Raw genomic sequence first — 53,929 nt, 5'->3', positions numbered from 1 at the left:
ACAACTTCCGCCGCCTGCTCGCATGGCTGGCGCTTCTGTGGGCCTTGTTCCTGAGCGTCCTCGACGACGCCAACGCCTCAAATCGCCGACTAATCGCCGCTTAAATCGCGTTCTTCACGGGCGACTGCTTAGTCAAATTGGTGCGGACGGGGGGAATCGAACCCCCACGGGCTTACGCCCAACGGATTTTCGTACCAGCTACGGCTTTCGCCGCCTCGCCATCGGCGAGTTTGTGGTCTGGACTATCCCTTCACCCTAGCGCGTTCGCGCCGTAGGTGCTGCCCGTCTAGTCTCTACACCTTCCCGCATCGGGCTTGGCTCGGGATCGCCATCTGACAGGTTTCCCCGAGTTTGGGCAGTTCTGCATCCGCGGTTTCCCGAGGAGCACTCAAGTTTCAGCCTAAGTCCGTTGCGTCTACCAGTTCCGCCACGTCCGCAAACCGTTCGTATATAGGCGGGGCCGCGTTCGAACGCCAAGCGGTTTATCTGCGGCGCCTCGGCTTGGCGTCGGGCTTGCCGATCGGCGCCTGAAACGACAGTCCCGTGTCCCAGGGAAAGAAAATCCAGGTGTCCTGCGAGACCTCCGTGACAAAAGTGTCGACCATCGGCAGGCCCTGCGGCTTGGCGTAGACCGTGGCGAAATGCGCGTCGGCCAGCATGTCGCGCACCGCCTTCGCCGTCGCGCCGGTGTCGACGAGATCGTCGATGATCAGCACTTCGGCGCTTGGCCGCGCGAGAATCGTTTCGGTCAGGGGCTTCAAGACCTGCACTTCGCCGCGCTCCATCTCCTCATGATAGCTCGCGACGCAGACCGTCTCGACCACCGTGATGCCGAGTTCGCGCGCGACGATCGCGGCCGGCACGAGGCCGCCGCGGGTCACCGCCACGATCGCCGAAAATCCGCCGATCGAGGCGAGACGCCAGGCGAGCGCGCGCGCGTCGCGGTGAAATATGTCCCAGGAGACCGGAAAGATTTTGTCGGACCCGTACATCTGCTTCGAGCCTCCGCCGCCGCGTCAACGCGCCAGTTCCCTGGACAGCGATTCGATCATCGCCCGCGCCGCTTCTGTCGCGCGCGACAGAAGCGCCGCGTCGCGGCTGCGCAGCACGATCTGGTTTCTGATCCCGGCGCTGGTGAAGGCGGGATAGGAGCCGACGCTCACCCCCTCGTAGGCGCGGGCGATCTTTTCCAGCCCTTCGGCGTAGGCGCCCTCGGGAACACCGTCGGCCTCGACCGTTTCGACGAGCACGCGCGGGCCGGCCGCGAGCTGCGGGCCGACGACGTCCATCATGTTCTGCATGATCATCGGCACGCCGGCCATGACGATGACATTGCCGATCCAGAATCCCGGCGCCTTGGAGATGGCGTTAAAAATCAGCTCGGCGCCTTTCGGAATGCGCGCCATCCGCCGGCGGGCGGGGTTCAACTCGACTTGCGAAAAGCGCTCGCTGAGCAGCGCGATCGCGCGCGGGTCCTCGCCGATGTCGACGCCAAAGGCGCGCGCCACCGCGTCGGCGGTGATGTCGTCATGGGTCGGACCGATGCCGCCGGTCGTAAAGACATAGGTATAGCGGGCGCGCAGCGCGTTCAGCGCCTCGCCGATCGCCTCCATGTCGTCGGGCACGATTCGCGCCTCCAACACATCGACGCCGATTTGCGCGAGATAATTCGCGATATAGCTTGTGTTTACGTCCTGCGTTCGGCCGGACAGAATCTCGTCGCCGATCACCAGAATCGCCGCGCTTGCCGGCCTGTCGCCTGCCGTTTCTTGCGCCATCGCCGGCCTCCCTGCCGCCGATTATGACCATGACGGCTGCGAACGCCAGCCCTGGCGCTCATTCCGCCACGGCGGCCGCCGGGACGAGGGAGAATTGCTCGACGGCGCGGGCGATGCGGTGCAGCAAGCCCAGGCAGGCCGCCACAAAAGCGACGTCCAGCGCGGGCGAAGCGAGACTGGCTTCCTGCAAAATCTGTCCGACCGCGCTCAAGAGGCTGACGCCCGCATAGGTCGACAGCCCGTTGCGGCCGAGCTGCGTGAAGAATGGAAAAAGTCGCGTCGGGGTGAGATAGGCGGTGACCTTCGAGAAGTGGAGCGCATAGGCGAGCGCGACGAAATCGATGATGCGGACAACGCCGAGATCCGTCTTGTCCCAGTCGAGATAACGGCCTGCTTCGTCGACGAGCCCAGGCGCCAGGCCGAATACATTGGAGACGATCAGAGCCGAAACGAGGGTAAAGGCAAGCGCCAGCCGATAGGCGACGGCATGAAACGGCACGCCCCGCGTCTTGATCGCCCCGCCGCAGTAGATTCCCAGCGCGAACATGAACTGCCAGGCGAAGGGATTGAAATACCAGTAGCCGGGCGCCGGCCATGTGGGCACGTTGAACCCCAGCAGGCGCGCGCCGGCGTAAAGCGACGCCGAGGCGGCAAGCATGAGCAGGCCGCCGCGCAACGCGCAGGCCAAAAGCGCCGGGGCAAGTGCGATAAGCACGATATAGAGCGGCAAAATGTTGAAATAGGCGACCTGATGGCTGAGCGCCAGAATCGCGACGACGCCCTTCGCCGGATCCGCGAAAGGCGCGGCGCGGCTGCTCTCGGCGCCAAGAAAATCCCAGTGCGTGACACGGGTCGCGAGGCCGTAGAGCGTCAGCGCCGCCGCCGTCAGCGCAAGATGGACGCCGTAAAGACGCAGGGCGCGCCTGCCGAGCGCCGCCGTCGCATCGACGACGCTGCGCCTGAATTTGTCGCCATAGGCCAGGGCGATCGAAACGCCCGAGAGAAAAACAAAGCCTTCGGCCGCATCGGAAAAGCCGAAATTGCGCGGCGTGATCGCGCCCAGCACATTGCCGGGAATGTGGTTTACTAGGATCACGGCGAGGGCCGCGCCGCGCCAGAAATCTACGCCCTCGACCCTTTTTCCTTGCACCTGCGTATCACGTCCTTTGGTCGCCGCGTTGCGCCCAGTCGCCTGCGCCGCAGTTGCAAGGCTCATGCCTCACTTGATACCCAATCGCGGCCATCCCGCCAAGACCGCGATCCCGCTTTCCCCGGCAATTCGCGGCGGCGGGCCGCCGCAGCCTTGCGTTGCCGCCCTAAACCATTACCTTGTCGGATATCTTCGCCCGAGAAATCCGAGCCGCCGCCTTAGATGACCTTTATCGAATCCCATCTCGCGCCCGCCGCACGCAAGAGCGGGCAGATCAAGCTGCACGCGCCTGAGGACTTCGAGGGCATGCGCGCCGCCGGCAGGCTGACGGCTGAGGCGCTGGACATGCTGGTCGAACATGTCAGGCCCGGCGTGACCACGCAGGCGCTCGACGATCTGGTTTTCGATTTCGCCTTGGCGCATGGCGCCTATCCGGCGCCGCTGGATTATCGCGGCTACCGAAAATCGATCTGCACCTCGATCAATCATGTCGTCTGCCATGGCGTGCCGGACAATAAGCCGCTGCGCGAAGGCGACATCGTCAATATTGACGTGACTTTCATCCTCGACGGCTGGCATGGCGACGCCAGCCGCATGTTCGGCGTTGGCGAAATTCCGCGCCGCGCGCAGCGGCTGATCGACGTGACCTATGAGGCGCTGCAGCGCGGCGTAGCGGCGGTCAAGCCTGGCGCGACGACCGGCGACATCGGCGCCGCGATTCAGCACTATGCGGAAAGCGAGCGCTGTTCGGTCGTGCGCGATTTCTGCGGCCATGGCCTCGGGCGCGTGTTCCACGACGAGCCGAATATTTTGCACTATGGCGTGAGGGGCGACGGCGTCGAACTGCGCCCGGGCATGTTCTTCACCATCGAGCCGATGATCAATCTCGGGCGCTCGCAGGTGAAAATATTGTCGGACGGTTGGACCGCCGTCACCCGCGACCGTTCGCTTTCCGCGCAGTTCGAACATTCGGTCGCCGTGACGGAAACGGGCGTCGAAGTCTTTACGAAGTCGCCGGCGGGGCTCGACAATCCCTCAGCCGCGCACGCCGACGCATGAAGAAGGCGGCTGACGCCGCATCACGCGACGGCCCGGGCCTGCGCGACTCTGCGCCACATTATCACGGTCATCGACAGCGTCTGCGCGATCGCTTCATGGACGCAGGCGAAGCGGCGCTCGCCGATTACGAAATGCTGGAGCTGCTGTTGTTTCGCGCCATTGCGCGACGCGACGTGAAGCCCCTCGCCAAGGCCTTGATCGCCCACTTCGGCTCCTATGCGGAGGCCGTCGCGGCGCGGCCGGAGCGTCTGCGCGAAGTCGACGGCCTTAGCGAAGCGGCGATCGTCGAAATCAAGCTTATAGAGGCCGCGGCGAAACGCCTGGCGCGCGGCGCCTTGCAGAAGCGCCCCGTTCTTTCCTCCTTCATGGAGGTGCTCGATTATTGCCGGACGGCGATGGCGTTTTCCGAGCGGGAGGAGTTCCGTATCCTGTTTCTTGACAAGCGCAACGCGCTGATCGCCGATGAGGTCCAGGGCGTCGGCACGATCGACCATACGCCGGTCTATCCGCGCGAGATCGTCAGACGGGCGCTGGAGCTCGGCTCGAGCGCGCTCATCCTGGCGCATAACCATCCTTCCGGCGATCCGACGCCGTCAGCCGCGGACATACGCATGACCAAGGACATCGCCGCCATCGCACAGCCCTTCGGCATTACGGTCCACGATCATCTCATCGTCGGCCGTCATGGCCATGCGAGTTTCAGAGGGCTCAAGCTGATTTGACGCGAAACGCCGCCACGCTCATCGAGATTGACGCAATGCGCTCGGAAACGGTCTGAGCGCATTGTCCTATTTCGTCACGCCGCTCATCATCGCCACCGCGCTGTTCATGGAGCAGCTCGACGGCACCGTGCTCGCCACGGCGCTGCCGGCGATGGCGGCCGATCTTCACGAAGACCCGGTGGCGCTGAAACTGGCGCTGACCTCTTATCTTCTCTCGCTCGCGGTGTTTATCCCGCTGTCCGGCTGGGCCGCCGATCGCTTCGGCGCGCGCCGGGTCTTTCGCGCCGCCATCATCGTTTTCACCTTCGGTTCGATTCTGTGCGGCCTGTCAAATTCGTTAGGCGCGATCGTCGTCTTTCGAATCGTGCAAGGGCTGGGCGGCGCGATGATGACGCCGGTCGGACGCCTCGTGTTGCTGCGCACCGCGCCCCGCCAGGAGTTGGTGCGCGCCCTCGCCTATCTCACGATTCCAGCGCTGATCGGGCCGATGATCGGCCCGCCGGTCGGCGGCTTCATCGCCACCTATTTTCATTGGCGCTACATTTTCTGGATCAATGTGCCGATCGGCGCGCTCGGCGTCGCGCTGGTCACGCGATTCATTCCGGATCTGCGCGAGGAATGGACGCCGCCGCTCGACGGCGTCGGCGCGATCCTTTCGGGCGTCGGCCTCTCATGCCTTGTCTTCGGCCTCACCATCGCCGGACGCGGCTTCGTTCCAACGCCGGTCGTCGCGCTGATCGTCGCGCTGGGCGCCGCGGCGCTCTTCGCTTATGTCCGCCACGCCAGACGCGCGCCCTATCCGATCGTCGATCTCGATCTCTTGCGCATTCCAACGTTTCGCGCGGCGGTTTTCGGCGGCTTTCTGTTTCGCATCGGATTAGGCGCGACGCCCTTCCTGCTGCCGCTCCTGCTGCAAGTGGGATTCGGGCTCTCAGCCTATGAAGCGGGACTTCTGACCTTCGTTTCGGCAATAGGCGCGATCGCGATGAAGACCACCGCGCAGCCGATCCTGCGAATTTTCAGCTTTCGGCGCGTGCTGATCGTCAATGCGCTCATCTGCGCCGTTTTTCTCGGCCTCTGCGCCACTTTTTCGGCGGCGACGCCGCATCTTCTCATCATGGGCGCGCTGCTCGTCGGCGGCTTCTTCCGTTCGCTGGAGTTCACCGCGCTCAACGCCCTCGCCTATGCCGACGTCGATCAGGATGCGATGAGTCGGGCGACGAGCTTCGCCTCCGTCGCCCAGCAATTGTCGCTGTCGACGGGCGTCGCCATCGGCGCCGCGGCACTGGAGACGGCGCGCACGCTGCGCGGCGGCGGCGCGCTGCAGGCGGCGGATTTCGCGCCGGCGTTTCTCGTCGTCGCGGCGATTTCGGCGATCGCCGTGACGCAGTTCCTGCGGCTTGCGCCTAATGCGGGCGCGGAGCTTGTGGGACGCGGCAAAGCGCCGCCACACTCGATCGACGCCGCGCGATAATATTCTTCACCGGACGAGCTTGCTGATTGCGGCGATGATAAAGATGGTGAACACCAATCCTAGGAATCTCAACACATCGAGCCATTTTTGCACGCGCTCAGTCTCGCGTTCATTGGCCTCCACGACGATCCAGCTAAATTGACGAAAATTTAGCATCGCACAATTTCGATCCTCGCCCTTCTTCGGCAGCACATAATAGTGGGCGATTTCATAATTCTCTTCTCGAAGCCGATAGGCGGGCAGCAATCGATCAAACAAAAATACCAGCCCAATGAGCTTTACCTTATCGGGACGACTTTTGACGGAATAACCCACAATGCCGAGCCAAAACGGGAAGAGCGCCAACATGAAGATTAGCAGCGTTATTAAAACGAACCATCCGATCCGCTCCGGCCTGTATCCGTAATCAGCTAATATTCCCAGCGCCGCATCGATCAAAACGACAATCGCTTTTTCCAGCCATTGGACCACAACTTCCAGGCTTTGGAACACATCGTTGAAAATTTGCCTTAACGTGTCGCGATCGGGGGCCGATTGTTCGGCTTGATCAGACAGGTTTGCGATTCTGCAAGGACCGCGCTTCCTCAAGAACGACGGGACAAGACCGCAAATATTCGCATTAAAGGCGGCGCGTGCAGCGCTGATCTTCAAATTTTTCGCTGCTTCCATATTCCCCGCACGCTCGAACGCCGCGACAAATTCAGCAAATGGCTGCTGCGTAGGAGAATATCGATTCTTCTTGATCCAGCTGATAATTTCCTCTGTCTGAGGCAAGTCTAATCTTGGCGGGAAGTCTGGTTCTTTCCGCCCGGCGGCTCCCGGATTGGCTTTGCGCGATGCGCGCAATGAGACCGCTTCTTCACATTTCGCTGTTGACGCATAAATGCGCTCGAAGCGAAGGCCGTTAACACTAAGAGACGTCGCCTGCTTCGTAAATTCGAAGTTTAGGATCAGCGTGCCCGTCTTTACATTGAAGAGATTCAGAATTGGCGTAGCCGTTTCGTCTCCCTTTATCCGGCCTTGATCGCTCTTCTGCGGCTTCGTTATGTCGAACCAAGCCGCCCCTTCAATGACGTCTTCATTGAGGTAGATGTCGCCTTCAAGCACCTCGCCCGCGACATCCGTCATCCAGTTGAACGAACGCAAGCAAACCGAAGATTTGATGTCATTGTCGACAAAAAGGAATGTTCCGGGCTTGATCGCCGGCACGTGATCGCACCTGTCGCTGTCATGCAGCGATTTCCCCGTACTAGTTTCCGGAGCGAGAAAACGATCATAGGGATCGCCGACATCTTTTGGCAGCGGTCGCCCGAAACTGCCTTTTGCGCCCCTTATGAAGCGATAGGGAGCGACCGATACTCCTTTTTTTGTATCAGTCCCGACTTCATTCTTTCTTGCGCGGGTCCCCATTCCAAATCCGAATTCCGACGCGACGAGGTCGCCTATTTCATTCTTGCGAATATCGAAACCGCACTGCGCCTGGCTTTGGCTCAGATCGAGAACGCCTCCGATCTTATCCTTGAATAATTGGAGCTGCGAAAAATAGCTTGTCGAAATGTCCAGATCACCGTTTATCGCGACATTTTCGACCAGGAGGCGAGCGGGAATCACCGAGTGATCAATCTTCAGCGACCCCCCAACGACGACGTTGGAGATCGTCAGTTGATTAAAAAAACTGAACGTGAGCCATATCGATCCAGAAATCTCCGCACGGTTGATTTGGACGCTCTCATAGGAGACGGAATTGTCAAAGGCGAGATCGCCCCTGGAGCGAAAATTTCGTATGTCGATACCGTTCAAGAAGATCGAACCGTCCAGCACCAAAGAGACGGGCAAATCCAATCCGACCAGGTCAACGCCGTCACAGTAAATTCCGCCAATGATCCGAATTCCTGTTGGATCAATCTTGCTTAGCTTTTCCTGAACGATTTTCTTGACAATGCGCCGATCAAGCACCCGCGCGTCACGCCGGCGCGCGCATATCTCATCTGCATCTATTGTGTTCACGAAAGGATATCGCCGGGCGCCTGTCTCGATAGTCTGATCGAGCACCAAGCGGCCCTTTTTTGGTGGCGCGCAAAGAACTCCTTTCAAGTCGGGAATTAACACCGCCTCCATGCCAACCATCAGGCAGGCGGCGATACGCGAGGTCGTATCTCCCCTCTGTGGTTCACAAGTCGGCCCGGCGCCCGCAGGAACAGCAACCGCAGTCATGCCATTATGCAAACAATATTGCGCTTCCGTCTGAGTGGGCGCCAGATTCTCAGCGCGGCGCCGCGCATCCGAAGTCGGCGCCGCAGCCCACGCGTGGCACGCCCAGCACATCCAGGAAAATCCAACAATTAATGGCAAGAATGACGTAAATCTAAGCCTAATCTTCATGAATTTCGCCCTCCTGAAATAAACGGGCGCACCGAATTCGAAGATAGAGCTGCGTTAGCTAATTAATTGGACTGACAAGACAAATAGGCGCAAGCGTCTGACCGTCAATAGCGGGAAGTTTGTGTGTGGTCGTCGTTGCGAACGTCCCGCCGCCCCCGAAACCCCGTCGCCAGCACATAGAGCTCCGCCGAATCCGCCCGGCTCGCCGCCGGCTTCACATGGCGCACGGTCGAAAAATCGCGTTTGAGCCGCGCCAGCAGCTGGCCCTCCGTGCCGCCCTGCAGCACTTTGGCGACGAAGAAACCTCCCTCCGCCAGCACGTCGCAGGCGAAGTCGGCGGCGAGCTCGGCGAGGGCGACGATCCGCAAATGGTCGGTCGCCTTATGGCCGGTGGCGTTCGCGGCCATGTCCGACATCACGCCGTCGGCTTCGCCCCCGAGCATGTTCTTGATGACATCCGGCGCGTCCGGATCGTTGAAATCCTTCACCGCGAAATCGACGCCGGCGATCGGCTCCATGTCGAGAAGATCGACCGCGATGACCTTGCCCTTCCCCTCCTTCGCCTTTACCCGCGCGGCGGCGACCTGCGACCAGCCGCCGGGCGCGGCGCCAAGGTCGACGATGCGGCCGCCCGGCTTAAGGAGATGACAGCGATCGTCCATCTCGATGAGCTTATAGGCCGCCCGCGAGCGATAGCCCTCGCGCTTGGCGCGCGCGACGTAAGGATCATTGAGCTGGCGCTCCAGCCACAGCGTCGAGGAGAGCGAACGCTTGCGCGCGGTCTTGACGCGCGTCTTGAGCGACCGCCCGCCTTCGCGGCCTGACTCCTTCGTCACGCGTGCACCTTGTCGCGCGGGCTGAAGACGCCGCCCGGCTCAGGCTCCATGACGATGTGCCGGTCGTGGAAGGCGAGCAGAGTCGAGCGGTGGCCGATCGAGACGATCGTCGTGCGCGGCAGCCGCTCGCGCAGCATGGCGTAAATGTCTTCTTCGAGCTGTTCGTCGAGCGCCGAGGTCGCTTCGTCGAGGAAAAGCCAATCCGGTTTGGCGAGAAGCGCGCGGGCGACGGCGACGCGTTGCTGCTCGCCGCCGGAGAGGCGCTGCGCCCAATTGTTCTCCTCGTCGAGCCGCTCGACGAAAGGCGCGAGCCGCGCGGCGCGCAACGCTTCCTGCATATCAGCGCGCGAGAAGTCTTGGACGTGACCGGGATAGACGATCGCTTCGGTCAGCGCGCCGATCGGAATATAGGGACGTTGCGGCGCGAGCATCACTTTCGCGCCGCGCGGCGTCAGTATGTCGCCACTGGCATAGGGCCATATGCCGGCGATGGCGCGAAACAGCGTCGATTTGCCCGAACCTGACGGACCGGTGAGCAGCGTCGACTGGCCGGCGGCGAACGTCAGATCGTCGACCGTCACGATTTTGCGGCCGTCGGGCAAGGCAAGCGTCAATTCACGCAAGCGGATATCCGCGCCATCGGCCGGCGAGACGATCCGCGTCGCCGACATTTCCGAGCGCGCCGTCTCGATGGCATGGTCGAATGACGACAGCCGATCCAGCACCGACTTAAAATTGGCGAGAGAGGTATAGTAATTGATGAAGAAAGTGAGCGCGCTCTCAACCCGCCCGAAGGCGCTCGCCGTCTGCGTCATGACGCCGAGCTGGATGCGGCCGGCGAAATAGAAGGGCGCCGTGATGATATAAGGAATGATCGGCGACAGCTGACCATAGGTCGAGGTGAAGGCCATCAGCTGCTTGCGCTTCTGCACGATCGCCAGATAGTTGACGATGATGCCGGCGAAGCGTCGCAGCAGCGATCCGCGCTCGGCGGGTTCGCCGCCGAGCAGCGCGATCTGCTCGGTGTATTCGCGCAGCCGCGCCAGCGAAAATCGGAAATCGGCCTCGCGCCTCTGCCGATCGAAATAGAGCCCGGTGAGGGTGCGGCCGATGAGATGCGTCACCAGCGTTCCCACCGCCGCATAGAGCAGCACCGCCCAGAACAGAAGGCCGGGAATATAGATTTCAGTCCCCGGCAGGGGGTAATTGCCGGACAAATCCCACAGCACATAAGCGAAGGAGACGAGCGAGCTTAAGGTGGCGATCAGCAGGATCGAATAGGAGTAAATGCCATAGCCTTCCTCGCCGCCGCTGATGAAGCGGTTGACGTCTTCGGCGATGCGCTGATCCGGATTGTCGGCGCCGCTGCCGACGAGCGCCATGCCGTAATGCGTGTGCGCGCCGAGCCAGCGCTCGATGTAATGTTCGGTCAGCCACCGTCGCCAGCGGATGACCAGCATGGATTGCAACACGAATTCGACGATCACCGAGAGCACGTAAACAAACGCCCATGGCGTGAACACCAGCAGAAGCTGGCGCCAGAACTCCGGAGCGTTCCGCTCCTGAATGGCGTTGTACCAGTCGCGATTGAAGAAGGACAAACGCACGGTGATGCCGACCTGTCCCTGATTGAGAAGCACCAGCACGACCACCATGGAGATCGCGATCGCGCTTTCCCGCGCCGCGAAGGGCCGAAACGGCCAGACGCGCCCTTCGCCGCGCTCGCTGGAATCGAAATAGAGATCGGCGATGCGAGTCATCTCGCGAACGACCGGAATATGCGAGATCGCGTAAACGATGATTGAAAACACCGCGACGGTGAGCGGCATGGTCTCGGGCGGCGCATAGTCCTTCAGCGCATCAGGCCACACGCCTTCCGCCTGCATAAGCCCGATGAGGCCGAAGACGATGGTCTCGGTCGAAAATATGCAGGCGAAGATTTTCAGGAAGCTCGACATGTCGACGGCGCGCCATGTCGTATAGGCGCAAAGCGCCGAGGCGGCGGCCAGGACAAACAGACTGGAGTAGCCTTTGTGGGCGCCGACCAACGCGGTAAAGGCCGCGAAGACGGCGACCGCCACGCTCAATTTCTGCATCGTTCACCTTGGATATGAGAAGCTGCTCGGCTCGGCCGCGAACGCATCGCCGGCGACGACCGTCTGATTCCCATGATAGAGGAATCAGTCCTCCTCAGGAATGACCGCATCCCCGTTGACATGCGCGACGAGCACCGGCGAAGCCTTGAAGGTCAACACTCGGCGTGGCGTAATCGTGGCCTCGACGCCAGTTTTCGGATTACGGCCGATGCGCTCCCGCTTGGTGCGCACGTTAAAGGTCCCGAAGGACCGCAGCTTGACGGACTCGCCGCGCAGCAAAGCTTCGCTGATCTCGTCGAATGTCGCGTCCAATATCTTGCGGGCTTCGGCGCGAGAAAGGGAAGGACAGCAGCCATAGACCGCTTCTCGCAGAGCGGCCCGCGTCAAGGTGCTGCCCGGAGCAGTTCTTCTTACCATGCGAACAAAGCGCCCGATGCTCGCTTTATCGGGAATGGGCCGAACACAACTCCCCCTCGAAGCTTATGGCAATGGTCACTGGCAATAAACGGGCGCTGCGTCCCGGGTGAGATAGTACGCATAAATTACCTATTTGCAAGGACAGTCAAGAGTTCTCTCGGCAGCCGGCAAAGCCTGCCGGCGACGCCGCCTTAGGATGGAATCGAATCGGTCAAACCGCCAATTTCACCTTGTGTTGCGCCACCGGGATCATGGCGCGCACCTTGCGAATGCGGTCGACGTCGACATAGGAGGAGACGAGTCCCGGACCTTCCGAGGCCTTTGCGACAACATGTCCCCAAGGGTCGGCGATCAGCGAATTCCCGTAAGTGAAGCGCGTCTCATGTCCGGCCTTATGGGCGCCGGTCTGCGCCGGGGCGCAGAGATAGGCCTGCATCTCGATGGCCCGCGCCCGGCACAGCACTTCCCAATGATCCTTGCCGGTCACCAGCGTGAACGCGGCGGGAAGGGCGACGATATCGACTCCCTTATCCGCGAGCGCCTGGAAAAGATATGAGAAGCGCAGATCGTAACAGATGGCGCAGCCGACGGTAAGGCCCTCGCAATCATAGGTGACGACGGAATCGCCTGGCTTGAACGCGGCGCTCTCGTGATATTTCGCGCCATCCGGCGCGGTGATGTCGAACATGTGGATCTTGCGGTAGCGCGCCACCTCTTCGCCTTCGCGATTGAAGGCGACGCTGGTGTTGTGCAGCCGCTCCTCGCCGGGCGCCTTTTCGAGAATTGAGCCAGCGTGGATAAACACCTTATGCTCGCGCGCCAACGCCTGGCACATTTCATAAGCCGGCCCGCCGGGCAGCTCTTCAGCCGCCGCCATTTTCTCGGCGCGCGAGCCGCCGATAAAATCGAACACCTCCGGCAAACAAATCCAGTCCGGACGCTCCTGAACGACGGCGCGCTCGATTAAGGCGCGCGCATTGGCGAGGTTCAGGGCCTTGTCGCCAACGGAATTCATTTGAACCAGAGTGACCTTCATCGACCGTCCGCTGTTCTCTTGCATTGCGCGCCATTATGGCCGCGCGCGACTCACTTATTATACGTGGCCGACGCTCCAGGTATAGATCGAATTGCCTTAGCGCACGGTTTCGAAAAAGCGGACGCGAGTTTTCGCGCGCAAAGAGCGCTCCAAGCATTTGGAATCGATTATGTCGTCTGCATCGGGGCGATTCCGCCCAATTGGCGGCGCGCTAAAGCGGCGAAGCCTCCGACGGGCCTAGACCGCAACCGCTACCGCGCAACGCTGCGATGCAAAATTCGACCATTTGCGCGCTCGTCGGAACCGGCCGATCGGCGCATTCCACCATCAGCCGCGGATGGCAGTAGCGAATACAGGACGTGTGCACCAGGCGCGCCGCAAGCTGCGCGTCGCCCTTGGCGAATTCTCCGCTCTCCATGCCCGAGCGAACGATTTCTTCGATCGCGGCGTCGATACGGTCGATGTGATCCGAGATGATCGGCCAATTCTCGATGAGCGCCGCTTCCACCATGTCGTGAAGCTTGCGATCGGCGACATAGCGCTCCGCGTTCATCGCCTCATTCGACAGGATGACCGCGCGCAGCCGCTCCTCCGCCGAGCCCGGACCATGTGCGATGCTCTGCGCCGCCTGTTCGACTTCGCTCATCAATTGCCGCGCGACGGCGGCGTTTATTTCCGATTTGGCGCCGAAGAAACGATAGACATTGGCCGGCGACATCCGCAATTCGCGGGCGATGTCCGCGACCGTCGTCTTCTGGAAACCGATCTCGCGGAACAGCCGTTCGGCCGTGGCGATGATTTTCTCGCGCTGCCCAACCTCGCGCGCGCTCTTCGCGCGCGCGCCCACTACGCTCATTCGGCCGCTCCCCTCGCAAGCCCGTCGGCCAAAGTCCCGATCCGCGCGCCATCGGATTCGGCCAGTCCCTCGCTAAGATGACGGCGAAACCACGTCGCGTAAAGCGCCGGAAGGAACAGAACGGTGAGAAAAGTGGCGACGAAGAGCCCGCCCATGATGGTGAGCGCCATCGGCCCCCAGAAGGCCGAGCGTGACAGTGGAATCATGGCCAGGATCGCGGCGAGCGCCGTCAGAGCGACCGGACGAACCCGCCGTATCGTCGCGCCGATGATCGCCTCTCGATAATTTTCACCGCGTTCGAGATCCTGTCGCACCTGATCGACCAGGATGATCGAATTGCGCATGTCCATGCCGGAAAGCGCAATGAGGCCGAGCAGCGCGACGAAGCCGAACGGCGCATGCGCGACATTGAGCGCGAGCGAGGCGCCGATGACCCCGAGCGGCGCGCTCATCATGACAAGCGCGACGCGGGTGAAGTTCTGCAGCTGGAACATCACGATCGTCAGCATGACGAGTCCGACGAGCGGAAACACCGCAAAGATCGACGCGTTGCCTTTTTGGGATTCCTCGATCGCGCCGCCGATTTCGATCCGATAGCCGGGCGGCAGGTTTGCGCGAATCTGTTCGAGCCGCGGCCAGATGCGCATCGTTGCGTCAGGCGCCTGCACGCCGTCCTTTACGCCTGAGCGCACCGTGATGCTCATGTCGCGATTGCGCCGCCAGAAGATCGGCTCTTCGTGATCATAGACGATCTTGGCGACCTGCGAGACGGTCACCGCCTTGCCGTCACGCGAATAGACGACCATGTCGCCGATCCTCGAAAGATCGCCGCGCTCTTGGGGAACGGCGCGCGCGACCACTTCCACCTGATCGATTCCGTCGCGCAAGGTCGCGATCGTCACGCCGGAAATCGCCAGGCGCAGCCGGTTCGCTACGTCCTGCGGCGTCAGCCCGAGAAGCCGCGCGCGATCCTGGTCGATGACCAGACGCACGCGTGGCGTCTGCTCATTCCAATTGAGATGCGGATCGTCGACGCCCTCGTCGCCGCGCATGACGTCGCGGACCTGATAGGCGATGGCGCGCACCTTCGCCGGGTCGGCGCCGACGACGCGAAACTGCACCGGGAAGCCGACGGGCGGCCCGTAGTAGAAGCGGTCGACCCGAGCGCGCGCCTGCGGCAAGGCACCATTGGCGAGCGCCGCCTCGAGCCTTTTCTTCAACCGCTCGCGCGCCTCGATGTCCTTGGCGACGATGACAATCTCGGAATAGGCCTCATTCGGCAATTGCGGATTGAGTCCGAGCCAAAATCTCGGAGGCCCCTGCCCGACATAGCTCGTATACAGCGCCGCGTCGGGGTCGTCCTTCAGCAGCGCTTCGGCCTGTTTCGCCGCCTCGAGCGACGCGCCGATCGACGAGCCTTCCGGAAGGCGCAACTGGAGAAAAAGCTCCAATCGCTCGGCGTAAGGGAAGAACTGCTTCTGCACGACGAAGAAGCCGACGACGGCGAGCGCGAACACGCTGACGACGCCTGCAATCACCATGCCGCGATAGTCGACCGCCCAAGTGACGACGGCGCGCAGCCGCCGATAAAACGGCGTCTGGTAGATGTGATCCGGATCGTGGCCGGGATGCAGCTTGGCGAATTCGGGAAGAAGCTTCACCCCGAGATAGGGCGTGAACGTCACCGCAACGAACCATGAGGCGATCAAAGCGACGAGGAGCACCCAGAACATCGAACCCGTATATTCGCCGACCGCCGAATTGGCGAAGCCGACCGGCAGGAATCCCGCGGCGGTGATCAGCGTGCCGGTGAGCATCGGGAAGGCGGTCGACTCCCAGGCGAAAGTCGCGGCCTTCATGCGACTGAAGCCCTGCTCCATCTTCACCATCATCATTTCGACGGCGATGATCGCATCATCGACAAGGAGCCCCAACGCGATGATCAGCGCGCCGAGCGAAATGCGCTGGAGGTCGATGCCGAGCGGCCCCATGAAGATGAAAACGATGGCGAGCACCAACGGCACCGAGAGCGCGACGATGATTCCCGTCCGAAAACCGAGCGAGACGAAGCTCACGCCGAGCACGATGACCAGCGCCTCCAGGAAGGATCGGGTGAATTCGCCGATCGCCTCTTCGACGACCTTCGGCTGATCGGCGATCTGCTCGACGTCGACGCCGAGCGGCGTCTTGTCGCGCATCTCCTGCACCGCCGCGCCGACGTTCTCTCCGAATTGGAGCACATTGGCCCCCTTCGCCATGACGGCGCCGACGACGATCGCCGGCTGACCTTTAAAGCGCGCAAGAAAACTTGGCGGGTCCTCGAAACCGGCATGGATGTCGGCGATGTCGCCAAGCCTGATCACCTTGCCGTTCGCTTCGACAGGAATGGCGGCGATGGCGTCGGCGCCTTTGAGATCACTCGTCACCTGGACGCGCACGCGGTTCGACGACGTCTCGAACACGCCGGCGTCATTGATGGCGTTCTGCTTGGCGAGCGAATCGAAGATCGCCTGAGGCGCAAGGCTTAAACTCGCAAGCTTCGCCTCGCTGAATTCGACGAAGATGCGGCGTCCTTGATCGCCATAGACGTCGACCTTGACCACATCCTGCACGGCGAGCAGCCGTTGGCGCAAGGCTTGAACCACCTTGTCGAGCACGTGGTAGTCAGCGCCGTCGCCGGTCACGGCGTACATCACCGTATCGACGTCGCCATATTCGTCATTGACCTGAGGGCCCTGCACGCCGGCAGGCAAGGTTGGCGCAATGTCGTGGAGCTTCTTTCGCAGTTGATAAAAGAGCTGCGGCACTTCCTTTGGCGGCGTCGTGTCCTTGAAGGTCACTTGCATCGCCAGAAAGCCAGGCTTCGTATAGGTCTCGATCTTGTCGAGGAAAGGCAGCTCCTGGAGCTTTTTCTCGATGGGATCAGAGACCTGATCGCGTATCTCGGTCGCGGTCGCGCCGGGCCAGGATGCGGAGACGACGGCGACCTTGATGGTGAAGGACGGGTCCTCCGCGCGGCCAAGCCGCAGATAGGAATAGAGCCCGGTGAGGCTGATCGCGACCATCAGAAACAGCATCAGGGTCGGCCGTTGAACGGCCCAGCGCGAGAGGTTGACGCCGCTCATCGCCGGCCTCTCACAGCGACTGCCGCGAAATGGCGCGGACCTTCATATTGGGATCGAGCTTGTGGACGCCGAGGACGACGATGTTGTCGCCGTCCTTCACGCCGCCGGCGACGAGCGCTTGGTCGGCCTCGAGACGCACCAGCGTCACCGGAACGAGCTGCACATTTCCCTCGCCGTCGACCTTCCAAAGCGAAGGCCCGGCGCCCTGATTGTAGATCGCCGAGAGCGGCACGCTGACGACGGGTTGCGCCTCGGCGCCCGAAATGTGCAGCGTCGCGCTCATGCCGAGCGCGATGGCGGCGTCAGGACTGAGGATGGAGAAGCGGGCGGCGAAGGTTCGCGTGACGGGGTCAGCCGCCGGACTCAATTCGCGCAGTTTAGCGCGATAGGCCACGCCGGGCTTCGACCACAACGTCAAACGCGCCTCGCCCTTTCCGGCCGCCGCCTCGAATGCCTCCGGCAAGGCGACCGCCGCTTCCAGTTCGCCGGCATGGGCGATACGCACGGCGGGCTGTCCCGACGACACCACCTGACCCGGGTCGACGAGCGTTTGGGTGACGACGCCGTCCGCTCCGGCGCGCAGCGTCGCATAGTCCAGCGCATTGCCGGCAAGTTCGACGGCGCGTTCGGCCCGCTTGAACCGCCCGCGCGCTTCTTCGCCGGACGCGCGCGCCCGGTCGAGAGCCGCCTGCGCGACCCATCCCTTGCTGCGCAGCTGGGCGGCGCGCTTCTCGTCGGCCAGGGCCTGCGTCTGCGCCATGCGCGCCGCAGCGAATTCAGCGTCAGCCTGCTCTTTTTGCAGCCGGAGGTCCTGCTCGTCGAGCGCCGCGAGGGGATCGCCCGCCTTCACACGCTGCCCGACCTCGACGAAGCGCTTGATGACTTTGCCGGCGACGCGAAAGCCCTGATCGGACTCGACCCTCGGCCGGATCGTGGCGACAAATTCGCGCGTCTGCGACTGGGCGGCGTAGCGCGCCGGCGCGACCAGCACCGGCCGATCGGCGCGCCCGCTTGCCTGCGCCGCGCGCTGGTCCTTGCCGTCGCAGCCGGCCAGCGCCGCGGCCAGCAGCGCGACAAACGCATAAATACGGGAGGGAGAGCGGATCATGCGGCATCATCCTGTGAGCGAGAGCTCGCGGCGCTGAAAGTGATGACTTTTAATATTCGTCATTCATCAGCCGTTCGTCAACCGTCATCACGAATTTTCGTTCGGCCTGAATTCCTCTGATGGGGTGGCTGAAACCGTCCGGCGCACGGCCGGACGGTTTGCCGCGGGGCGTCTGAAGAGCGTCTGCAGGGATTGTCGCCGCGAAATGATTCTTCTATATGCGGCCTGCTCTTGCGGGCGGGTGGGCCCGTCACAATCTTGGGAGAGCGAGGGGGAGGATCGCGCGGCGGGCTCATGGCGAGCCGCTGTCCTTCGCCTTTTTGAACCGGACCGCTTCGGGGTCCGGCGTCGCCAGCGAAAGGACATCGAAATGGGTAAAATTATCGGCATCGACCTCGGCACGACTAATTCCTGCGTGGCCGTCATGGAAGGGTCGAGCCCCAAGGTTATCGAAAACGCCGAAGGCGCAAGAACGACGCCGTCGATCGTCGCCTTCACCGACGACGGCGAGCGCCTCGTCGGCCAACCCGCCAAACGTCAGGCGGTCACCAATCCCGACAAGACTTTCTTCGCCATCAAGCGGCTGATCGGCCGCACCTTTGACGACCCGATGACCAAAAAGGACATCAGTCTCGTCCCTTACAAGATCGTCAAGGCGAATAACGGCGACGCCTGGGTGGAGGCCGCCGGCAAGCAATATTCGCCGTCGCAGATTTCAGCCTTCATCCTGCAAAAAATGAAGGAGACGGCCGAGGCCTATCTCGGCCAGACCGTCACCCAGGCGGTCATCACCGTCCCCGCCTATTTCAACGACGCTCAGCGTCAGGCCACCAAGGACGCCGGCAAGATCGCCGGCCTTGAGGTGCTGCGCATCATCAATGAGCCGACGGCGGCGGCGCTCGCCTATGGCCTCGACAAGAAGCAGTCGGGCACGATCGCGGTTTACGACCTTGGCGGCGGCACCTTCGACGTGTCGATTCTCGAGATCGGCGACGGCGTGTTCGAGGTGAAATCGACGAATGGCGACACTTTCCTCGGCGGCGAAGACTTCGACATGCGCCTCGTCGAATATCTCGCGGGCGAGTTCAAGAAGGAGCAGGGCATCGACCTGACGAAGGACAAGCTCGCCCTGCAACGCCTCAAGGAAGCGGCGGAAAAGGCCAAGATCGAACTCTCCTCTGCGACGCAGACCGAGATCAACCTGCCCTACATCACCGCCGACGCCACGGGCCCGAAGCATCTGACGCTGAAGCTCACCCGCGCGAAATTCGAAGCGCTCGTCGACGATCTCATCCAGCGCACGGTCGAGCCCTGCCGCAAAGCCTTGAAGGACGCCGGACTGTCGGCGGCCGACATTGGCGAAGTGGTGCTCGTCGGCGGCATGACCCGCATGCCGAAGGTGCAGGAGGTGGTGAAGCAGTTCTTCGGCAAGGAGCCGCATAAGGGCGTCAATCCTGACGAAGTCGTCGCCATCGGCGCGGCGGTGCAGGCGGGCGTGCTGCAGGGCGACGTGAAGGACGTGCTGCTGCTCGACGTGACGCCGCTGTCGCTCGGCATCGAGACGCTGGGCGGCGTGTTCACGCGCCTCATCGACCGCAACACGACGATCCCGACCAAGAAAAGCCAGGTGTTCTCGACCGCCGAAGACAATCAGACGGCGGTCACCATCCGGGTCTTCCAGGGCGAGCGCGAGATGGCGGCGGACAATAAGCTGCTCGGCCAGTTCGATCTCGTCGGCATTCCGCCGGCGCCGCGCGGCATGCCGCAGGTCGAGGTGACCTTCGACATCGACGCCAATGGCATCGTCAATGTCACGGCGAAGGACAAGGCCACCAACAAGGAGCAGCAGATCCGGATCCAGGCTTCTGGCGGCCTCTCCGAAGGCGACATCGATAAGATGGTCAAGGACGCCGAGGCGCATGCCGCTGAGGACAAAATCCGTCGCGAACTCGTCGACGCCAAGAACCATGCCGAGGCCGGGATCCACGCCGCGGAGAAATCCGTCGCCGAATTCGGCGACAAGGTTTCGGGCGCCGACAAGAGCGCGATCGAGGCGGCGATCGCTTCGTTAAAGAGCGCGATCGAAGGCGACAACGTCGACACGATCAAGGCCAAGACCAATGAACTGGCGCAGGCCTCGATGAAGCTCGGCGAGGCGATGTACAAGGCCCAGCAGGCCGAGGCGTCGAGCCCCGGCGCTTCGGAAGCGCCGAAGGACGACGTGATCGACGCTGAGTTCAAGGACGTCGGCGACGACAAGAAGTAATTCGAGAATCCCTTCTCCCGCTTGCGGGAGAAGGTGTCGCGCCAAAGGCGTGACAAATGAGGGCCGCCGAGATTGGGCGGCCTTCATAATATTGTGGCGGCATATTGTGGCGGCGGCAGGCGCCCTTATCCGACCCTCGTTAACGCAAGGGCCACCTTCTCCCGCCTGCGGGAGAGGGTGTGGTGTCCCATTGCGCCGCTCGCGTCACGTGATTAAATTTTGAAACGGATATTACAAATACGATTGCGCCATGACGGACGAACCGCCTCCTCCCAACGAAACGCGCGAACCCGCCCGCAAGGGCTTCTGGAGCCTGCAATCCGACGAGGAAAGCGTCGCGCGCGGGCAGAATAATTTTTGGGCGATGCTGGAGACGGTGCTCGCCATTGTCGGCTTCTGGTATGTCGCGCTGACATACGAAACATTCTTACTGCTTTATACGAGCCTCTTCATCGCACCGCTTCTGTTCTTGCGCTCCGAGGAATCGGTGCGGCAGGGCGTGAGGTGGTTCAACAACGGGATATTTCCATCGAAATTGCCGGAGGATCCCGGAGCGCGGGCCGACGCCAGAAAGGTGCTGGAGCGGCGATGGGCGTGGATCGGTGCCGGAATCGGCATCATCGTCGCGCTGGCTGCCGGCTATACGGCGGCGAAACTGTTTCTCGCCGGTCATGACGGCTGGGCCGCGTTTTGGCGCGGCGCAGTATTTCTTCTTGCGATGACAAATCTAGCGGGAGCGGTGGCGATAGCGGTGTTGGTAGCGGGAGAGGGAGAGAGAGCGGTAGGGGGAACGGGAATGGGAGCGAGAGCGGTAGCGGTAGCGGCAGCGGCGGCGGCAGCGGGAGCGGTGGCGGGAGCAGCAGCGGCAGCGGGAGCGGGAGCAGCAGCGGCAGCGCGAGCGGAATCGGCACTTATCATTGTTGGTGCCGGATTTTTCACCGGATTTTGGCTCATGACCCTGTTGATTCGTTTCGCGGCCACGGCTCGTTTTCTATTCGCCGGTTATCGTCAGGCGCCAGCCAATATAGAGCGGCTAGCGTTGCGAATGGCACCTTTGCAGATGCCGGAATTGCTTCCCGGCCTCCCGCCCGATCACGACATGCAATTGCCACGGCTCGCCTCAAGCTTTTTCTCGGATGTCACAACAGGGGCCGATACGGATAAGGCCTTTGCCGCTGTTGGGCTGATCTTTTTGCCTCTCATGTTCTTCCCCGGCTGGGCCTATCGCGTCATCCTCAAATCGACTTTGTGGTTCTGGTGGATTCTCTTCATTGTCGGCGGCGCGCCGAAAATCGAATACGGGATCGAAGGGCTGCGCGCCGACGCCTATCGCAAGGCGCTGTCATGGGTCTTTCTCGCTCTCGCAATTTACGGCGTCGCCGGATTCATCGTCGGTGCGGAAATGAAGGCGATAATCGAAAATCACCGCGGCGACGCGCCACTAATCTCATCCGCCGCGCTGCTGTTCCTTGTCGACTGGTCGAAAGTCCCGGCCTTCCAATGGGTGGCGCTCGCCGCCAGCGCCCTGACGCTCGGCGTCGCGCTTTGGACACACGCACTTGTCATCGACCGCGATGAGGTGCCGGGCCGCGCGGAAAAGGTCGCAAAAGCGCTTCCTCGCCTCGGCTATCTCGTCAAATGGAAATCCGGCGTCGGCATGGCCAGCATCGCGCTGACCATGCTTTGCTTCGCCCTCTACGCGAACGCCCAGCACGGCTTGGCGCCTGTCTCCACCTGGGCAGCGGACTGGCTGCGTTGGCTCTATGGCGACACGGCGCAAGCCTTACTCGGCCAGTCCTGAACGCTCGGCTGCCAACGCCAAATCGTCTAGAATAGCTGGACCGACCTTCGGATCGACAAAATGAAACCCTCGCTCGCGCTCAATCAACATCGCGAAGCCGTGCGCGCCGCCGTCAGCCGCCGCAAGGCGGCCAACCCGCGCGTTTTCGGTTCGGTGTTGCGCGGCGAGGATGAATACGGCAGCAATATCGACATTCTGGTCGATGTTTTACCTGGCGCGACCTTGCTGGATTTGGGCGGACTCAATGCAGAGTTGGAAGAGATTTTGGGCGTGAAAGTAGATCTCCTGACGCCGCTGGAGCTTCCCAAACGCATCAGAGCGAAAATCGTCGCCGAGGCCGCCCCGGTATGACGTACAGCGCCGTTTTTGTTTTTTCCCACCGGAAACTCGAGCCGGCTCGCGCCGACTTTCGCGTCGTCTGGCGAACGGCGCTGATCAATCTGCCGGAGTTGCTAAATCCTCTCGAAGCCATATACGAAGCGGCGGGCGAGCGGATCGGCGAAGCTTCGAAAAAACCGCTCGAAGACTAAGAAATGTCCAAACGCGACTATTACGAAGTTCTCGGCGTTACCCGCACCGTGACGGAAGTCGATCTGAAAATCGCCTTCCGCAAGGCGGCGATGCAGTGCCATCCCGATCGGCACCCCGGCGACAAGCAGGCGGAAACCCGCTTCAAGGAATTGAACGAGGCCTATCAGTGCCTCTGCGACCCGCAGAAGCGCGCGGCCTATGACCGTTTCGGCCACGCCGCTTTCGAGCAGGGCGGCGGGTTCGGCGGCTTTGGTGCCGGCGAGGGTTTCGGCGCCTCAATGGCCGATATTTTCGAGGATTTGTTCGGCGACGTGATGGGCCGGCGCGGTCGCTCGGGCGGGCGCGAGCGCGGCTCGGATCTGCGCTACAACATGGAGATCACCCTCGACGAGGCCTATCACGGCAAGAGCGCGTCGCTGAAAATTCCGACCTCGGCGAGCTGCGAGGCCTGCTCCGGGACCGGCGCGAAAAAAGGCTCCAAGCCCAAGACCTGCGCGACCTGCGGCGGCATGGGACGGGTGCGCGCCCAGCAGGGCTTTTTCGCCATCGAGCGGACATGCCCGACGTGCCAGGGACGCGGCGAGATTATCGAGAACCCCTGCCCCTCCTGCGCCGGCGCCGGCCGCAAGACGATCGAACGGTCGCTCTCGGTCAATGTCCCGCCGGGCGTCGAGGACGGCACGCGCATCAGGCTCGCCGGCGAAGGCGAGGCCGGATTGCGGGGCGGACCGGCCGGCGACCTCTACATCTTTCTTTCGGTGAAGCCGCATCCTTTCTTCCAGCGCGACGGCGCCGACCTTTATTGCCGCGTGCCGATCTCCATGGTGCGCGCCGCGCTTGGCGGCGAGATCAAGGTCCATGCGCTCGACGGCTCCGAGGTGAAGCTCAAAATTCCCGAGGGCGCACAGTCGGGACGTCAGATCAAAGCCAAGGGCAAGGGCATGCCGATCTTGCGCGGACGCGAGCATGGCGATCTGCATGTGCAGATCAGCGTCGAGACGCCGCAAAAGCTCACCAAGCGCCAGAAAGAGCTGCTCGCCGAATTCGAGGAGGAATCATCGCACGACACCCATCCCGAGGAGACGGGCTTTTTCGCGCGGATGAAGGATTTGTTCGGCGGATAGAGCAAGCTCCCAAAAGCGCCTGCTCGACCAAATGTTCAGGGCAATTTGCCCGAGCGCTTTCGGGCGCGCTTCCCTGGCGCCGCGGCGGCGTCTTTCGGACAGTCCGGGCTGGCCCTTTAAGGGAGAGCCGACATGCCGCAATTTGCTTTCAACGACACCAATATTTCTTGGCGACGCCTCGACGGAATCGAGCATCTCGCCTTTTCCATCCTCGACATCGACGCGACGAACCGCATCGCGCATGTGCTGTTCAAATTCGACGCGCAGCGGCAAATCATCCTGCATCGTCATCGCAGCCTGAACAAGACTTTCGTCATTCAGGGCGAGCATCGGCTGTATGAACCCGACGGTCGCCTGAAGGAAGCAAGGCCCACCGGACGCTATACGGTGAGCCCGCCCTCGGACGATCCGCATCGCGAAGGCGGCGGGGATCGCGACGTGATCGTGCTATTCGCGATCTATGGCGACAATGATCCGGTGTATGAACTTCTCGACGACGCGCAGAATATTGTCGGCGCGCTGCGTTTCGATGATTTTGTCGCGCTGAGCGCGGAATAGGAGCGCGGGCCCGGGAGGATTTCATGTCCAATTATTACGGCCCGGCGCATCGCGCGCTTCAGGATGAATTCGACACGCGCCGCCTCGCTGATCTGATGGAAGGCGGCGTGATGCACGCCGAACTCGCGCCGCATGAAATCGAATTCATCCAATCGCGCGACATGTTTTTTCTCGCCACCGTCGATCCGTCGGGCCGGCCGACGGTTTCCTACAAGGGCGGCGCGACAGGCTTCGTGCACGTCACCGCGCCGAGCGCGCTGATCTTCCCCTGGTATGACGGCAATGGCACGTTTTATTCAGCCGGCAATCTCGTCGAGACGGCGAGAGTCGGACTGCTGTTCATCGACTTCTTGAGGCCGAACCGCTTGCGCGTGCAGGGCGCGGCGGCGATCTCGCGCGATCCGGCGCTTCTCGCCGCTTATCCCGGCGCGCAATTTCTTGTCGGCGTGGCGATCGAGAGCGTCTGGGTCAATTGCCCGCGCTATATCCACGGCTATCAGAAAATCGCTGACTCGAAATATTTGCCCGACTCGGCCGGCAATGCGCCGCTGCCGGGCTGGAAGCGGCTCGATGTCGCTCAGGAGGCGTTGACGCCAAAGGATCGCGCCGCCGTCGACGCGGCCGGCGGCGTCATCGATATGGACGTCTATGGCGAACTCGTCGCGAAGGGCGAAGGATAGGCTCGCGCTCAAGTTTTTCGGCAAACCCCCGCGGGGCGTATCCGCTGCCGCTGGCCTCCGGCCCAGGGCTCCGAAGCCGGGTTGATTTCGGCCCACTTTCAGCCGTCATGGCCGGGCTTGTCCCGGCCATGACGCCGTGAGATGGCGCCTCGTTAATCTGCAATCGGACTCTTGGCCTCCGGCGCGCCGCATTGTTTTCGTCGCGCGGCTCTCTTATCATCGGTCAAAACGGCCCTCGACTGCGGGGGCCGTTTGCGCGTTTTCATCGCGCCGATCGGGAGGTAGATCTTTGCTGCATAGATCGCAAAAAGCCGGCGGTCGCGCGAATCTCGTGGATAACGCGCGCTTCATACGTCAATGGATCGAAAACCCGCGCCTGATCGGGGCCGTCTCGCCGTCCGGACGCGCGCTGGCGAAGACGATGGCGGGCTTCGTCGAAACGCACAAAGACGGGCACATTGTCGAACTTGGTCCCGGCACCGGGCCCGTGACCCAGGCCCTGCTCGCCCGCGGCGTCGCGCCGGAGCGCCTGGTGCTCGTCGAATTTGAGACGCGGTTCTGCCATTTGCTCGCCGAGCGCTTTCCTGGCGTCAATGTCGTCCAGGGCGACGCCTATGGCCTCAAGGCGACGCTCAATGGAAAGGTTGCGGGAAAGATTGCGAGCGTGGTTTCGAGCCTGCCGCTCCTTTGCCGTCCCGAGCGCGACCGTGTCGAACTGCTGAACCAGGCGTTCGAGCTGATGGGCGACGACGGACTCTTCATCCAATTCACTTATGGCCTGACCAAATCGCCGATGCCGATGCACGCCCATGGCGTCAAAGGCGCCTATGTCGGCAAGGGGTCGCCGCCGATCGTGCTCAATATTCCGCCGGCGCGGGTCTGGCGCTATCGCAAGGCCGGCCATGCCGGAAAGCCCAGGGCGTGAAGGCGCGCGAGCGCCTCATCGTCGCGCTCGACGTAGAACGCGTTGCCGAGGCACGCGCGCTGGTTGCGGCGCTCGGCGACACGGTCTCCTTCTTCAAGGTCGGCATGGAGCTCGCCTACGCGCCGGGCGGCTTCGATTTCGCGCGCGAGTTGAAAGCCTCCGGCAAGCGCGTCTTCCTCGATCTGAAGCTCCATGACATCGGCGCCACCGTCGAGCGCGCCACCCGGCAGATCGCGAGACTTGGAGTCGATTTTCTCACCGTCCACGCCTTCCCTCAGACCATGGCGGCGGCGCGCCAGGGAGCGTCCGAGGGCGCGCTGAAGCTCCTCGCGGTGACGGTGATGACCTCCTATGACGACGCCGATCTCACGGAAGCGGGCTACGCCTGCGGCGTCGCGGACCTCGTGGCGCGACGCGCCCTTCAGGCGAAGGAGGCGCGGGTCGACGGGCTCATCCTGTCGCCGATGGAGCTTTCAGCCATTCGCCCCATCGTCGGCCCGGACATGCTGCTGGTGACGCCGGGGGTAAGGCCGGCGGGCGCCGATCTCGGCGACCAGAAGCGTGTGATGACCCCGGGAGAAGCGATCGCCGCCTCGGCGAACTATATTGTCGTCGGCCGGCCGATCACCCGGGCGGCTGATCCTGCAGTGGCCGCCGAAGCCGTCGCGCAGGAGATCGAAGCCGCCTGACCGGAGGTCGCGGCATGCCCTACGCTAGCAATTCCGACCTGCCTGAAAATCTCCAGCGCGTCCTGCCCGAACACGCGCAGGACATTTATCGCGAGGCCTTCAACCACGCCTTCGACGCCCATCGCCGCGATCCACGGCAGGAAGAAGCGGCACATCGCATCGCCTGGGCCGCGGTCAAGCGAAGCTATGTCAAGACCGCGGCGGGGTGGGTGAAGGGATAGGGCCGCAAGGGTGGAAGGCCGCTCTGGTCTAGCTGAGATGCGAATGTTAGAAGGCGATCTGCGTCGAATCCTCACCCTGATTCGCCATGCTCGCGACAATCATCTCCATCATTGGGCTGTTCGCCTGGCTCTATCTGATTGCGCTGCGCGGCGGCTTCTGGCGGCTCACCGAGCATGACCGGAACCTCGGCGGCCAGTACGCCGCCGTTCCGGCGACCTCTATCGTCGCCATCGTTCCGGCGCGAAACGAAGCCGACGTCATCGAAAAGAGCCTGGCGTCGCTTTTCGCTCAACAGTTCGACGGCCGCTTCGAGATTATTCTCGTCGACGACGAGAGCGACGACGGCACCGCCGAAGCCGCGCGCCGCTGCGCTACCGCGCAGGGCGCCGCCGGCCGCCTGACGATTCTCTCGTCGCGCGGACCAGAAACGGGCTGGACCGGAAAGCTCGCCGCCATGCAGCGCGGATTCGATCATGTGCGCAGCCTGCCGCTCGAGCCAGACTTCGTGCTGTTCTGCGACGCGGACATTGAATTTTCGCCGCATGTCCTGGCGCGTCTCGTTTCGGGCGCGAAGGCGCACGGCGCCGTTTTGACCTCGCTGATGGTCAAGCTTCGCTGCGAAAGCGTCGCCGAGCGCTGGCTCGTTCCGGCCTTCATTTTCTTTTTCCAGAAGCTCTATCCGTTCCGCCACGTGAACGATCCCGATCATACGGCGGCCGGCGCGGCGGGAGGGGTGATGCTGGTACGCCCCGAGGCGCTCGCCGCGGCGGGCGGCTTTCGCGCCATTCGCGGCGCGCTCATCGACGATTGCGCGCTGGGCGCCCTGATGAAGGCGCAAGGGCCGATCTGGCTGGGCCTGACCGAAGACGTCCACAGCCTGCGCGCCTATCCGCGCCTTGCCGACATTTCCCGGATGGTCGTGCGCTCGGCCTACGCCCAGCTCAGCTATTCGCCCTGGCGTCTCGCCGGGGCGCTGCTTGGCATGGCGGCCGCCTATCTCGCGCCGCCCTATCTGGCGTTTTTCGGCGAATCGCCGGCCCGCGAGACGGCGCTCGTCTCCTGGCTGCTGATGGCGCAGGCCTATATGCCGACCTTGCGGTTTTATGGCCTGTCGCGGCTGCGCGCCTTCGCTTTGCCAGGCGTCGCGGCGTGCTATACGTGGTTCACGGTTGAATCGGCCTGGCGGCATTTGAGGGGCCGCGGCGGCGAATGGAAGGGCCGCTATCAGGCGCCGCGCGCGCAAAAGGCGGCGGAGCGATTCGAAACGCCCGACGAGATCGAGGCGAACCGCGAAATCGAGGTTTGAGGGCGCGCGAGCGTCATGGCGGCAAAACGGCGGCATCATGGATATTGCGCGGACGAGTTCGGGGAAGACCCATCGCGACGAAAATTTTCCCGTCGCCTCCTTTCTGATTGCGCCGCGTCATCGCGCGCCGATCCTCGCCTTCTATGATTTCGTTCGCGCCGCCGACGACATCGCCGATCATCCCACGCTCGGCGCGCAGGAGAAGCTCGATCTCCTCGACGCGCTCGACGACGCGCTGATGGGAAAAGCTGAAGAAGATACGCAGGTGGCGCGCAGGCTTCGGGACGCCTGCCGCGAGCGCGGCCTCGACCCACAGCACGCGCGCGACCTGATCGCCGCCTTCAAGCGCGACGTGACGCAGCTGCGCTATCGCGACTGGGACGATCTCATCGACTACTGCCGCTATTCGGCGATGCCGGTCGGACGCTTCGTCTGCGACGTCCATGGCGAAGATCGCGGCCGGGTCTGGGCGGCGAATGACGCGCTCTGCGCCGCGCTGCAGGTCATCAATCATCTGCAGGATTGCGGCAAGGATTACCGCAGCCTCGACCGGGTCTATCTGCCGCAGGACTCGCTCGCGGCGCATGGCGCAGCGGTCGAAATGCTGGCGCAGGACAAGGCGCCGGCGACGCTGCTCGCGGCGATCCGCGAGCTTAACGACAAAACCGCGCGCCTTCTCGATCAGTCGCGTTGCTTCGCCGATCTGATCGATGACGCGCGCCTCGCCATGGAGGTGGGCGCCATCCAAACGCTCGCCGAACATCTCGTTGCGCGGATCGCCGTCGCCGATCCGCTCAGCGACAAGGTCCATGACGGCAAGCTCGGCTTCGCGCTTAGGGGCGCGATCGGCGCGATCGGCGCGCTGCTTCGCCGCATTTCCCGTCCCCGCGCGGCTTCGCCAGCCATCCCGGGAACGCGCCAATGACAATCGACGCGCTTGCCGATTCGGCGACGCTGCGCACGCGGGCGATCGCGACCAAAAGCTCCTTCTATCTGGCGATGCGCATTCTCGAACCGCCGCGCCGCGACGCCATGTTCGCGATTTACGCCTTCTGCCGCGCGGTCGACGACATCGCCGACGATGAGGGCGACCGCGCCCTAAGGCGGGCCGCGCTCGACCAATGGCGCGCCGATCTCGATGAACTCTACGCCGGCCGCATTCGCGCACGCGTGAGCTTTCTCTCCGAACCTGTCCGCCGCTTCCGGCTCGACCGCGCCGATTTTGAATCGGTGATCGAAGGGATGGCGATGGACGTCGACGAGGATATATGCGCGCCGGACTGGGAAAAGCTCGAACTCTATTGCGATCGGGTCGCGAGCGCGGTCGGACGACTGTCGGTGCGCGCTTTCGGATTGACGGATGAGGCGCCGGGCGGCGACTGCGACTTGCCGACCGGCCCGAAACTGCTCGCCTATCACCTTGGCCGCGCCTTGCAGCTCACCAATATCTTGCGCGACCTCGATGAGGACGCCGCGCGCGGACGTCTGTATCTGCCCCGCGAGGCGCTTGAATCCGCTGGCGTAACGAGCTTTGCGCCACATGCCGTCCTCTCGCATCCCTCGCTTGAAGAGGTTTGCGCGCCGGTCGTCGCGCGCGCGCGCGAACATTATGATCAGGCGAATCTGGTGATGGCGGGCCTGCCGAAACGCGCGGTAAAGGCGCCCTATCTGATGGCCGCCGGCTATCGCTCGGTGCTCGACAATCTCTCCGCCCGCGGCTTCTCGCCGCCGCGCGCGCCGGTGCGGGCGTCGCGCTTCAGACTAATCAGCGCCTACTTTCGACACGCCTTCACGTGAGCGAAACTATCCATGTCGTCGGCGCGGGCCTCGCCGGGCTCGCTTGCGCGCTGCGCCTCGCCGACGCCGGCCGCCGCGTCGCGCTCTATGAGGCCGCGCGGATGGCGGGCGGACGCTGCCGCTCCTATTTCGACCCTTCGCTCGGCCTGACGATCGACAATGGCAATCATCTGCTGCTCTCCGGCAATGGGGCTGCGCGCGATTACGCGCGGCGAATCGGCGCGAGCGACGCGCTCGTCGGCCCAGACGAATGCGTCTTCGATTTTTTAGACGCGCGCACGGGCGAGCGCTGGCGGCTGCGTCCCAACGCCTCGCGCCTTCCCTGGTGGATATTCGTCGCCAACCGCCGCGTCCCGGGCGCCGGACCGCTCGCCTATCTCGACGCCGGCCGGCTGCTCTTCGCCAGGGACGGCGCGACCATCGGCGAAACCATGCGTTGCAATGGCCCGCTGTGGGAAAGGCTTTGGCGCCCGGTTCTGCTCTCCGCTTTGAACACCGAGCCTGAAGAGGCGTCGGCCAAGCTCGCCGGCGCCGTGCTGCGCGAGACGCTCGCGGCGGGCGGCGACGCCTGTCGGCCAATGGTCGCGAAAGGCGGCCTCGGCGACGCTTTGATCGAGCCGGCGCTGCGCACGCTTCGCGCGAGAGGCGTCGAGCCGCGCTTCGGCGCGCGTCTGCGCGAAATCGCCTTCGACGCATCGCGCGTCGCCGCGCTGCATTTTGGCGATCGCGACGTGACGCTTGAACAAGGCGACGCGGTCGTTCTCGCGGCGCCGCCGTGGATTGCAGAGGAGCTTATTCCCGGCCTTGTCGCGCCGGACGAGTTTCGCGCGATCGTCAACGCACATTTCAAGATCCTGCCGCCGCCGGATCAGCCGTTGCTGCTCGGCATGATCGGCACGCTCACCGAATGGCTGTTTTCATTCGACGACCGCCTGTCGGTGACGATCAGCGGCGCCGACCGCCTGATCGACGATGCGCGCGAAGCGCTTGCGACAAACATCTGGACGGAAGTTGCGGCCGCGACGGGCCTGCCGTCCGAACCGCTTCCACCCTGGCAGATCGTGAAGGAAAAGCGCGCGACCTTCGCCGCGACGCCGGCGCAGGAAAAGCGCCGACCGGACGCCAAGACGGCGTGGGACAATCTGTGGCTTGCCGGCGACTGGACGAATACCGGCCTGCCCGCGACGATCGAAGGCTCGATACGCTCGGGCTATAAGGCGGCGGCTTTAGCTGGCGCGCTATAGAGGAACGCAGTCGTCATTGCGCGTCGCGTAAGCGATGAAGCAATCCAGCGGCGGCCCTGCGGCTCTGGATTGCTTCGCTTTGCTCGCAATGACGCGACCTCTCGGTGCGGCGCGGTCTTTGCCGCCCGCCCGCTCGTCAGAATTGCGCGACCTTCTTTTGGAGGTCCGCGATCAAAGCCGACGCTTTTTCGACGACAGCGGCAAGCTGCTTCTTCGCAGCGGGCAGACCGACAGTCGAGAGATAGGCCAGCGTCTTCTTCGACGCCTCTTCGGCGTGCTTGCGCGCGACGGGGAGATATTCGACAAAGCTCGCGGCGAGGCGCTCGATCTCGCGCTGCGCCTTTTCAGTCATCGGATGCGCCTTCAGCGCCTCGAACTTGCCCTTGAAGTCAATGCTCGCCAGATAGGCCAGCGTCGCCTTCGACCCCGCCTCGGCATAATATCGCGCGACCGGGAGAAATTCGACGAAGCTCACGGCGCCACGCTTCGCCGCGTCGAGAGCGGTCTGCGTCACCGCATTCGCCTTCAGCAGAGCGTAGACTCTCGCGTTCAGCGCGCGCAGCTCGCCTTCGAGACGAAAAATCTTGTATTCCTGCTGCCGCGATTCATTGACGGCGCGCGCATGCAGCGCGCCGACGCGCTCCATCTCCGTCGTAACACGCGCCAACTCCGTCTCGAGCGCGCCGACATGATCCTTGATGGCGTCGACCATCTCAAACGAAAACTTACCGGCCGCGAGATCGGCCAATGCCTGTTTGCCTTCGGGTTTCGTAACCATGCCTATCCCTCCAAGCTGCTCGAAGGACCATCGGCGGCGGATGGTTAAAACTTCGTTTCCACGGCGCGAAAATCGTTACCTTTTCCAATAATTGCACAAAGTGCTGTCAGGCATTTGACCCTCAAATTCCCATCCTTGCCGAGGCGATCGTCGAGCCACACGCGACTTGACGATATAGTCAATTCACTATAGCCAATGCGCCCGACGCGACTGTCAGACGCCTTTCCACAAGCCAAAAATGATGATCGAAGATTCGTCCGCCGCTCAAGCGGCGCCTGCCGACGACCATCTCCTGAAGGCGCAACTTGTCCGCAAGATCGACGCGCTCCTAAAGGAGCGCGGGTTGAAACAGGTGCAGGCCGCCGAGATTTTCGGCGTCAAACAGCCGGATATATCGAAACTGCTGCATGGCGACTTCCGGCAATTCTCTCTGGAGCGTCTGCTGCGCTTTCTCGTCGCGCTCGGACAGGATGTCGAAATCGTCGTGAAGCCGAGTTCTGAGTCGGCCAAACCCGCGACTCTCAGCGTCGCCTGATCGAAAACATTAAGGAATTTGCAATGAATGTCGCCGCGCGCATTGACGACGACTTCGCCGCCGTTTCGACCGACACGCTCGAGGCGAGCATCCAGAACGCCAAGGGCGCGCTTCTCTCGCTTCGCAAGACCGATGGACATTTCTGCTTCGAACTCGAGGCCGACACCACCATACCAGCCGAATATGTGCTGATGCGTCATTATCGCGCCGAGCCGGTCGACGCCGAACTCGAACGAAAGATCGGCGTCTATCTGCGCCGCTGCCAGGGCGACCATGGCGGCTGGCCGCTGTTTCAGGACGGGCGCTTCAATATCAGCGCCAGCGTCAAGGCCTATTTCGCGTTAAAGATGATCGGCGACGACATCGACGCGCCGCATATGGCGCGCGCCCGCGACTCGATCCTCGCCTACGGCGGCGCGGCGAAGAGCAATGTCTTTACTCGCTCGCTGCTCGCGCTTTACGGCGAAATCCCCTGGCGCGGCGTGCCAGTGATGCCGGTCGAAATCATGCTGCTGCCGAAGTGGTTTCCCTTCCACCTCGACAAAATTTCCTACTGGGGCCGCACCGTCCTCGTGCCGCTCCTGGTGCTGATGACGAAGAAGCCGCGGGCGAAAAACCCAAAGAACATTCACATTCCCGAACTTTTCGTGACGCCGCCCGATGAGGTGAAGGTCTGGCCGAAGGGTGAACACCAGACCTGGCCCTGGGCGCATATTTTCGGCGAGGTCGACAAACTGCTGCGGCTCATCGAGCCGCATATGCCCAAGACGACGCGCGAACGCTCGATCGAACTTGCCGAGACATGGACCAGCGAGCGGCTCAATAGCGTCGACGGACTCGGCGCCATCTTCCCGGCCATGGTCAACAGCCTGCTGATGTATGACGCGCTCGGCATCGCCGATGACGACAAGCGCAAGAAGCTGGCGCGCGAGTCGATCGAGCGGCTGCTCGTCGTGGGCGAGACTGAAGCCTATTGCCAACCGTGCGTCTCGCCGGTGTGGGACACATGTCTGACGGCGCATGCGCTGCTTGAAACCGGCGATGAAGACGCCCGCGAAGCCGCGAGCGCCGCCTGCGAATGGCTCGCGCCGTTGCAAGTGCTCGACGTGAAGGGCGACTGGGCGGCTCAGCGGCCTGACCTTCGCCCCGGCGGTTGGGCGTTCCAATACGCCAACGCCCATTATCCGGACGTCGACGACACGGCGGTCGTGGTGACGGCGATGGATCGGCTGACCGCGAATGACGCGTCCCGGCCTTATGAAGAGCGCATCGCCCGCGCCAAGGAATGGATCGTCGGCATGCAGTCGAAAAATGGCGGCTGGGGCGCCTTCGACGCCGACAACACCTACCACTATCTCAACCACATCCCCTTCGCCGATCATGGCGCGCTGCTCGATCCGCCAACGGCGGATGTTTCGGCGCGCTGCGTCTCGATGCTGGCGCAGCTCGGCGACACGGTCGAAACAAGCGACTGTCTCAAGCGCGGCGTCGATTATCTCATCAAGGAACAGGAGAAGGACGGCAGCTGGTTCGGCCGCTGGGGCGCGAATTACATCTATGGAACCTGGTCGACGCTATGCGCGCTCAATGCCGCCGGCCTGCCGCATGATCATGACGCCTATCGCCGCGCCGGCGCCTGGCTCGCCGCCATTCAAAACCGCGACGGCGGCTGGGGCGAGGATCTCTCAAGCTACAAGCTCGATTACAAGGGCTATGAACAGGCCCCTTCGACCCCGTCGCAAACCGCCTGGGCGCTGCTCGGACTGATGGCGGCGGGCGAGGTCGATCATCCGGCGGTCGCAAGAGGCATCGCCTATCTGCAGTCGACGCAGAATGAGGCCGGCCTGTGGAACGAGGCGCGATTCACCGCCACCGGCTTTCCGCGCGTCTTCTATCTGCGCTACCATGGCTATGCAAAATTTTTCCCGCTCTGGGCGCTGGCGCGCTATCGCAATTTAAGACGCGCCAACAGCAAGCTCGTCCAGGTCGGGCTTTAGCCCGAAGCATCGATGGCGCGCGATTTGAGTAGCAGAAGGACCGCCAAGCTCGACGCCCTCGCGCCGATACTTGTCATCGTCGGCATGAAACGCGAAGCGGACTGCATCGCTGGGGAAGGCGTCACGACGCTGTGCAGCGGCGCGGATGTGGCGCGCCTTGGGCGTCAGCTCGACGCGCTTGATGGAACGGACTTTTCAGCCGTCGTGAGCTTCGGTCTTGCCGGCGGCCTCGATCATGCGCTGCGACCCGGCCATGTCGTGGTGGCGGACGCCGTCGTTTCGGGAGAGGCGCGGCGCGACACGCATTCGCGTCTCTCGACGGCGCTGATCAAAGGCGCGGCCGCCGCTGGCTGCAAAGTCTCGCAAGGCGCCATCGTCGGCGTCGATGAGCCGGCGATGCACCCCAGCGCCAAGGCGGCGCTGCGCGAGAATGCGCAGGCGGTCGCCGTCGACATGGAGTCGCATCTTGCCGAAGAATTCGCGCGGCGGCGCAATGTCCCCTTCGTCGCGCTGCGCGCGATCAGCGATCCGGCGGCGCGCGCGTTGCCGCCGCTGGTCGCCAAAGCGCTGACGCCAGACGGCGACGTCAATGCGTTGGGAGTTGCGCGCGAACTCACCCGCGCGCCACATCAACTTGGGGGAATGATCCGCGCCGGCCTCGACTCGCGCGCCGCCTTCGTCTCGCTAGGCCGCTGTGGACCTTTGCTGGGCCCGCTGCTGCGCCTCATGCTCGCGGAGCTCTGAGAGCTTGGCGATATTCTCGTCGAAAACATATTCAGCCGGGCGCTGATTTTCGAGCGAAATGTCGGGCGCCATCGGACCCTCGGTGCGCACGCCGAACAGCGCGACGGCGGCCGCCCGCCAGGGGCGGCGGACCGAATCGGCGACGGCGGTGGCTTCAAAGCCGCAATGGACCATGCAGTCGGCGCATTTCTCGTAATTGCCGACGCCGTAGGAGTCCCAATTGGTCTCCTCCATCAGCTGCTTGAAGGTCGGCACATAGCCCTCGCCAAGCAGATAGCAGGGACGTTGCCAGCCAAACACCGTGCGCAGCGGCATGCCCCAGGGCGTGCAGCGGTAGCTGACATTGCCGGCGAGGAAATTCATGAACAGCGACGATTGGGTGAAGTCCCATGCCTTGCCGCCGCGTCCGCGACTTAAGATGGCGCGGAACAATTCCTTGGTGCGGATGCGGTTGAGGAAATGCGTCTGGTCGGGCGCGCGCTCATAGGCGTAGCCCGGCGAAAGCGTCATGCCGTCGACGCCGAGCGCCATGGTCTCGTCCAGAAACTTGGCGACGCGCTCCGGGTCTGCGTCGGAGAAGAAGGTGCTGTTCGTGGTGACGCGGAAGCCCTTCGACTTGGCGAGCTTGATCGCCTCGACCGCGCGATCATAGACGCCGTCCTGGCAGACGGCGTGGTCATGCATCTCCCTGTCGCCGTCGAGATGAATCGACCAGGTGAAATAGGGGCTCGGCTTGAAGAGATCGATCTTCTTTGAGAGCAGCAGCGCATTGGTGCAGACGATCGCGAACTTCTTGCGCGCGATGACGCCTTCGACGATCTCCGGCAGGTCCTTGTGCAGGAGCGGCTCGCCGCCGGCGAGCACCACGACCGGCGCGCCGCATTCGTCGACCGAGCGCAGCGCGTCCTCGACCGAAAGCCGCTTGTTGAGGATGTGGTCGGGATAGTCGATCTTGCCGCAGCCGGCGCAGGCGAGATTGCAGCGAAACAGCGGCTCCATCATGAGCACGAGCGGATAGCGCTTGACGCCCATAAGCTGCTGCTTGACGAGATATGCGCCGATTTTCGCTATGTAGCGGAACGGAATGGCCACGTCTGACCCCTTGGAATTCTGACGGGTTCAAGGCCCGACAGCGCGAGTCGCGGCCGAACGGCCTAGCCGCAGACGGTTAAACTCGGGCTCTAGCACGAATCCTGGAGCAAGGGAAAGCGTGGCGCTGGGGCTGGGCCGTGGGCGATGTTCTAATAGAAACCCGGCATCGCCCCCGGCGCAGCACAACAGTTTTGTTGATTTGAAGATACACAACAGATATGTTGCGCGTATGAACAGCCGGCAGGCTAAGCGCTATCTCGCCAAGAAGGGCGCGACTTTTTCTCCCGGCAAAGGCGGGCATCTCCTCGTTACCCTCAACGGCAAGCGCTCGGTCTTGCCGCAGCATGGCGGATCGAAGGAGATTCCGAAGGGGCTCTGGCTTTCGATCCTCAAACAGCTCGGCATAGAGGACAAATGATCATGCGTTACGCCGTCACGCTCACCAAGGACGGAGACGCAATTTCCGCCCGCGTCCCAGATATTCCGGAAGCACTGACCTTCGGCGAGGATCGCGACGACGCGCTGGCGCGCGCGGCCGACGCGATCGAAACCGCGATCATGGGCTATATGGCGGCGCGCGAAGACATTCCTGCGCCGAAGGCGAAGGGCCGAACCCATGTCGCGCTGCCCGCCCTCTCGACGGCGAAGATCGAACTCTATGCGGCGATGCGAGCGGCCAGCCTCGGCAAGGCGGCGCTCGCCCGGCGGCTCGGCGTCGCCCTGCCACAAGTGGACCGGTTGCTCGATCTTCGCCACGCCTCGCGGCTCGACGCGATCGAACGCGCCTTCGCGGCGTTGGGCAAGACCATCAGCATCGAGGTCAACGACGCCGCCTAAGGCCGCGTGAAGCGCTTTCGCGGCGGCGTAATGAAGGCCGCGCCCTTGCGCCGGAGCGCAAATCCGTCTCAATTCGCCTGCAGATTCGGCAACGGACAGTTCTTAAAAAGGAGCGGACATGCGCAGCCGGCCGGTTCCAGCTTCTAGAACGACCGCACGATGACGTCCGCCCCGCAGCAGGCGCGCACGCCCGTTTCGCCGGCGCCGCGACGCGGCTTCGGATTTTTCGACGGGCTCGCGTCGCCGCTCGTGCGCCTGTGGCGGGGCGATCTCAATCTCGGCCGAGTCGGCATGGCCGCCGCTTTGCCGGTCCTCGCCTGGGTCTTCTACACGACCTCGTCGGGCATGATCGACATCATGCAAAAGGAGCCCGGCGATTTGATCGGCATCGCTGGCACGCTGATCGCGACGACCGCCGTCCTCACCATGCTCGCGGCGACGTCCTGGTCTCTCGGCGTCGATCTCGCCGCGCTCATTGCGCGCCGGCGGATGGCGCGCGAACGGGTGATCATCAAGACCGCCGTGACGGCGGTGGTCTTCGTCTTCGTCTTCTCGATCTCGGCGTTTTTCTCGTTCACCTTTTACTACAACAATATTTTCAAGCTCTCTTCGCGCAAGATTGTCGCCGAGCTGCAGCCGATGGAGCTTGCGACGGAAATGATCCTGCCGGCGACAAAGGAAATCGCCGCCGCCTATGACGCCGCCTCGTCGCATATCGCTCAGACCCCAAGCTACAAGACTTATCTCACGTCGATCGATGGTCTCATCGACACCGCGCGTCAGGCGGGGCCGGCGCTGCGCGACGCCATTCGCAAGCGGCAGGAGGCGCAGCAGGCGGTGATCGCGCAGGCCGCGAGCCAGGCTGCGGCGGAATTGGAAAACGCCCAGGCGGCGATGCGTCAGCTCGAGGAAGCGCGGCGCGAGATCGCCGCGCTTGAGCGCAGCATCACCGAACTCGACGCCGTCGTGAAAGCAAAACAGGATGAGATGGCGTCCGCGGCCGCGACTGTGCGCCAGGAAGAACAGCTCGCCGTCGACGCCGAACACGGGCTCGACGGAATGGGCGCGTCCTGCGGACCGAACTGCCGCGGTCATCGGGAAAAAGCGGCCGAAGCCATGAAACGCGTCACCGCGCTGAAGCAGACGCTCGCCGGCCCGACGAATGAACGCGCCAGCGCCGTAAAGCGGCGCGACGCTCTCGCCGCTCAGACGATCACGCTGAAGCAGAAAGCCGAGGCCGCGAGCGCCGCATCGGCGCGGCCGACGCCAAAGAGCGAAGCTGTGCTTGACCTCGACGCGACCGTGCGCGCGCTCGCCGCGCTGCGCGATCAGCTGCGCATGGATCCGAGATGGCGCACGGTGCGCGAAGCGAAGCCGCTGTGCGAACCGATATTTGCGGCAGCGCTACAATCCAACGCCCTGCCGGCGGACGTTCCACGCGACTTTTCCTGCGAGCCGCAGGGCGAAGCCCGCGATCTGCTCTCGGCGCGCGACGAAACGATCGCCGCACGCGCCGCTTTCGACCAAAAATGCGGGCTCGAAACCGGGTTGCGGGACGAGCTTTCGGCGATCGTCGCCAAAATCCGCGCCGCGCCGGCGTCGGATCGGGCCGCCGCGGCCAATGGCTTCAATGAAGCGAAAACGCTCATCGACGCCTGCGTCGTCTCCGGCAAGGCGGCCGGCCTCTCGGAGGACGAAGTGCGCGAGCTTTTGAAGAAAAGCGACGCCTATCTGCGCACGCATAGTTCCGAACGCAATAAATTCGAACTGGCGCGCGAAGCCTTCTGGAGCTTTACCCCCGATTCGACCATGGCGATCTGCGTCGCCATGGCGCAGGACGCGTTTCTGTTCATCATGAAATTCCTGTCGGAGATTTTTAAACGCGGCTATGAGGCGCGCGAGCGGCGTCAGTTCGCCGCGCCGATCGATCTTTCCGACGACGAGGACCAGCCGACCGATGTGCGCGCGATGAAAGCGATCCTGCGCGCCGCCCATCCGGTGCATGGCGACATGAGCGAAATCGCGCCCGAGACGGAAGCGATTTCGATGCTGCCGCCCAATGTGCACGACAATGTCGTCGCGATCCTCAATCGGCTCGTGCGCGACGAGATCGCGCATGTCGACCGTAAGGGCGCCTATCTCGTCGACAATGTCACGATCGCGCAGATCGAAGCGCGACTCTTCTCGGCGCAGAAGCCGCGCGCCGCCCGCGCTCTGCATTACGCCGCCGACGGCGCGGCCAATGGTCCGCGCGCCTATTATGCGGACGCCGGCGCCGCGCATCTTCCCCGCCGGCGCTGCAGCGCGCTCGAGCGCTATCTCAACGCCGAACCGGCGCCGATGGACAGGCGCCCCTCAGCCTAGAGCGCGGCTCGCAAAAAAGTGGATACCGGTTTTTTGCTTAGAGCGCGCTCTAAGCTTTTCAAATCGATCACGCCGTCCGCGATCTGGCGTCAGGCGGCGACTGAGGTCCGAGCGGCCGCGCGGAGCGAAGGCAAATATCGCAGACAAAGCCCCAGCGACCCCTGACGCAAGCCGGACACGACGCTTATCTCGCGCCAGCGCGGATAACTCGCGGGCAGAAATTGCAGCGCCAGACCGACGGCCCTCAGAAACGCCGCCTCGCTCGCGAAATGGTCGGCGCCGAAGGTCAGCGTCGCGTCTTCGCCGGTTTCAGCGCCGCGCGCCAGAAATTCGAGCACAGGCGCCGCCCAATACGTCTTTTCCAGCGCGTCCTCGAGCGCGCTCCACACGTCCTGCGGGTCAAGTCGGCGTACGACGTAACGCGCCGGCTCCGCGCTGAAGCGGACCTGCTCGTCCTCGCTCGCGAGGTCCGGCAGCGCCTCGAGTTCGGACCCCGCCATGGCCAGCAACGCCGCCGGATGTCGGCGCCAGTCGGCCGCGGCGACGCTCCATATGGCGCTCTGCTGATACAGCCGCCCATGTCCGCCCTCGCCGTCCTCTGGACGAAACCGGGCGCGCAGAAAGATCGCGCGGCGCGAATTCGGCTCCGGCGAAACGCGCGCGACAAAGGCGCCGCGCTGGCTCAGACCGGGATCGACGAGGTCGGGTTCGAAGCGGCGAAGCGCCATGAGCCGCGGCGGCGAAAGCAGCCGGTCGTCGGACGAAAGCAGATTGCGGCTGCGCAACGTCACGCCATAGCCTGCCGCCGCCGGAACGCTTAACGACGCGCCAGAGGCCAGCTTGCCATAATGCAGTCGCTCTAAAGAAATTTCGGCCGTCTGATCGCCAATGGGCGCCTGGCGCATTGCCTATCCTTTCTCGGGGAAAGTCGGCGATCACCCTATGCGCAGAGCCTTAAGCAAAAATTGACGGAATTCGATTCACGCAATCTCCTCTTGACGCGCATCGAGCTGCGCGTAGGAGAAGGTGAAGGCGCTGTCGTGTCCAAGCGCCGCATAGAGAAAGGGCTCGGCGGTGAGAAACGGCCGCCAATATTCATTATAGGCGCGGGCGCCTTCGAGGCCGTCGCGTCGAAACCGGCGCTCGCCGGGCTGATGCGGATCAATGTTGGGGTTTTGAAAGCGCTTCACGAAGCCATAGGCCGAGCACACCGTAAAGCGCACCGATACGCCGCCGCTGTTCGGCGCCTCCAGGGCGCGCAGCCGATCGAGCCACTGCACGCCGCGCAGCGATTTGCGCAACACATGCAGCGCCACCGCGGGGTCGCATGCGTAGGTGAATGCGCTCGGCCCGAGCCGCGCGAACAGTCGCTCATATTGCGAGAAGACGACGACGAGTCGCTTCAATTTCTTTTCCGGCGCGAGCGCCAGCCGATCGATCAGCCGCGAGAGATTGCCGGACCAGGCGGAGTCTTCGAGCCGCACCAGAGGCAAGACGATGACGATCGCCTCCGAGTCGAGCATCTGCTTGGCGAGCTTCGCCTTGACGTCGTTCAGGATCGCCACTTCGGCGCCGTCCGGCGGCACCGCGATCTCGCCCGCCGAATCGATGATTTCCAGCAGCCAGGGTCCGCGCGGCACGACCTCCGGCGGCGCCTCGCCATTCACTGTCAGGCGGAATCGATATTCATAAGTGTCGAGCGTGTCGGTGGCGACGCCGCCCTCGGTGAATTCCCGTCGCAGCCGCTCATAGTCGCCCTGTTCGACCGTGAGCAGATCGGCCTTCTTCGGCTCGGCGCTTTCGGCATAGAATTCCGTCTCTGTGACGGGCTGCAGCGCCGGACGCAGGCGCGGCGGATAGCCGAAGGCGCTCTGCGCGACGCAATCGACGAGCGAGGCGAGCAGCGACGACTTGCCACCCTTCTTGGGGCCGATGAGACAGATCGACAGTCTTTCGGTCATTCGCGCCTTCAGCTCATGGGGTCTGCCGCTGGCGCGACAATATAGATCGAGCCGGCCAGGCGAAAGGTGACGGGCGCGCCGGCCCCGTGCTAAGCGCCCTCATGCTCGAAGGCCTCCCGCCCAACAACGCCGGCCATATGCTGCGCCTCGATTGCGACGAAAAACGCGCCCGCGCCGTCGCCGACCTCATCGTCGAGACTTTCGATCCGACCGAAACCGCCGCCGCCGCCTTCGAACTCGACGGCGGACCTTTATGGTCCGTCGAGGTTTATTTCGCCGACGCGCCCGACGAAGCGCTGATTCTCGCGCTGATCGAATCAGCCGCCGGCGCGGAAATCGCGCGAGCCGCGCGCTTTTCGACCATCGCCGAGCAGGACTGGGTCGAGAACGCCCTTGCCGGCCTCGCGCCGGTGCGCGCCGGTCGGGTGCTGGTGCATGGCGCGCATGACCGGGCGCGGCGGCGCGCGAATGACATTGGCGTCGAAATCGAGGCGGCGCTCGCCTTCGGCACCGGCCATCACGGCACGACGCTCGGCTGCTTGAAGGCGCTCGACAGGATCGCCAAGCGCCGGCGCCCGGCGCGCATTCTCGATGTTGGAACCGGCACGGGAGTCCTCGCGATCGCCAGCGCGCTGATCTTCCATCAGCGCGTCGCCTGCGGCGACATCGATCCCATCGCGGTCGCGACCGCGCGCGCCAACGCCAGCGCCAATGGCGCGGGCCCCTATGTGCGCCCCCTCGTCGCCACGGGGCTGCGCCACCCGGCGCTGCAAGGCCGGTATGATCTGATCTTCGCCAATATTCTGGCGAAGCCTCTGCGGCTGCTTGCGCCGCAGATCGCCGGCGCCGCCGCGCCTGGCGCCGAGCTTGTGCTCTCGGGACTGCTGGCGCGCGACGTGCCCGGCGTGCTCGACGCCTATCGCGCCCAGGGATTTTTTCTCGCCGAACGGGGCGACATCGACGGCTGGGCGACGCTGGTTCTGAAGCGCGGCGGGCGCGGTTAGCGCCCCCTCCCCAACCCTCCCCCCGCTTCGCGGGAGAGGGACAGAGGGGGAAAGTCGATGCGCGAAGCATTGCCCATGGCGCGCGACGTGCATAGGTTGGGCGCATGTTCGAAGCGAAATTCCAGACCTTCGTCGACGACGCCTCGCGCAGCGACGGCGCTGCGCGTCTCAAGGCGCTGCGCGCCGAACTGAAGCGGCAGGGGCTCGACGGCTTTCTCGTTCCGCGCGCCGACGCGCATCAGAACGAATATGTGCCCAAATGCGCCGAGCGGCTCGCCTGGCTCACGGGTTTTACGGGCTCCGCTGGCTTCGCCGTCGTGCTGGGGAAGCAGGCGGCGATTTTCGTCGACGGCCGCTATGTGATCCAGGTGCGCGGCGAGATCGACGGAAAGCTCTTCAAGCCGCTCGACATCGCTGAGACGTCGCCGGTGAAATGGCTCAGCGATCATGCGCATTCCGGCGCGCGCATCGGCTACGACCCCTGGGTGCACACCAACGCGCAGATCGAGCGCTTTTCAAAAGCGCTCGCTGAAAAGAAGATCGAACTCGTCCCGCTTGATCTAAATCCGATCGACGCGCTGTGGACCGACCGACCGGCCGAGCCGCAAGGCGCGGTGACGATCCATCCTGCACGCTACGCCGGCGAGAGCGCCAATTCGAAAATCAAGAAGCTGCGCACGGCGCTGAAAGACGCCGACGCCGCGCTGATGTCCGATCCGCATGCGATCTGCTGGGCCTTCAACATTCGCGGCGCCGATGTCGCGCATACGCCGATCGCATTATGCTTTGCCTTGCTGCCGAAGGAAGGCGCGCCGACGCTTTATATCGACGACGCCAAGCTCGCGCCGAAGACCCGCGCTGCGCTCGAAAAATTCCTGACGCTGAAAGCGCCCGAAGCGCTCATCGACGATCTCGTTGACGCCGGCAAGCGCAGCGCAACGATTCTCTTCGATTCGGCGACGGCGCCGGCGAAGCTCGTCGAAACCCTGCGCGCGGCGGGCGGCAAGCCGCGCGTCAATGACGATCCGGCGGCGCTGCCCAAGGCGATCAAGAATGAGGCGGAACTCGCTGGCGCCCGCGCTGCGCATATTCGCGACGGGGCGGCGCTGACGCGCTTTCTCGCCTGGTTTTCGGAAGCTGCGCCGAAGGGCGGGCTGACCGAAATTTCCGCGGCGGAAGCGCTCGAAACCTTCCGTCGCGAAAACGGCGATCTGCGCGACATTTCCTTTCCGACCATCTCGGCCTTCGGCGAACATGCGGCGATCCCGCATTATCGCGTGACCGAGAGGAGCAATCTCAAGATCGGCCGCGGCGTCTATCTCGTCGATTCCGGCGCGCAATATTTCGACGGCACCACCGACGTGACGCGCACAATGGTCGTCGGCCCGGCGTCGAAACAATTGCGCGAACATTTCACCCGCGTGCTGAAAGGCCATATCGCCATCGCCCGCGCGGTGTTCCCGAAGGGCGTCTCAGGCGCGCAGCTTGACGCCTTCGCGCGCCGCGCTCTGTGGGAGGCGGGACTGGATTTCGATCACGGCACGGGGCACGGCGTCGGCTCTTATCTTTCCGTGCATGAGGGGCCGCAGCGCATTTCAAAGCTCGGCGCGACGTCCTTGCAGCCGGGCATGATTCTCTCGAACGAGCCCGGCTATTATCGCGCCGGCGAATATGGCATCCGGCTCGAAAATCTCGTGATCGTCGAGAAGCGCGAGATCAAGGGCGCCGAGCGCGAAATGTACGGCTTCGAGACCATCACGCTGGCGCCATTCGATTTGAATTGCGTTGAGTCGAAATTTCTGTCGCCGGAAGAGATCGACTGGCTCAACGCCTATCACGCGAAAGTGCGCAGAACGCTGTCGCCGCTCGTCGACGCCAGGACGCGCAAATGGCTGCGCGAGGCGACGAAAGCATTATGACATTATGGAAGAAGCCAGCTCCGACCTGTTGATTCTAAATAACGACGATCGCTCAGAGAAGAACTCATGAGCATGGACGCCGAACCGACTCAGGACGACCCCATCGCGGCATTAGCCGGCGAGGCTTTCGCCAAGGCCGTCACTACGCTGGCGCGCCGACATATGCTAACGCCGTTCGGCGTGGCGCGATCCGACGCCGGCGTCGACCGCCCGCAGCAATTCGTCGTCAGCGAGGCCGGCAAGATCGACATCGCCGAAAGCGTCGAGGCGGCGTTGCAATGGCTCGAGGACGAAGCGTCGAACGCCGACATCTGCATGATCGTGCTCGACGGCTATTTCGGCAGCGACGACGGCCGCATCGACGCGGTGGTCGGCCGCGCGCTGTCGTTGAAGCGGCAATTGATGGTTGAAATCGCGCTGCCTTATGAAAGCGCCGAAGACGACGAAGGTTTCGAGTTCTCGGACCCGCAATATCGCTTTTCCGGCGTCGCCGAAGACGGCGCCGAGATCGAAATGGTCAACGTCGACGCCGAGGCCTTTGACACGGTCTTTCGCAACGCCTTCGCCAAATACGCGCCCGCAGCATAGATCGCTGCTCGGCCGCAGGTGTCTCATCCGTGTCGATGCGATTTTCGATCGATCTGCGTCGAGCCGAAATTGTTGGCGCTCGTCATTGCCCGCGCGCGCAACAGGTCTGGGTCGCCTGTCGACGCCAAGACGCGCAAATGACTGGGAGAGGGGGCGCGGATATTGACCCGGCGCGGATTCTAGAGGAGCACGGAGCCACAAGAAGTCTATCATGGCCGCACTTCAGGCCCGGACATTATTTGTTCACACATAGCATCAAATATCTTATCTAGCTCTCGCTCATATTTGGCGCGCAATTCGAGAACCGCTCCGAGCGGCGACCACACAAGCGTGTGCGCAAGAGTCTCAACACTGTCCCAACTCGTCGAACGAAAATGATTTAATTGCGAGTCTTCGAGTAGCTCCGCAAACCTGTCATTCCTTTGAGCGACGCAAAGACCCGCTGGACGACATTGGCTTAGCGAGCCAATGAACCCGTGCATGCTCTGTCCGATATTGAATGTCGCGCCGCCCAAGATAGCGAGCTTGTCGATATCCAGCGTCCAATCATCGATGAGGCTGAATTCACCTTCGCCTACGTCATAGGCCGCCTTTAACGGAACGACGTCTCGCCAACAACGGGTTAGCGGCAGAAGAACGACGCGCAGCGAATAAATTCGCGAAATCGCTCGTAGAGCCGCCACTGACTGGCCTAAGTCAGAAAATCCCAGCGTTTGGACGGTAAAGTAGGGATGTCCATCGACATTCGACAGCGTGCTTCGGCGTTCTAACAGCCGCGGGAACAACCATCCGAGATCCGGCGTCTGCCGGACCTCGACCGATGCTCCACAGCTGCTCCGTATATTGGCGGCAGACCTCGATCCTCTCGCTCCGACGAAATTGAGATTCTTCGCTGCGGACCCTATGTCTTGCCGAACTTGATCGTCTGGATCTGGCGCGCCCAACGCCAGCCAAGCCTTGTAGCGCACCGGAGCGCTCGTCCAAGCGTAAACGAGGTCAGTTGGTCGATCGATGCTATCGAGTCCATACCTGCGATAGATATGCAGCAACATCGAGTCGAATCGGTGAACGATCTCGCCTCCACCCAAGATAAGAGCGTCAAATAATTCAAGTTGGACACGATCCAATCGGCGGGAAAACATTCCCGCCCACGTGTCGCCGGTTGGGGTTATGAATTCGATGGTCGCAGCTGGCAGCCGCGCCCTGATTTCTTTTTCGATCACCAAAGGAAATAGAACGTCGCCGAAGTTTCGCACATCGGCGTAATTGAGGATCGCAATTCTCATAATCATCCCAGTCGTGGATAGGCGCCAACCACTATCGCAGCCAGTTGTGGATGGCGACCAGCGTTAAAGCGGATTGCCTAGCCAGGGTTACCTCGCCGCACTCGTGCTGACGGATGCGTCACGCAAACATCACATAAACGTCACGCAACCTCTATCCCACCGTCACCAAAACGCAGCCTCCGCGTCGCGAAACCGCAGCCTCGCGGGCGTAGCCTTGCATCATGGCGTTCACATCGGACCAGCTGGCCAAGCTGACGCGAGACGCGTCATCGGAGCCGCAAACACTCGCCGCCGCCACATGGGGTCAGCGCCTTTTCGAACTTGACCTCGCGGCGGTTCATCTCTTCTCGCGAACGGCGCGTTCGGCGCTCGGCAAATTCCTCGCGGTCGCGATCAGCAAGCTCGGCAACGGCTGGATTTATCTCATCCTCGCGCCGATTGTGCTCATCGGCCTCGGCTGGCAAGGGACCCATGTCGCGGCGCTCGCGGGTCTGAACGCGGCGCTCTTGCATATGCTCTATCCGCTCATCAAGCGGCGGTTCGGACGCAAGCGCCCCTTCCAGACCGATCCGCGGCTTCCCTCGCTGCTGCGCGCCCTCGACGATCACTCCTTTCCGAGCGGCCATGCGATGACGCTGACCGGCGTGCTCGCGCCGATCGTCATCGCCTGGCCGTCGGCGACTCTGTCGGCGGGAGTCCTTCTCTTGTCGATGGCCTGGTCGCGAATCGCCACGGGGCATCACTATCCAAGCGACGTCGCCGCCGGCGTCGCGCTCGGCGCGGCGCTGTCCTATCCTCTCGCCAGCGGCGTGCTCGCCTATTGGTGAGGCTTATGCCGCCCGCGGCAGGTTGATCGCAGGCGCGGCGGCGGGGATGACCCGCCCGCTCGCGCCTTCAAGCGCCCCCGCGACGAGTTCCAATCCCAGAAACCGCGCGCGCTCGACCGGGCCCGGCATCGTCAGCCGCTCAGTGAAGCGCCGCTCGAATCCAAAGCGCGCATAATAAGGCGCATCGCCGACAAGCAGCACGGCGCGATGGCCGAGCGCCCGGGCGCGGTCGAGCGACTCCTCGATCAGGGCCCGGCCGATTCCGAGCGAGCGCGAAGACGCCGCGACGGCGAGCGGACCAAGCAGCAGCGCGTCGCGCCCGCCCGCGAGAATCGGCCACAGCCGCAGCGTGCCGATCAGCGCGCCCTCTTCATCCGTCGCGACAAGCGCGAGCCCCGGCGCCGGCGCCGATCCGTCGCGCAGCCGCTGACAGGTTTTGAGAAACCGCGCGGGACCGAAGGCCGAATCGAGCAGGGCTTCGCGCGCCGCGACATCAGCGGGCGTTTCTTCGGCGAGCGTAAATGGACCGCGCGCCTCCAGGCGCGCATAGGACATGGCGGAGCAAGCGCGCCTGGAGGCGCGCGGTCCAGCGTCAAAGTCGTGATGAGCAAGAAAGGCCATCTTTTCCTCCCTTTGAGAAGGACAAGCGACCCTCGCGCCTGGCGCATGACGCGCCCGCCGAACGGGACTGGATTGATTGGGAAAACAAATTCCCGTTTATCGCCGTCATGCCCGCGCTTGTCGCGGGCATCCACGCCACGACGATGCGGCTTGCTCAGTGGAAGCGGAGACTTCCCTCTTCCTGAGCCGATTTCCGCAATGTCTCGGCGTGGATGGCCGGGACAAGCCCGGCCATGACGCAAGTGCTGCGCGACGCGCAGACCCGCTCAGATCACGTGAGTCTCGAGCGGCGGGAAACCGTTGAAACCCACCGCCGAATAGGTGGTCGTATAGGCTCCGGTTCCTTCGATCAGCACCTTGGCGCCGATTTCGAGCGAGATCGGCAGCTGATATGGCTGCTTCTCGTACAGCACGTCGACGCTGTCGCAGCTCGGGCCGGCGATGACGCAAGGACTCGTCGGCGCGCCGTCTGCGGGCGTGCGAATCGGATAGCGGATCATCTCGTCGGTGGTCTCAGCGAGGCCGTTGAACTTGCCGATGTCGAGATAGACCCAGCGGATTTCGCTGTCCTGCGCCGACTTCTTCGAGATCAGCACGACTTCCGCTTCGATCAGCCCGGCGTTGCCGACCATGCCGCGGCCCGGCTCGATGATCGTTTCGGGAATGCGGTTGCCGAAATGCTTCGACAGCGCGCGAAAGATCGCATGGCCGTATTGCTTCACCGCCGGCACGTTCTTCAAATATTTCGTCGGGAAGCCGCCGCCGAGATTGACCATCTGCAGATTGATTCCGCGCTCCGCGAGGTCGCGGAAAATCTCGGCCGCCGACGCCAGCGCGCCATCCCACATGCGCGGATTGGTCTGCTGCGAGCCGACATGGAACGACACGCCATAGGCGTTGAGGCCCAGACGATGCGCATGTTCCAGAACGCCCGTCGCCATTTCGGGGACGCAGCCGAATTTGCGCGACAGCGGCCATTCGGCGCCGGAACCGTCGCAGAGAATGCGGCAGAACACCTTCGAACCCGGCGCGGCGCGCGCGATCTTCTCAACTTCCGCCTCGCAATCGACGGCGAAGAGGCGAACGCCCATCGCATAGGCGCGCGCGACGTCGCGCTCCTTCTTGATCGTGTTGCCGAAGCTGATTCGATCAGGCGTGGCGCCGGCGGCGAGCGTCTGCTCGATCTCGACCACCGAAGCCGTGTCGAAGCAGGAGCCGAGCGAGGCCAGCAGCGAGAGCACTTCCGGCGCCGGATTGGCCTTCACCGCATAGAAGACGCGGGTATCCGGCAGCGCCTTGGCGAATCCAAGATAGTTGTCGCGCACCACGTCGAGGTCGACGACGAGGCAAGGCCCGTTGTCGCGGCCGTTGCGTCGGCGGTCGGCGAGGAATTCGAGAATGCGGTCGGTCATTTGTGGCCCCCTTGCGCGGCGCGCCGCGCGCGATCGTTTGAGCGTCAACGGACGCGCCGCTCCGTTCGCCCGCGCGCGATGGAGACGCGACGAGCGTTGGTTTCGGCGGTCCAAGGCCGCGCGAGCGCGAACGCTCAAACGGCCGGTTGATGCGCCGTTGACTGACCGATGCGCAATGATGCGCGCATGAGCGCGCACGCTCCCGCGTGGACAGCCATCGATTGGAAGGGGAGAATCCCGATCCGCACGCCCGGCAAGAAAGACAAGCCTCTTCGGTACGCCGACCTTTGGAGGGTCGACAGAGACGAAAAAGCCCGGTCCGTCGTTGCTTTAAGTCGCGATCCCCCGCAGAGACGGAGTTCGCCGGTTCGCCTCCGGCTGCCGGTTCTATGCTGGCGGTTGACCGGCCTCTTGTCCGGATCCCCGCCCACCGACACACGACCACAGGCACGTGCGATTTGGGCAAGGACTTAGATACGCGCTTTTGCAGCGGTTACAAGCGGTTTTTGCGGCGCGCGATTATTTTTTCGGTCTGGCGTGCAAAGCTGTCACGTCGCGACTCCTCAGGGCGCCCGCTTCTTGCGCATCCGAATCGATAGAGCTAGAGCAGCAGGCAGACAGTCACCATAGGGATCCGAAAACCCTGGCTCGGATGCGGGAATGAGGCAATTAACGCGGCGCCAATTCGCGGGGGCGCTCTCTGCAGTCGGCGCGCACTTTGCCTTCAAAGGCTCGGCGCAGGCCGCCAATGTCGCGCCCTCTCCGCGGTTCGGCTTCGAGAACGTGGTGCAGCGGGCGCGTGATCTTGCGCTTGCGCCCTTCGACAACGCCATTCCGTCGCGCCTGCCGGACCCGTTCGACGCGCTGGACTTCGACGCCTGGCGAGAGATTCGCTTCCGGCGCGATCATGATGTCTTCGCCGGCGCCGACGACGGCTTTAGGCTGCAAACCTTCCATCTCGGCTTTCTTTATCGTCGCCCGGTGACGGTGAACACGATTCGCGACGGCATCGCGACGCCCATTCCCTATTCGCCGGCGCTTTTCGACTACGGCCGCCTCAAGGTCGAAAAAGCGCCTCCCGTGAACACCGGCTTCGCCGGCTTCCGCTTGCATTTTCCGGTCAACGACCCGCATGTCCACGATGAGGTGATTTCATTCCTCGGCGCGAGCTATTTTCGCTTTCTCGGCCGCGACCAGAATTATGGTTTGTCCGCCCGGGCGCTTTGCGTCGACGCCGGCACCGATCACGAGAGCTTTCCATTCTTTAGGGAATTTTGGATCGAAACGCCGGAGAAAGGCAGCAATCACGCCACGCTTTACGCCTTGCTCGACGGCGACTCCGCCACGGGCGCGTTCAAATTCGATCTTTTTGCCGGACAGGAAAGCACGCTGGAAATCCAGTCGACGCTGTTCCCGCGCCGGTCGGGCGCCAAGCTCGGACTCGCGCCGCTCACGTCGATGTATCTGACCGGCGAAAACGATCGGCGCATGCGCGACGGCTTTCGAACGGAATTGCACGACTCCGACGGGCTTTTGATTCACACAGGCGCAGACGAATGGATTTGGCGCCCGCTCGGCAATCCTCCACACGCGCGGATTACAACCTTCCTCGACGCCAACAATCGCGGCTTCGGCCTGCTGCAGCGCGACCGAACCTTCGAATCCTATCAGGATCTCGACCTCGCCTATGAACACCGCCCCAGCTATTTCGTCGAGCCGATCGGCGACTGGGGCGAAGGCCGCGTAGAGCTGATCGAATTGCCGACGGGCGACGAAACCAATGACAATATCGTCGCAAGCTGGATTCCGGCGAAACTGCCAGAGCCCGGCGCGCCCTTCGTCTACGCCTATCGAATCACGGCGGGACTGGACATGCCGCGGCTTGCGCCCAATGGCGTCGTCGTCAATACTTTTGAAGCGCCGGCGCGGGCGCTCGGTTCGACCGAACCCTTCGACCCCGAATCGCATCGGTTCCTCGTCGATTTCGCCGGCGGCGACCTCGGCTATTACGTCGCCGATCCCAGTCAGGTCGAAGCGGTGGCGACGACCAATTCCGGACGCCTGCTGCGCGCGAGCGTCGCCGCGAATCCGCATATCGGCGGACTGCGCGCACTGTTCGACGTGTCGGTAAAGCCCGGCCAGACCGCCGATCTTCGCCTGTTTCTGCGGGCGCACGGGCGCACGCTCACCGAGACCTGGACCTATCCCTGGACGGCGCCGGCGGCTTAATGCTCATAGGGATTCAGACCGATCCGCGCGCTTGGTCGATGTCATTCCCGACGCTCGCAAAGCGAGCGATCGGGAATCCAGCGTCGAGGCAGGAATGCTGATTTTGCTTTGGATTCCCGATCGCGCTTCGCGCGTCGGGAATGACAGCCGAACCGTTCAAACCGATTTCGTCTCAATCATCGAGGCTCTTGAGCCTCGTAAGATCGAAGGCCTCGACGTCGCGCAGCAGTTCGATGAAGGCCGTCGCCCAGTAATCCGCCACCGCCTCGCCCTTCTCGGCGCTGGCTTTCGAGGCGTCGCCCATCGCGCCCGCGGGCGAGAGGTCCTGCGCCATCCAGCCGAAGCCGGCGGGGCGATCGGCGCGCAACCAGGCGAAATCGCGCTCGAAGTCGAGCGTCGCCGGCGGAAAATTTTTCGCCCGCGCCATATCGACGAGCTCGGGTCGCAAGGCGAGCATGAGCGAAGTTTCGATCTCGCCGCCATGTACGCCGTGACGCAGCTCCAACTCCGAGAACAGCCCGTCGGGATAGCCAAAACGCGCCCAGGAGGCGACGACCGCCAAGACGCCGAAACGGGCGCGCAATTCGAGCGCGGTCTGCGTCACGAGCGCCGAATTGCCGCCATGAGAGTTGAGCAGCGCCAGTTTCGTCACGCCCGCGCGCAGAACGCCTTCCGTGATCTCGCAGAGAAGGCGCGACGCCGTCTCATTGGTCAGAGTCAGCGTGCCGGGAAAGTCGCGATGCTCGGTTGAAACGCCGACGCTCTGCACGGGCAGAAAAACGGCTTCCAGGTCTGCGGGCAGGCGCACGACGACACGCTCGATGCAGCCTTCCATGATCATCGCGTCGACCCCGAGCGGCAGATGGGGCCCGTGCTGCTCCACCGCCGCGATCGGCAGGACGGCGATGACGCGCGACATGTCATGCGCGCGCACGTCCCGCAGCGAAAGATCAGTCCAGAAGCGCGAAGGCAGCATGGCGGTGAGCATATGCGCCTTGGCGTTAAAGGGGAATGCGCAAGGCCCGGCGCGAGAGGCCGAAAGCGATTGGCCTCGCCGCTCCCGGCATGCCGGCCGGTTCGCCGGGAATGGAGGGCGGCGAGCCGGAAGTCTACAGGCTATATTTGTTCGATGCTTCCGACGCGCGCCCATTTGGCGACTGGCGCGGCGACAAGCCCGCCTGATCCGTTTCGGGCGGCGCGACGGGCTGATCAGGCAGAAGTCCGAGATAACGGGCGGCGCCGCGCCCGGCTGCGAGCCCAGTGGCGAAGGCCGCCTGCAACAGATAGCCGCCCGTCGGCGCGTCATAGTCGAGCATCTCGCCGGCGACGAAAACGCCCGGCAGCTTTTTGAGCATCAGCGCGTCGTCGAGCTCATCGAAGGAGACTCCGCCGGCGGTTGAGATGGCGCGCTCGAGACCGGCGACGCCCGTTACGGTCAGCGGCGCGTTCTTGATGAGAGCGGCGAGCGTTTCGGCGTCGCGCGGCAACCCGCCCTGACGCGACTCGCGCATCAGGCCGATCTCGACTTTAGAGAATCCCGCTTTGCGCAAAAAATTCGCGTGCGACTGTTTTTGCGGACGGCGCGAGAGTTTGCGCGCCAGACACTCGAGCGTCGTGTCGGGACGCAGATCGATTGACAGAATCGTCTCGCCGTATTTTTGCGTCGCGGCGCGCAATTGCGAGGAGAGCGCATAAACCGGCCCGCCCTCGAGCCCGCTGCGGGTGACGACGATGTCGCCGCGCGCCGACGACGCGCCATGGCGCAACATCGTCGTCTTGATCGGCTGGCCTTCGAAATCGTCGCGAAAGATCGCGCTCCATTCGATCAAAGCGCCGCTGTTGGCCGCGGCGAGCGGCGTGACCCGCACGCCTTGCGCGCCGAGCCGCGCCGCCCAGGCGCCGTCGGAGCCGAGCCGCGGCCAGGAGGCGCCGCCGAGCGCCAGCACCAGCGCGTCGAATTTGCGGGTGAATTCGCCCTCCGGCCCCAGCAAGCGCAAGGCTCCGGATTCGGCGAAGCCCAAAAAGGCGTGCCGGGTTGCGATGGCGACTCCGAACCGCGACAGTCTGGCGAGCCACGCGCGCAAGAGCGGCGAGGCCTTGAAGCTCGCAGGGAAAACCCGGCCGCTTGAGCCGACGAAGGTCGTTTCGCCGAGTTCGGCGCAGAAGTCGCGCAGCGCCTGCGGCGGCCAGGCGTGGACGAGAGGCGCCAAACGCGCGGCGGCCGCGCCATAGCGCGCGATGAAGCGCTCCAGGTTTTCACTGTGGGTGATGTTGAGGCCGCCCCGCCCCGCCATCAGAAATTTGCGCGCCGGGCTCGCTTTGTGCTCATAGATGACGACGCGCGCCCCCGCGCGCGCGAGCGCGTCGGCGGCGAAAAGACCGGCGGGGCCCGCGCCAATGACGGCGCAGAACGGAGCCTCGGCGTCGCTAATGGAAGGGCCTCCCCTGGGCGGCGTTATTCAATGCGCAGAATGGCGGAGGTTCGCGCCTCCGCTCGCGCCACGCCTGCGTTTCCGCAGCCCTCATATCATGCGCGCGACGGCGCGCGGAAAA

At 63.3% G+C, this 53,929-nt stretch carries 49 protein-coding genes; 29 read left to right on the top strand and 20 right to left on the bottom strand.

The annotated features are described in order from the left end of the window. Nucleotides 1-482 precede the first annotated feature (482 nt). From gpt to AB7I51_RS04190, 3 genes are read right to left on the bottom strand one after another with little or no spacing between them, the layout of a single operon-like run. A complete protein-coding gene (gpt, locus tag AB7I51_RS04200) occupies nucleotides 483-992 on the bottom strand; it encodes a xanthine phosphoribosyltransferase (RefSeq protein ID WP_428403475.1) in 510 nt (169 codons plus the stop codon). A gap of 24 nt (nucleotides 993-1,016) precedes the next feature. Then, nucleotides 1,017-1,778: a competence/damage-inducible protein A gene (locus tag AB7I51_RS04195; RefSeq protein WP_428403474.1), complete on the bottom strand. Its 762-nt coding sequence runs from the start codon at nucleotides 1,776-1,778 to the stop codon at nucleotides 1,017-1,019. Between the two features lie 58 nt (nucleotides 1,779-1,836). After that, nucleotides 1,837-2,994 (bottom strand): OpgC family protein, encoded by a 1,158-nt coding sequence (locus AB7I51_RS04190; protein ID WP_428403473.1) that lies wholly within the window; start codon nucleotides 2,992-2,994, stop codon nucleotides 1,837-1,839. A 156-nt stretch (nucleotides 2,995-3,150) separates the two neighbouring features. Between AB7I51_RS04190 and map the strand changes: the two genes are divergently transcribed. From map to AB7I51_RS04175, 3 genes are all read left to right on the top strand, one after another. Further along, nucleotides 3,151-3,987: a type I methionyl aminopeptidase gene (map, locus tag AB7I51_RS04185; RefSeq protein ID WP_428403472.1), complete on the top strand. Its 837-nt coding sequence runs from the start codon at nucleotides 3,151-3,153 to the stop codon at nucleotides 3,985-3,987. Then, entirely contained in the window at nucleotides 3,984-4,709 is a 726-nt protein-coding gene (gene radC, locus AB7I51_RS04180) for a RadC family protein (RefSeq protein WP_428403471.1), read from the top strand. Before map ends, radC begins: the two co-directional genes overlap by 4 nt. Before the next feature lie 61 nt (nucleotides 4,710-4,770). Continuing rightward, on the top strand, nucleotides 4,771-6,183 hold the full coding sequence (locus AB7I51_RS04175; protein WP_428403470.1) for a DHA2 family efflux MFS transporter permease subunit: 1,413 nt from the start codon (nucleotides 4,771-4,773) through the stop codon (nucleotides 6,181-6,183). A gap of 6 nt (nucleotides 6,184-6,189) precedes the next feature. Here AB7I51_RS04175 and AB7I51_RS04170 read toward each other — a convergent pair whose 3' ends face one another. From AB7I51_RS04170 to AB7I51_RS04135, 8 genes are all read right to left on the bottom strand, one after another. Then, nucleotides 6,190-8,565 carry a hypothetical protein gene (locus tag AB7I51_RS04170; RefSeq protein WP_428403469.1) on the bottom strand — a complete coding sequence of 792 codons (2,376 nt, stop codon included), beginning with the start codon at nucleotides 8,563-8,565 and terminating at the stop codon, nucleotides 6,190-6,192. Nucleotides 8,566-8,669: 104 nt separating this feature from the next. Then, nucleotides 8,670-9,401, bottom strand: coding sequence for an RlmE family RNA methyltransferase (locus AB7I51_RS04165; protein WP_428403468.1), 732 nt, complete (start codon nucleotides 9,399-9,401; stop codon nucleotides 8,670-8,672). Continuing rightward, on the bottom strand, nucleotides 9,398-11,497 hold the full coding sequence (locus tag AB7I51_RS04160) for an ABC transporter ATP-binding protein/permease (RefSeq protein WP_428403467.1): 2,100 nt from the start codon (nucleotides 11,495-11,497) through the stop codon (nucleotides 9,398-9,400). The genes AB7I51_RS04165 and AB7I51_RS04160 overlap by 4 nt, the downstream gene beginning before the upstream one ends. A gap of 84 nt (nucleotides 11,498-11,581) precedes the next feature. Then, nucleotides 11,582-11,914 (bottom strand): integration host factor subunit alpha, encoded by a 333-nt coding sequence (locus AB7I51_RS04155; RefSeq protein ID WP_428403466.1) that lies wholly within the window; start codon nucleotides 11,912-11,914, stop codon nucleotides 11,582-11,584. Nucleotides 11,915-12,125: 211 nt separating this feature from the next. Next, nucleotides 12,126-12,950 carry a carbon-nitrogen hydrolase family protein gene (locus AB7I51_RS04150; protein ID WP_428403477.1) on the bottom strand — a complete coding sequence of 275 codons (825 nt, stop codon included), beginning with the start codon at nucleotides 12,948-12,950 and terminating at the stop codon, nucleotides 12,126-12,128. 211 nt (nucleotides 12,951-13,161) lie between these two features. Further along, entirely contained in the window at nucleotides 13,162-13,806 is a 645-nt protein-coding gene (locus AB7I51_RS04145; protein WP_428403465.1) for a TetR/AcrR family transcriptional regulator, read from the bottom strand. After that, nucleotides 13,803-16,931, bottom strand: coding sequence for an efflux RND transporter permease subunit (locus AB7I51_RS04140; RefSeq protein ID WP_428403464.1), 3,129 nt, complete (start codon nucleotides 16,929-16,931; stop codon nucleotides 13,803-13,805). Before AB7I51_RS04140 ends, AB7I51_RS04145 begins: the two co-directional genes overlap by 4 nt. A gap of 10 nt (nucleotides 16,932-16,941) precedes the next feature. Further along, nucleotides 16,942-18,039, bottom strand: coding sequence for an efflux RND transporter periplasmic adaptor subunit (locus AB7I51_RS04135; RefSeq protein WP_428403463.1), 1,098 nt, complete (start codon nucleotides 18,037-18,039; stop codon nucleotides 16,942-16,944). Between the two features lie 370 nt (nucleotides 18,040-18,409). Between AB7I51_RS04135 and dnaK the strand changes: the two genes are divergently transcribed. The 14 genes from dnaK (at nucleotide 18,410) to hpnE (ending at nucleotide 31,182) form a co-directional block, all read left to right on the top strand. Then, complete coding sequence (gene dnaK, locus AB7I51_RS04130) at nucleotides 18,410-20,305, top strand: molecular chaperone DnaK (protein ID WP_428403462.1); 1,896 nt, start codon at nucleotides 18,410-18,412, stop codon at nucleotides 20,303-20,305. Between the two features lie 250 nt (nucleotides 20,306-20,555). Continuing rightward, on the top strand, nucleotides 20,556-22,106 hold the full coding sequence (locus tag AB7I51_RS04125) for a hypothetical protein (protein WP_428403461.1): 1,551 nt from the start codon (nucleotides 20,556-20,558) through the stop codon (nucleotides 22,104-22,106). 60 nt (nucleotides 22,107-22,166) lie between these two features. Beyond that, nucleotides 22,167-22,457, top strand: a complete 291-nt coding sequence (locus AB7I51_RS04120; RefSeq protein WP_428403460.1) for a nucleotidyltransferase family protein — start codon at nucleotides 22,167-22,169, stop codon at nucleotides 22,455-22,457. Further along, nucleotides 22,454-22,636, top strand: coding sequence for a hypothetical protein (locus AB7I51_RS04115; RefSeq protein WP_428403459.1), 183 nt, complete (start codon nucleotides 22,454-22,456; stop codon nucleotides 22,634-22,636). The genes AB7I51_RS04120 and AB7I51_RS04115 overlap by 4 nt, the downstream gene beginning before the upstream one ends. Nucleotides 22,637-22,639: 3 nt before the next feature. Beyond that, nucleotides 22,640-23,761, top strand: a complete 1,122-nt coding sequence (gene dnaJ / locus AB7I51_RS04110) for a molecular chaperone DnaJ (protein WP_428403458.1) — start codon at nucleotides 22,640-22,642, stop codon at nucleotides 23,759-23,761. A gap of 132 nt (nucleotides 23,762-23,893) precedes the next feature. Next, entirely contained in the window at nucleotides 23,894-24,319 is a 426-nt protein-coding gene (locus AB7I51_RS04105) for a regulator (RefSeq protein ID WP_428403457.1), read from the top strand. A gap of 23 nt (nucleotides 24,320-24,342) precedes the next feature. Continuing rightward, on the top strand, nucleotides 24,343-24,999 hold the full coding sequence (locus AB7I51_RS04100; protein WP_428403456.1) for a pyridoxamine 5'-phosphate oxidase family protein: 657 nt from the start codon (nucleotides 24,343-24,345) through the stop codon (nucleotides 24,997-24,999). A 331-nt stretch (nucleotides 25,000-25,330) separates the two neighbouring features. Then, a complete protein-coding gene (locus tag AB7I51_RS04095; protein WP_428403455.1) occupies nucleotides 25,331-25,924 on the top strand; it encodes a class I SAM-dependent methyltransferase in 594 nt (197 codons plus the stop codon). Then, complete coding sequence (gene pyrF, locus AB7I51_RS04090; protein WP_428403454.1) at nucleotides 25,921-26,613, top strand: orotidine-5'-phosphate decarboxylase; 693 nt, start codon at nucleotides 25,921-25,923, stop codon at nucleotides 26,611-26,613. Before AB7I51_RS04095 ends, pyrF begins: the two co-directional genes overlap by 4 nt. Before the next feature lie 14 nt (nucleotides 26,614-26,627). Continuing rightward, nucleotides 26,628-26,834: a ChaB family protein gene (locus AB7I51_RS04085; RefSeq protein ID WP_428403453.1), complete on the top strand. Its 207-nt coding sequence runs from the start codon at nucleotides 26,628-26,630 to the stop codon at nucleotides 26,832-26,834. A gap of 86 nt (nucleotides 26,835-26,920) precedes the next feature. Continuing rightward, nucleotides 26,921-28,141, top strand: coding sequence for a glycosyltransferase (locus tag AB7I51_RS04080; protein WP_428403452.1), 1,221 nt, complete (start codon nucleotides 26,921-26,923; stop codon nucleotides 28,139-28,141). Between the two features lie 37 nt (nucleotides 28,142-28,178). After that, nucleotides 28,179-29,066, top strand: a complete 888-nt coding sequence (gene hpnC, locus AB7I51_RS04075) for a squalene synthase HpnC (RefSeq protein ID WP_428403451.1) — start codon at nucleotides 28,179-28,181, stop codon at nucleotides 29,064-29,066. Beyond that, entirely contained in the window at nucleotides 29,063-29,938 is an 876-nt protein-coding gene (gene hpnD, locus AB7I51_RS04070) for a presqualene diphosphate synthase HpnD (RefSeq protein WP_428403450.1), read from the top strand. The genes hpnC and hpnD overlap by 4 nt, the downstream gene beginning before the upstream one ends. Further along, nucleotides 29,935-31,182 (top strand): hydroxysqualene dehydroxylase HpnE, encoded by a 1,248-nt coding sequence (gene hpnE / locus AB7I51_RS04065; RefSeq protein WP_428403449.1) that lies wholly within the window; start codon nucleotides 29,935-29,937, stop codon nucleotides 31,180-31,182. Before hpnD ends, hpnE begins: the two co-directional genes overlap by 4 nt. A 136-nt stretch (nucleotides 31,183-31,318) precedes the next feature. On the opposite strand, the gene AB7I51_RS04060 is transcribed toward hpnE, so the two are convergent. Then, the gene (locus AB7I51_RS04060) at nucleotides 31,319-31,960 is read right to left on the bottom strand and encodes a hypothetical protein (RefSeq protein ID WP_428403448.1); all 642 of its coding nucleotides are present in this window, start codon (nucleotides 31,958-31,960) and stop codon (nucleotides 31,319-31,321) included. A 238-nt stretch (nucleotides 31,961-32,198) separates the two neighbouring features. On the opposite strand from AB7I51_RS04060, the gene AB7I51_RS04055 reads away from it, so the two are divergent. From AB7I51_RS04055 to AB7I51_RS04045, 3 genes are read left to right on the top strand one after another with little or no spacing between them, the layout of a single operon-like run. Beyond that, entirely contained in the window at nucleotides 32,199-32,495 is a 297-nt protein-coding gene (locus AB7I51_RS04055) for a helix-turn-helix domain-containing protein (protein ID WP_428403447.1), read from the top strand. 23 nt (nucleotides 32,496-32,518) lie between these two features. Beyond that, a complete protein-coding gene (gene shc, locus AB7I51_RS04050) occupies nucleotides 32,519-34,492 on the top strand; it encodes a squalene--hopene cyclase (protein WP_428403446.1) in 1,974 nt (657 codons plus the stop codon). 24 nt (nucleotides 34,493-34,516) lie between these two features. After that, nucleotides 34,517-35,236: a phosphorylase gene (locus AB7I51_RS04045; protein WP_428403445.1), complete on the top strand. Its 720-nt coding sequence runs from the start codon at nucleotides 34,517-34,519 to the stop codon at nucleotides 35,234-35,236. Here AB7I51_RS04045 and hpnH read toward each other — a convergent pair. Beyond that, complete coding sequence (hpnH, locus tag AB7I51_RS04040) at nucleotides 35,177-36,328, bottom strand: adenosyl-hopene transferase HpnH (RefSeq protein WP_428403444.1); 1,152 nt, start codon at nucleotides 36,326-36,328, stop codon at nucleotides 35,177-35,179. The genes AB7I51_RS04045 and hpnH overlap by 60 nt on opposite strands. A gap of 229 nt (nucleotides 36,329-36,557) precedes the next feature. On the opposite strand from hpnH, the gene AB7I51_RS04035 reads away from it, so the two are divergent. From AB7I51_RS04035 to AB7I51_RS04025, 3 genes are all read left to right on the top strand, one after another. Next, complete coding sequence (locus AB7I51_RS04035; protein ID WP_428403443.1) at nucleotides 36,558-36,746, top strand: type II toxin-antitoxin system HicA family toxin; 189 nt, start codon at nucleotides 36,558-36,560, stop codon at nucleotides 36,744-36,746. 2 nt (nucleotides 36,747-36,748) lie between these two features. Then, the gene (locus tag AB7I51_RS04030; protein ID WP_428403442.1) at nucleotides 36,749-37,165 is read left to right on the top strand and encodes a type II toxin-antitoxin system HicB family antitoxin; all 417 of its coding nucleotides are present in this window, start codon (nucleotides 36,749-36,751) and stop codon (nucleotides 37,163-37,165) included. Between the two features lie 159 nt (nucleotides 37,166-37,324). Then, entirely contained in the window at nucleotides 37,325-39,529 is a 2,205-nt protein-coding gene (locus AB7I51_RS04025) for a hypothetical protein (protein WP_428403441.1), read from the top strand. A gap of 89 nt (nucleotides 39,530-39,618) precedes the next feature. Here the strand turns inward: AB7I51_RS04025 and AB7I51_RS04020 are convergent, their stop codons facing one another. Beyond that, entirely contained in the window at nucleotides 39,619-40,434 is an 816-nt protein-coding gene (locus AB7I51_RS04020; protein WP_428403440.1) for a hypothetical protein, read from the bottom strand. A 75-nt stretch (nucleotides 40,435-40,509) separates the two neighbouring features. Then, nucleotides 40,510-41,490 (bottom strand): hypothetical protein, encoded by a 981-nt coding sequence (locus tag AB7I51_RS04015; RefSeq protein WP_428403439.1) that lies wholly within the window; start codon nucleotides 41,488-41,490, stop codon nucleotides 40,510-40,512. 101 nt (nucleotides 41,491-41,591) lie between these two features. Here AB7I51_RS04015 and AB7I51_RS04010 point away from each other — a divergent pair, with 101 nt between their 5' ends. The 3 genes from AB7I51_RS04010 (at nucleotide 41,592) to AB7I51_RS04000 (ending at nucleotide 45,001) form a co-directional block, all read left to right on the top strand. Further along, nucleotides 41,592-42,494 (top strand): 50S ribosomal protein L11 methyltransferase, encoded by a 903-nt coding sequence (locus AB7I51_RS04010; protein WP_428403438.1) that lies wholly within the window; start codon nucleotides 41,592-41,594, stop codon nucleotides 42,492-42,494. Nucleotides 42,495-42,598: 104 nt separating this feature from the next. After that, a complete protein-coding gene (locus AB7I51_RS04005; RefSeq protein WP_428403437.1) occupies nucleotides 42,599-44,413 on the top strand; it encodes an aminopeptidase P family protein in 1,815 nt (604 codons plus the stop codon). 66 nt (nucleotides 44,414-44,479) lie between these two features. Continuing rightward, a complete protein-coding gene (locus AB7I51_RS04000) occupies nucleotides 44,480-45,001 on the top strand; it encodes a hypothetical protein (RefSeq protein ID WP_428403436.1) in 522 nt (173 codons plus the stop codon). Nucleotides 45,002-45,210: 209 nt separating this feature from the next. Here AB7I51_RS04000 and AB7I51_RS03995 read toward each other — a convergent pair whose 3' ends face one another. Further along, nucleotides 45,211-46,287: a polysaccharide pyruvyl transferase family protein gene (locus AB7I51_RS03995; RefSeq protein WP_428403435.1), complete on the bottom strand. Its 1,077-nt coding sequence runs from the start codon at nucleotides 46,285-46,287 to the stop codon at nucleotides 45,211-45,213. 221 nt (nucleotides 46,288-46,508) lie between these two features. Here AB7I51_RS03995 and AB7I51_RS03990 point away from each other — a divergent pair, with 221 nt between their 5' ends. Beyond that, nucleotides 46,509-47,114: a phosphatase PAP2 family protein gene (locus AB7I51_RS03990; protein ID WP_428403434.1), complete on the top strand. Its 606-nt coding sequence runs from the start codon at nucleotides 46,509-46,511 to the stop codon at nucleotides 47,112-47,114. A 3-nt stretch (nucleotides 47,115-47,117) separates the two neighbouring features. Here the strand turns inward: AB7I51_RS03990 and AB7I51_RS03985 are convergent, their stop codons facing one another. Both AB7I51_RS03985 and AB7I51_RS03980 read right to left on the bottom strand, forming a co-directional pair. Continuing rightward, the gene (locus AB7I51_RS03985; protein WP_428406121.1) at nucleotides 47,118-47,735 is read right to left on the bottom strand and encodes a GNAT family N-acetyltransferase; all 618 of its coding nucleotides are present in this window, start codon (nucleotides 47,733-47,735) and stop codon (nucleotides 47,118-47,120) included. A gap of 266 nt (nucleotides 47,736-48,001) precedes the next feature. Next, nucleotides 48,002-49,147, bottom strand: coding sequence for a type III PLP-dependent enzyme (locus AB7I51_RS03980; protein WP_428403432.1), 1,146 nt, complete (start codon nucleotides 49,145-49,147; stop codon nucleotides 48,002-48,004). Between the two features lie 660 nt (nucleotides 49,148-49,807). On the opposite strand from AB7I51_RS03980, the gene AB7I51_RS03975 reads away from it, so the two are divergent. Further along, complete coding sequence (locus AB7I51_RS03975) at nucleotides 49,808-51,376, top strand: glucan biosynthesis protein (protein WP_428403431.1); 1,569 nt, start codon at nucleotides 49,808-49,810, stop codon at nucleotides 51,374-51,376. A gap of 172 nt (nucleotides 51,377-51,548) precedes the next feature. Here AB7I51_RS03975 and AB7I51_RS03970 read toward each other — a convergent pair whose 3' ends face one another. Further along, entirely contained in the window at nucleotides 51,549-52,364 is an 816-nt protein-coding gene (locus tag AB7I51_RS03970) for a creatininase family protein (RefSeq protein ID WP_428403430.1), read from the bottom strand. Between the two features lie 23 nt (nucleotides 52,365-52,387). Between AB7I51_RS03970 and AB7I51_RS03965 the strand changes: the two genes are divergently transcribed. After that, a complete protein-coding gene (locus tag AB7I51_RS03965) occupies nucleotides 52,388-52,558 on the top strand; it encodes a DUF411 domain-containing protein (RefSeq protein ID WP_428403429.1) in 171 nt (56 codons plus the stop codon). On the opposite strand, the gene AB7I51_RS03960 is transcribed toward AB7I51_RS03965, so the two are convergent. After that, nucleotides 52,486-53,835: an NAD(P)/FAD-dependent oxidoreductase gene (locus AB7I51_RS03960; RefSeq protein WP_428403476.1), complete on the bottom strand. Its 1,350-nt coding sequence runs from the start codon at nucleotides 53,833-53,835 to the stop codon at nucleotides 52,486-52,488. The two genes, AB7I51_RS03965 and AB7I51_RS03960, sit on opposite strands and share 73 nt — an antisense overlap. Nucleotides 53,836-53,929: the final 94 nt, after the last annotated feature.

The sequence above is a fragment of the Methylocystis sp. genome, assembly GCF_050246715.1.
In the GTDB taxonomy this organism is placed as follows: Bacteria; Pseudomonadota; Alphaproteobacteria; order Rhizobiales; family Beijerinckiaceae; genus Methylocystis.
This window is presented reverse-complemented; position numbering and strand designations above follow the sequence as displayed.

Bases quoted from the DNA above. Each gene is read 5' to 3' on its own strand.
- gpt (WP_428403475.1), bottom strand. From the start codon at position 992: ATGTACGGGTCCGACAAAATCTTTCCGGTCTCCTGGGACATATTTCAC.
- AB7I51_RS04195 (WP_428403474.1), bottom strand. From the start codon at position 1,778: ATGGCGCAAGAAACGGCAGGCGACAGGCCGGCAAGCGCGGCGATTCTG.
- AB7I51_RS04190 (WP_428403473.1), bottom strand. From the start codon at position 2,994: ATGAGCCTTGCAACTGCGGCGCAGGCGACTGGGCGCAACGCGGCGACC.
- map (WP_428403472.1), top strand. From the start codon at position 3,151: ATGACCTTTATCGAATCCCATCTCGCGCCCGCCGCACGCAAGAGCGGG.
- radC (WP_428403471.1), top strand. From the start codon at position 3,984: ATGAAGAAGGCGGCTGACGCCGCATCACGCGACGGCCCGGGCCTGCGC.
- AB7I51_RS04170 (WP_428403469.1), bottom strand. From the start codon at position 8,565: ATGAAGATTAGGCTTAGATTTACGTCATTCTTGCCATTAATTGTTGGA.
- AB7I51_RS04160 (WP_428403467.1), bottom strand. From the start codon at position 11,497: ATGCAGAAATTGAGCGTGGCGGTCGCCGTCTTCGCGGCCTTTACCGCG.
- AB7I51_RS04155 (WP_428403466.1), bottom strand. From the start codon at position 11,914: ATGGTAAGAAGAACTGCTCCGGGCAGCACCTTGACGCGGGCCGCTCTG.
- AB7I51_RS04150 (WP_428403477.1), bottom strand. From the start codon at position 12,950: ATGAAGGTCACTCTGGTTCAAATGAATTCCGTTGGCGACAAGGCCCTG.
- AB7I51_RS04145 (WP_428403465.1), bottom strand. From the start codon at position 13,806: ATGAGCGTAGTGGGCGCGCGCGCGAAGAGCGCGCGCGAGGTTGGGCAG.
- AB7I51_RS04140 (WP_428403464.1), bottom strand. From the start codon at position 16,931: ATGAGCGGCGTCAACCTCTCGCGCTGGGCCGTTCAACGGCCGACCCTG.
- AB7I51_RS04135 (WP_428403463.1), bottom strand. From the start codon at position 18,039: ATGATCCGCTCTCCCTCCCGTATTTATGCGTTTGTCGCGCTGCTGGCC.
- dnaK (WP_428403462.1), top strand. From the start codon at position 18,410: ATGGGTAAAATTATCGGCATCGACCTCGGCACGACTAATTCCTGCGTG.
- AB7I51_RS04125 (WP_428403461.1), top strand. From the start codon at position 20,556: ATGACGGACGAACCGCCTCCTCCCAACGAAACGCGCGAACCCGCCCGC.
- AB7I51_RS04120 (WP_428403460.1), top strand. From the start codon at position 22,167: ATGAAACCCTCGCTCGCGCTCAATCAACATCGCGAAGCCGTGCGCGCC.
- AB7I51_RS04115 (WP_428403459.1), top strand. From the start codon at position 22,454: ATGACGTACAGCGCCGTTTTTGTTTTTTCCCACCGGAAACTCGAGCCG.
- dnaJ (WP_428403458.1), top strand. From the start codon at position 22,640: ATGTCCAAACGCGACTATTACGAAGTTCTCGGCGTTACCCGCACCGTG.
- AB7I51_RS04105 (WP_428403457.1), top strand. From the start codon at position 23,894: ATGCCGCAATTTGCTTTCAACGACACCAATATTTCTTGGCGACGCCTC.
- AB7I51_RS04100 (WP_428403456.1), top strand. From the start codon at position 24,343: ATGTCCAATTATTACGGCCCGGCGCATCGCGCGCTTCAGGATGAATTC.
- AB7I51_RS04085 (WP_428403453.1), top strand. From the start codon at position 26,628: ATGCCCTACGCTAGCAATTCCGACCTGCCTGAAAATCTCCAGCGCGTC.
- AB7I51_RS04080 (WP_428403452.1), top strand. From the start codon at position 26,921: ATGCTCGCGACAATCATCTCCATCATTGGGCTGTTCGCCTGGCTCTAT.
- hpnC (WP_428403451.1), top strand. From the start codon at position 28,179: ATGGATATTGCGCGGACGAGTTCGGGGAAGACCCATCGCGACGAAAAT.
- hpnD (WP_428403450.1), top strand. From the start codon at position 29,063: ATGACAATCGACGCGCTTGCCGATTCGGCGACGCTGCGCACGCGGGCG.
- AB7I51_RS04060 (WP_428403448.1), bottom strand. From the start codon at position 31,960: ATGGTTACGAAACCCGAAGGCAAACAGGCATTGGCCGATCTCGCGGCC.
- AB7I51_RS04055 (WP_428403447.1), top strand. From the start codon at position 32,199: ATGATGATCGAAGATTCGTCCGCCGCTCAAGCGGCGCCTGCCGACGAC.
- shc (WP_428403446.1), top strand. From the start codon at position 32,519: ATGAATGTCGCCGCGCGCATTGACGACGACTTCGCCGCCGTTTCGACC.
- AB7I51_RS04035 (WP_428403443.1), top strand. From the start codon at position 36,558: ATGAACAGCCGGCAGGCTAAGCGCTATCTCGCCAAGAAGGGCGCGACT.
- AB7I51_RS04030 (WP_428403442.1), top strand. From the start codon at position 36,749: ATGCGTTACGCCGTCACGCTCACCAAGGACGGAGACGCAATTTCCGCC.
- AB7I51_RS04025 (WP_428403441.1), top strand. From the start codon at position 37,325: ATGACGTCCGCCCCGCAGCAGGCGCGCACGCCCGTTTCGCCGGCGCCG.
- AB7I51_RS04020 (WP_428403440.1), bottom strand. From the start codon at position 40,434: ATGCGCCAGGCGCCCATTGGCGATCAGACGGCCGAAATTTCTTTAGAG.
- AB7I51_RS04015 (WP_428403439.1), bottom strand. From the start codon at position 41,490: ATGACCGAAAGACTGTCGATCTGTCTCATCGGCCCCAAGAAGGGTGGC.
- AB7I51_RS04010 (WP_428403438.1), top strand. From the start codon at position 41,592: ATGCTCGAAGGCCTCCCGCCCAACAACGCCGGCCATATGCTGCGCCTC.
- AB7I51_RS04005 (WP_428403437.1), top strand. From the start codon at position 42,599: ATGTTCGAAGCGAAATTCCAGACCTTCGTCGACGACGCCTCGCGCAGC.
- AB7I51_RS04000 (WP_428403436.1), top strand. From the start codon at position 44,480: ATGAGCATGGACGCCGAACCGACTCAGGACGACCCCATCGCGGCATTA.
- AB7I51_RS03995 (WP_428403435.1), bottom strand. From the start codon at position 46,287: ATGAGAATTGCGATCCTCAATTACGCCGATGTGCGAAACTTCGGCGAC.
- AB7I51_RS03990 (WP_428403434.1), top strand. From the start codon at position 46,509: ATGGCGTTCACATCGGACCAGCTGGCCAAGCTGACGCGAGACGCGTCA.
- AB7I51_RS03985 (WP_428406121.1), bottom strand. From the start codon at position 47,735: ATGGCCTTTCTTGCTCATCACGACTTTGACGCTGGACCGCGCGCCTCC.
- AB7I51_RS03980 (WP_428403432.1), bottom strand. From the start codon at position 49,147: ATGACCGACCGCATTCTCGAATTCCTCGCCGACCGCCGACGCAACGGC.
- AB7I51_RS03975 (WP_428403431.1), top strand. From the start codon at position 49,808: ATGAGGCAATTAACGCGGCGCCAATTCGCGGGGGCGCTCTCTGCAGTC.
- AB7I51_RS03970 (WP_428403430.1), bottom strand. From the start codon at position 52,364: ATGCTCACCGCCATGCTGCCTTCGCGCTTCTGGACTGATCTTTCGCTG.
- AB7I51_RS03965 (WP_428403429.1), top strand. From the start codon at position 52,388: ATGCGCAAGGCCCGGCGCGAGAGGCCGAAAGCGATTGGCCTCGCCGCT.